The organism is Alteribacillus sp. JSM 102045 (assembly GCF_041949975.1).
Lineage (GTDB): Bacteria > Bacillota > Bacilli > Bacillales > Marinococcaceae > Alteribacillus.
Genome location: NZ_JBHFQG010000013.1, coordinates 57,672 through 99,590 on the forward strand (window position 1 = coordinate 57,672; position 41,919 = coordinate 99,590).

Below are 41,919 nucleotides of genomic sequence, written 5' to 3' on the forward strand. Positions count from 1 at the left end.
CTTATAAATAGGAGCTGACATAGTTTCATCTGTGGTTGTACGATTTCCAGACCCTTAAGCCATTCACCCAACTTTTCATATTATGGTTTAAGTACAACCTTGATACAATTATCCATTTTTGTATCAAAAATCTCATAACCGTGTTTCGCTTCATTTAATGGCAATGTATGTGTAACAACATCACCTGGATCGACTTTTCCTTTTGCAATTAAATCATGCAAAAATGGCATGTAGTGAATAATTGGTGCTTGACCAGTTCTTATATTGACATTTCGTTGAAAAATATCACCTAAGGGAAAACCGTTATATCTTGAAGCATATACACCTGTAATCTGAATGTTTCCGCCTTTTCGAACGGCTTGGCTTGCCATAACTAGTCCGCTCATAGCACCGCCATGCAGCTTCAAACCAGAGGCAAGAAACTCAATATCTGTCATCTTGCCGCTCATTCCTACACAGTCGATAACAACATCAGCGCCGCCATTTGTAAGGTCATGTAAATAGGAACCAACATTTTCATAATCTTCAAAATTAACTGTCTCCACATTATTGGTTCGCTTAGCATGTTCTAAACGGTATCCAACATAATCTACGGCTATTACTCGCTCTGCCCCTTTTAACCAGGCAAACTTTTGTGCTAAGAGTCCCACAGGACCACATCCTAGAATGATTACGGTGTCGCCCTGTTTCATACCAGAATTGTCCACACTCCAGTAAGCGGTTGAGCCTGCATCAGATAGTAAAACTAACTTTTCATCTTCTACTTCACTATCTTCAGGAATCTTAAAAGGGGTAAAGTTCCCGTAAGGTACACGCATATATTCTGCTTGCCCACCAGGGTAACCGCCTACTGTACCAGAATAACCAAAGTAGGCTCCCATTTCCCCATTATCATTTGCATTATCGCATTGACTTTCTAACTCATGCTCACAGAACCAGCATTTCCCACAACTAACGTTAAAAGGAACAATTACGCGGTCGCCTTTCTTCACTTTTGTAACCTCTGGACCAACTTCTTCCACAATTCCCATTGGTTCATGACCAATAATATAATCCTGTTGTAAATTTGGAATCATACCATGTATTAAGTGTAGATCTGAACCACATATGGCTGTGTTAGTTAACTTGACGATAATATCATCAGGTTTTTGAATACTTGGGGCCTGTACGTCTTTAACTATTACATTTTTAACACCTTGAAAGGTAACTGCTTTCATGATTGTATCTCTCCTCTATTATCGTCATCATTAATTTGGTGGCGTTGGAAATAATCCTTTTCTGTTTGTGTTACCAGGGAAGAGGTTTAGCCCGGCAATATCAATGGCATTTTGGGCTGCTGTAATATCCAAAAGCTGTTGTTGATTTACATTGTACGGATGGAACCATTTTTTCTTCATCATTAACTCCGAAACTTCGCCGTGGTAATTAATTGCTGTTTGCAATTGGTTTCGAAGCACATTTCTAACCTCTGGACTAGCAGCTTCTGTTAAAGCAATAGCATAATTTCGCACTGCTGCCTTTGCCGATAGCAGTAAATCAAGAGCCAAAGCTGAATCTGTCTGTTCCGGCATACCTACCGAGTTAATTGGATCCAGATAATCATTCATTTTAACACCTCACTTATTGAGTATTCGCATTGTTATATAAACCTTGCAATTCATTGAGATCTTTAATGGAAAGTTGTACATTTTTTTCCATCATTGCTTTTAGATCCTGGTCAAATACAATCCCTTGCAGCATTTTTGATTTTAATAAACTAACTGTTTTAAAATTAATGAGTTCATGAGTTTCCATGGTCTCATGAAATGCTAATTTTTCTTGTTCCATTCTATCGCCCCCTCTACAAAAAGTATTATGTCTTCATTAGTTTGAGCTTATACTCCAAATGTTATAATTCTTGAAAAATTCATTTTGTAGAATAATAAAAATACCAATTACGTAACATAATCAATATTGAATATCTATTTCTTTTTAAATTCAGGAGGATGAAAATGCAGAATAATTTAGCTTTACACGAAAAACTTGAACTGCATGAATTATTAACTTTCAAAAATACTTGTGTAACGAAATCATCCACAATGAAAAATTTAGTTGGGTGTGAAGAATTGAAAGGAATCCTTTCATCCGATGTCATGACTGGAAAGCAGCATATTCAACAAATTCAAGGATTTTTAGGAACGGGGGATTCTTAATGACAAACTTTGTTCAGAACATAGCTGGAATGAGTGGAATGACAGATCAAGTTATTGCTACAGATTTTTTAATTTCTGCTAAATCAGGAGTCCGAAATACAGCTTTTGCTTTAACGGAGGCAGCTACACCGGAAATAAGAAATGCCCTAATTCTCCAATTAAATGATGCGATCGACACTCATGAAAAAATAAGCCAATATATGATAAATAAGGGGTATTACCATCCAAACAATTTAACGGAACAAGTGAACGTTGATCTAAATGCTTCACAGACAGCAATTCAATTAAATAATTAATTTTTAAAGGAGAATTACATCGGATCTCCTTTCTCCTTCTTATATAACCAATTCTAAGGTTAAAAATTATATTAGAAAATCAATTATTAACCAACGGGTTTACTTCACCTTCATTTGGGCTGCCCCTGTAAAGTATTAGAAAGTGCGGTAAGATAACGCTAAAGAAAAAAGGAGCTTAGGTATTTCCCAAGCTCCATTTTTCTTAACTGTTCTTTTTACGCTTTCACTAATGCTTCCTGTCCATAGAAAGAGGCTTTATAAAGGTCTTTCATTTGCTCTACAGACGTTTCGCGCGGGTTGGTACTGGTGCATGGATCTTCCATTGCATTTTTCGCCATGGTGTCGAGATGCTCGTTGAATTCTTCTTCTGATACGCCAAAGTCCTGAAGGGTGGTTGCGAGGCCGAGGTCTTTGTTTAATTGGAAGATATACTCCACCAGTGCATCCGTTAATTCAGCATCTGTTTCCCCTTTAAGTTTGAGACGACGGGCGATTTCAGCAAAGCGATCTTCAACTACGGCGCGGTTGAATTGAATCACATACGGCAAGTAAATCGCATTGGCATACCCGTGCGGAATGTCGAAGGTCGGGCCGCTTTTATGGGCCAGACTGTGGACGTTTCCGAGGACTGCGTTCGCAAATGCCATTCCAGCCATCGCTTGGATGCTGTGCATCTGCTTGGCTGCTTCTTGGTCCCCTTGGTAAGAAGCAACCAAGTTATCCTTAATCACTTCTGCACTGCCAAGAGAAAGGATATCTGTATATAAGGTTCGCGGCTTGGCGACATAAGCCTCGATTGAGTGTGTAAAAGCGTCCATGCCAGTGTATGCTGCGATGTGTTTTGGCAGGTTTTCGATCATGACAGGATCGATAATTGCAATATCTGGCGTTAATTCAAAGTCAGCCAATGGGTATTTGATGTTCGTCTTTTCATCGGTTACCACTGAAAGATTGGAAACTTCAGAACCGCTTCCGCTTGTAGTAGGAATACCGGCAAATTTCGCTTTCGTGCGAAGACGCGGAAGTTCAAATGGCTTGGTGGCATCCTCAAAAGAAAGATCCGGATACTCGTAAAAGAGCCAGATGGCTTTAGCAGCGTCCATGGCGGAGCCGCCTCCGATGCCAATAATCCAATCAGGCTGGAACGATTCCAATTCCTTTGCCCCTTGTTTTACCATTTCAGCGGTGGGCTCCGTATTGTATCCTTCCAACACTTCTGTTTCTATATTGGCAGCAGCCAAATGTTCCTGAATTCGTGTAAGGTTTCCGTTTCTCTTAACAGAACCTCCCCCAATAACAAGTGCGGCCTTTTTTCCTTCAAATGACCGTAACACTTCAAGGGCGTTATCTTCGAAATAAATATCACGTGGGATCGTAAAACGACTCATAGTATTAAAAGCCTCCTTGAAATATGGTAATTTGTTTCGGTTTCAATTGTATAGCTTTTAGTAGTATGATGATAGTACGCACTTTTAATGCACGTAGTATCCATAAAGATACTATATGAGCGATTTACTATTGGAGGGGATCCGAAATGGTTAGAGCAGCAGAGCAGGAATTCAACTGCGAAAAGGAACTAACATTGTCTTTAATCGGAGGCAAATGGAAAATGATAATCCTTTGGCATTTAGGACAAGAAGGGACCAAACGGTTTGGTGAATTAAAACGGATGTTGCCTAACATTACGCAAAAAATGCTCACCAAACAGCTTCGGGAATTGGAAGAGGACCAACTCATTCACCGGGAAGTCTACCCAGTCGTACCACCGAAAGTTGAATACTCTCTCACCGAACACGGTGAAACATTAATCCCGATTCTAGAGGCTATGTACCAGTGGGGCCGCACATACATGGACACAGTCGTGAAAGAGAAAGACGATGTCCATTATTCGATTTTGTAGAACCCGCGTTCCTGTGACCACTCGAATGTGCAAAAGGATAAACTTTTTTATAAATGTAGAGAAAACACTGGAAAACTTGAAATTTTTTGTGTGTCCGGGTATGGCTAACAGCTAGGCGATGCAATTCCACTACAGGCTTTGTATTGGGAGTTAGCGAATAACAAGGGTGTACTTCATGAGATGGAATGGGAAGGAAGCCGGACGCAATATCACGGGATAAAGTGCATCTCGTATAACGGGAGACAAGCCATACGATCTAAGTATTGAGAAATAAAATCGAAATTTTAAATGTTAATATCACTTGATATTTTGTTTGCCTAAATGACTCCTAATGAGCATAGGATACAGAAGGGAAAAAAATAAAATACACCCAAATGAAGTGTGTTTCTAAGAGGTGAGAAAAGATGGTTTCCCAAGGAAAGTTCAAAACTGCTGATTATTTTAGTGCCAGAGAGCTAAGAAAAGCCGATTATCTTCATAATAAAATGGTTCGCTCTTCTTCACCTAGAGCAGCAGCAATTTTTGAAAGGCAGTTAAAACAACTATTTCAGCTAGCACACAACCGAAAAAAACAGGGGAAAGATCGAGTAAACAGGAAAGTTCAAGTGGAAACTCCTAAAGGCACGGCTGAATTTAGTAATAAAAACGTCGAAGACTTTGTCATAGATATTTCAGAGAATTTTTCAAGACCTTACAAGTAGGTCTTTTTATTTAATAATTTCTATGCAGAAATAATTAAAATCACATGCCCGAACAGTATCACAGGATGTGATGATGCCGCTGCTGCCAAAACCTTTAAAAAAGGTGAACATAAACAGCCCGGTCGGCTGTGATGTACGCTAGACGACGTCTTTTGCGATTTCGACTTTTTTTAAATCCTTATTAATATGTACTTTCCTTCTCAGGTTATAAGTTTCAAAGTAACCAATGCTGGATAAATAAATAGTGATTGCCATATATCATTCTCAAATTAAATCCTGGAGGGTTTATCCATATGAATCGTATGTTACAGGGAAAAATCGGATTTGGTACGGCTCCTTTGGGCAATATGTTCCGTAATATTCCGGAAGAAGAGGCAATGGCCACGGTGGATGCTGCCTGGGAGCATGGAATCCGCTGCTTTGACACGGCCCCATTTTACGGCGCCGGCCTTGCCGAAATCCGCCTAGGGGAAGCACTGTCGAAACGCCGGCGTGACGACTATGTGTTAAGTTCAAAAGTGGGACGCTTTATTTTAGACGAAAAGGAAGAGCCGTCAAAGGGTGAGCTATTCGAGCACGGGCGCCATAATAAATTGGTCATTGACTACAGTGGAGACGCAACCTTGCGCTCGATCGAACAGAGCCTCGAACGTTTGAAAACCGACCGCCTGGACTTCGTGTACGTGCATGATTTAGCGCAGGACTTTCATGGCGATGAGTGGCTGTCACAATTTGAAACGGCCCGAACGGGGGCATTTCGAGAGCTGACACGTTTGCGTGAAGAAGGAGTCATTAAGTCTTGGGGACTCGGGGTCAACCACGTAGAACCAATTGAGCTCACGCTGGACCTGGAAGAAGCGAAACCGGATCTATGCCTGCTGGCCGGCCGTTACACCCTTTTGGATCACGAACGTGCCCTGCAGCGATTAATGCCGGCAGCCATTAAGCAAAATGTCGGCATTGTTGCTGGTGGTCCGTACAATTCAGGCGTTTTGGCTGGAGGCAGCCATTTTGAGTATGAGAAAGCACCGCAGGAAATCGTGGAAAAAGTCGAGAAAATCAAAAGCATAGCAGAGCGCTACCAGATTAGTGTGAAAGCTGCCGCTCTGCAATTTACACTGGCTCATCCCGCCGTTGCTTCCACTATCCCTGGAGGCAGCCGTCCTGAGCGGATTGAAGAGGACCAGAATGCGTTAAATACTGAGATTCCAGCTGCCTTTTGGCTGGAATTACGAGAACAAAAAATAATAGCGCCTGAAGCACCGCTGCCGTTCCACAAGTAATCGACTGACTTGAATGTTTAAGGCGCCGTTCCTAATGAAGGAATGGCGCCTTTATGATAAAAGCAAAAATGAAGCGGCAAAATACTCCCTCCTTTCAACCGGGACAGCCGGCAAAGGGAAGCCGCTTTTATACCCTAAACAGGTGCTTCCAACTGGTCATCGTCCAGCTTTTTCTCAAGGTAGTCGATGTCTTTTCTGGCATGAAACCGTTCTGCTTTCTCTATTTTAACAGCAACACTGTATTGAGGAATGCCGGAAGGGCCGTCATAAACGCCTTTTGGAATTAAGAAGTTGCCTTCAGGGAAATGAAGACCAACGTTACCTCGTGCGATATCGGAAAACAGAGCTTTCCCCTGAAACACACCATGCTGGTTGTATACCACGATGCCTTCTCCCTCGACAATGTTTAAAGTGTTTGCATCTTCGGCATTCATTAGTACATCATAACGACCGGCTTGGTTGAACGGATCTGTTTCTTTAAATACCATTGAGTTAAATTGTTTGCCCCGTCTGGTTGTTACATAAAAGGTACCTTCTGGCTTTTCAAGGCTTGGTATATTAATAGGAATAAGGTTCCCACGGCCGTCGGGTGTAGGACACACCCCGCCTTCACATAACCAGGCGCCGCCCCATTGGAAAACATCTCCCTGTTTTTTCAAATGCTGTATGCCATCATAGTCAGGGTTTGCTTTGGCGATTTCGTCTCGAATCTCCTGGGCTGTTTCGAAAGAAACCAAGTGTGCCGTTTCCGGCTTTACTCGTTTAGCAAGATCCACGTATATTTTCCATTCAGCCCGGGCTTCTTCAACCGGCCGTTTGTTTCCTTCAATTTCAGGTGAAAAATAAACCATTCTCTCCGTGGATGTTGATGTGCCGCCGCCTTCTTGTTCGAAACGCGTTTTCGCTGGAAGAACAATGACAGCTTCTTTCGCGTCTACCAATGTGGAAGTATTAAATATAATATCCTGATGCACCCGAATATCCACTTCAGAAAGAGCTTTTTCGATAAACTCCGGGTTGGGCATTGTTTCTAGGAAATTACCTCCACTCATATAATAGAGTTTCAGTTTTTTCTCATGATCATCAGGAAGGTCGGCATTTTCTAAGTTCACTCCGACAATATCCCCTTGCCATTTAGGCAGGGTAAAGCCCCATAACTCTTCGATACGTTTTACATTTTCCTTATCCCAGCCGCCTCCAGGCAGAACAAATGGGTCTGCTCCCATTTCACCGGTGCCTTGTACGCTGGAGTGACCGCGAAATGGCATGAGTCCCGCCTTTTCGCGGCCAAGGTATCCTCGTAAAAGGGCAAGATTTGCCACTTGGGAAATATTATCTGTCGCAAAAGAATGCATTGTTAAACCTAATGCCCAGGCAAATACGGCGTTTTTACTGCTGGCAAGCAATACAGCCAGCTCTCGTATTCTTTCCTTTGAGCTGCCCGAAGAAGAGATGATTTCCTCCCAGGAAATGCTCTCGACTTTTTCTTTTAATTTTTCATAGCCGTTAACATGCTGCTCGACAAATTCGTGATTAATCGCGGAACCGTACTGTTCTGCTTCCATTTCAAACCAATGTTTCATAATGCCGTGCATAAAAGCAATATCCCCGCCAATATTAACCTGGTAGAAGTCATCAGCAATCTGTGTTCCAAACAAAGCTGATTCTGCATTGGATGGTACCCAATATTTATCCATTGCCGGCTCTTTGTACGGATTGATCACAATAATCTTCGTGCCTTTTTTCTTTGCTGCCAGCATATACTTCGTGGACACCGGTGAAGCGTTGGATGCAACGCTTCCCCAAAAGACAAGGACATCCGTTCCAATCCAGTCTTTATACGTGCAGCTGGAAGCTCCGATTCCAACGGAGCGTTTCAATGCTGTTTTGGATGGGGAGTGGCAGATGCGTGAAGCATTGTCAATATGGTTGGTCCCTAAAAAACGTGCCACTTTGCCTGCTGTATAGTAGGATTCATTGGTTATCCCTCTGGAGGTCAGGTAGAACGCATATTGTTTTGGGTCTAATGTTTTCATTTTTTCGGCGATGATGTCCATCGCATCATCCCAGCTGATACGGGAGAATTTATTTTCTCCTTTCCGCCGGATTAAAGGATAGGGGATACGTCCCATTTTTCGCAGTTCTGCACTCGAATATTGGCGCAGCTCCTCCACATCGGCATGAACAACCTCTTCTTTCAACGGAGGCATCGTGCTTAAACGCAGAACGTTTAATCGAGTCGTACAGATGTGTGGTCCCTTTAAGGTTTGGTCGTATAAACCGGAAACCCCTAGTGCACACCCATCACAAACCCCTTTCGTTAAAATGTTGGCAGCGTATTTCAAATTATCTTTGTTTTCCCAGGCTACTTTCATCGTGTCACGAATATGTTTTGGCTTAATTTTTCCTAATCCAAACGGAACAGGGCTGACCCAATGCTCGGGAGAAGGGATTTTAGAAATACTTGTTGGTCCGCTATGTAGAGTGCCTTTTTTAGGATCTTTTTTCTTTTCCTCACTCATTTAAAACAGCTCCTTTTTCTAATAGACTATTATTTAAGGACAGGGAAGTAGAAGCAAAAAAACCACCGCCATTTTTCTTTGATGAAAAATAAAACGGTGGCTGAGTCTTTAACAGGTCCGCTGCCAAGTACCAAACCTCTATGGGAAATGTTATAAGCTCGAACGCTGTTTTGATCAGCGTTCGAGCTTGATCGATTTAAAAATCATGACCGAAAACAGGGGCGCTGCATTCGTATCATCATTCATTTTGTTACTAAAATTTTACCTCGTTTTTGGATAAAAATCAATATGCATGCTTTTAGGAAAGGGCTAATATTTTTTTATTGTACTTAAACCATAGGGAGAAAATTTTATTTTTATAGATATGAATACGGGGGCTCCGTGATGCTTTTCTTAAAAAGCTGAACGGTATACTGATAGTTATTGGTTTCTAGTAAGGTTTCAAATCAACGTAACCTTTTTCTATTTGGATCTTATTTGTTTAGCGTTTGGTATCTTGTTGGGAATCATTATTTCTGTCAAAAAGAATAAGGAAGAAAGCATTCGATGCCGGATAGGTTGGCATACATTCAATCTTAACGCACGGGATAATGAAATAAAATCAAGGGCTGTATATACGTGTCAACGGTGCGGAAAACAAAAGAAAGTAATAAGAGGTATTTAACGGAACTGATGCATAGAGGTAAAAAATTAAACCAGAAGGTAGAATATTATTAAGACTCACTGAATGCCTCAACCCAGTTCGGACCATTCAAAGTCAAATGTTAGAAACAATCAAACAAAAACGAAAATGGAACAGAAGCAATACTAAACCTATGCTCAATAATCTACTACATGAAGTAGGGTTTAATAACCCAGCTAAAATATTAAGTGCATATCCGTTTGAATTAAGCGGGGGGATGAGGCAGCGGGTACTTCTGGCAATGATACTGAGTCTTGAGCCGGAACTTCTCATCTGAACCAACCACAGCTCTTGATGCCATTAACCAAGAAAGAGTTTTGTCATTAATGAAAAGACTTCAACACGACTTTTCACTAACTATTCTGTTTATTTCTCATGACAGGAAGAGTGTATTGAAATACGCTGATCGTGTGGTAGAGCTGAATACAAACGGGGTGACTTCATGACACTATTAGAGATCGACGAGGTGACAAAGGAATATCCACTTAGTAAAAAAAGCATTTATTTGGAAAAAGAAATAAACGTTTTCAGGCTGTGAAGCTTCTTTTCAAGTGAACCGAGGAGATTGCATAGGCATTATTGGAGAAAGCGGCAGTGGGAAAAGCACACTGGCTAGAACCGCTTACAAAAGGAGATATTCGGTTAAACGGTAGTTCCATTCGAAACATGAAAGACTTAGAAGTTTTTAAACATATCCAACTTGTCCTGCAGGACTCACACTCGGCACTTCATCCAAAAATGAATATTCGGGACATTATCCAGGAACCCATTCGCAATTTTTACCCTGCTGCAGGAATACAGAGGAAAACTATTTGTGAACAGGTAATGGAATTAGCTGGCATAGAAAAATCACTATGGAACCGCTATCCTTACCAGCTTAGCGGGGGGCAAAAGCAGCGGGTTTGCATTGCACGCGCACTTGCTGTTAAGCCGGATATGATCATTTTCGATGAATCGATTGCCAGTATTGATCAAAAGGATCAACAATTGATTTTGGATAGGTTAAAGCAGCTCCAATCCACAGAAGACATCGCTTATTTGTTTATTACTCACGACATTGAAACGAACAAAGAGTTTTGTCATAAAACAGCAGTAATGTATCAAGGAGAAATAGTAGATTTCTTGGAGGAGTGGAAGGAAAGTGAGTTGACACACCCATACTCACGCTTGTTATTAAACACATTGGAAGAAGATAGAATAGGAGAAACATATTTAATTAGTGAAATATAATATCTTTTAATAATCCATGATTAGTAGAAAAAATAAAGTGTAGTTTAACGAGAAAGGGGTGTCTTTATGTCAAAAAGTATTGCTGTTAACAGATCGAGAACCACACAGACGAGGCTCGTGCTTCTCCCGGATAAAAACCACTTAGATTCTATTTTTGGAGGAAAGGTGCTGGCGTATATTGATGAAATAGAGCTATTGTTGCGATGAAACATGCAAATAGTGTAGTGGTTACTGCATCTATTGATTCTGTTGATTTTTTGTCAGCAGCAAAAGTTGGCGATATATTAGAGCTTGAAGCTTTTGTTACGTCGACGGGAAGAACCTCTATGGAAGTTTATGTAAAAGTACAATCGATAAATTTAAATACGGGAGACTTAACGTTGACAACGAAATCTTTTTTAACTATGGTTTTAGTAGATAAAGAACGGAATCCAAGCCAGATTCCAGCTGTAAAACCTGAGACTGCTGAAGAAATAAGATTATTTGAATCTGCACCAATGCGGAAAGAACATAGAAAACAAAGAGCTGATTTTTACAATGACCATTAAATCATATTCAGTGCTCATCAAGTAGAATGATGAATGAGCACTTTTTTAGATTTTATATACGAAAAATCATTAACGAAGGTTCAATAATGAATGGTATGAAAAATAAATGAATGGGTATATTATTAATTCTTGCGGAATTGCTATTAACCATTACCGCAAGTTATTTCAATGCCAAAGAAATAAATGCATTTATTTCCAGGGATTATGAACACGGTGGAGAAGTTTTGTTAAAAATACATAGAAACTTCACAAATGAATATTCCTTCCAATGTAAGAAGGATCCAAGGAAGGAGTTTCTCCAAAATAGATGGTTTTTTTATGTATCACAGGGGAGCTGAAAAGCTCTCTTTTTTAGTGATATAAAGACTCCGTTAACCCCCCACCTCACTTAAACTTCTATCAAAATCAAGCATACAATATTATCAACAGCTTCAAAAGATTTGAATAATAGGTAGACATGCTATGACACCTCCCCTTCCTCTTTGAAGCTATCAACATAACGTATAATAAGGAAGGAGGTGATCTTCCATGTCCTACTATTACTGTGAATTCTGTAAGAAGCGTAAAAAGAAACCTGCCAACAAGAAGTTTAATAAAAAGAAACCTACCAACAAGAAGTTTAATAAAAAGAAGAGAAACAATAACAACTTTAAGAAAAAGAAGTGCTTTGGTGGAAAGAAAAAGAAGAGAAATAATAGAGTAAATCATTTCACACCAAAGAAGAAGCGTAATAAGAAAAAGAAAATTATTTGTTATATGTAGGTAAGCCTTCTTACTGGGAGTACTCCTCTATTTTATAGGGGAGTATTCCTTTTAATTGGAAAACGGCTGATGGTTAACCTATTTATAATAATTGAATAAGCTCCCACGTCAAAACGGTGGTATCTTTGTAATCATGGTACTGAAGAAAGTGGATTAAATTGTCCTTAAAGTTTTTCGGTACAATAATGACTTCTACATCAGACTCTCTAAAAGGATAATCTCCTACATACCGCCATTCTCTTTCTCCATAAAATGATTCTCCCCGCTCTGCACCAAAGTTGGTATGTTTTATAAAATTGACTAAGTCTCGATTGCCGTTTTTATGAGCAATAGAAGGCATATGTTCAGGATCAATATATAACACCGGATTGAAATTTCCATGGATCGCTTTGTGGTTAAAGCCAATGGCGACTTTTCCGTAATACTCCATATGAAAATCTAAATCTTTTAAAGGAATATCACAAACACAGCAGAATGGCGCTGTTTCTTCAGTGGATGACACTTTCTCTGCAGTAGTTGCTATTAATGTTTTCGAAGAAAGAATCGTTTCTAACGTTTTATAGCTATCTTCGATGGTTTTTGGAGGATAGGATTTTAAATCCTTCGGCCGTTTAATCGTTTTCCAATCTACTCCGTTCGGACTGCCTGTGAAATGCCAATAAATATTGGAATAATAACGCTGCATATTAGATTCATCCTAAACTTTGTGTATTTCCGTACAGTATTACCTTGTTCTTCAGTATTGATAATAATTTCTTCTGTTATTCCTTTGAAAGCTATGAAAGGTAACTCAATATTTATTTTTAGGCCTATAAAACCAGACAAATTTTTGTCGTTTCCCATGTGACGGCGAAATTATTACGTTTATCATGTTAGGAACTGATTTTGTTAAGCCTGAACAATATTAATTCCACTCTGAAAAAATTACATAAAGTGGCTGATCTTATTTTCTGCTCCATTCCCACACTTTATCTGTCACTTCTTTATCGTTTGCGTAAGAGGGGTAAACCTCGGTGCCGGTAATTTGTTTTATATTTTCGATGAAGCCAGGGTTTTTTGGCGCTGGTTTCATGATTTCTAATTTATGATTAAAAAGCTTGCCTGTCGTGTGCTTGAATTGATCAGAGGTGCATATCTCAAAATAGTTATCCGCCATGTACGCAGTTGGAGGGAAAAATAGGTTCTGCACCCATGCAATAGGCGGTAGCGGGGCTTTACCTTTTTAATTGTTTGCTTTGACATTTTTGCTTCATTAATCTGCAGGGCATTTACCTTTATCCCGAATTCTTCCAGTTCATCTGCGAAAGTAAAGGTGAGCATTAACAGTGCCATTTTAGATTGGCAGTACATCTTATACACACTAAATTTGGCACTACGTTTGTAAGCCCCCTCCAAATGGTCCAGCTCTACTTTTCGTTTAGGGTCAAATTGCTGCCGGCATGAAGAATTCTAGCGTCTTAAGAATGTTTTAAAGCATCGACTAATAAGGATGTCATTAAAAAAGGGCCGGCCACATTCGTAGCAAACGTCAACTCGATATTATCCTTGTTGTCCAAGATCTCTAAGGGGCTTTAGAGATTCTTTCCTATAAATTTTACACAAAATCCTTCATTTCATGACCGAAAAGAGGTAATAAACGTAAAATAAATGAGGGGAGAAATGGGGGAAAAATAAAAGTAGACTCTATTTCTATTATTCTACCTGCTATCATATAATAAAAGCTGGGAACAAACTCATAAAAACATTAAAAAAGGAGGAAAGGATCATGGGCTTTTTCAGTAAAGGAGATAATAGAAAAAAGCACACAGAGGAAGCGCAGCAGTTTTTGTTTGAGGGAGAGGAGCTTGAAGGCACGTACGGACTAATGGTGGATTTTGTTGCTTTCACCTCCCATCGTCTGCTGTTTGTTGATCGTTCTGTACTGTCTAAGTCGAAATCGGTAGTTGTTAGTATTCCTTATAACAAAATAGAAGAAATTGCGATTGAAAAAACAGGGTTACTGTCCTTTTCTAACAATATCGAAATTACGATTAAGAAAGAAACACATTCATTAAACTTCTTAAAAGACACAGACGTGATGGGAATTTACCGCGATCTATCAAAAAGAATTTGTCAATAGAGTAATCTATCTGGGGGTCTGTTTTATGAAACATTTAAAATCAACTTTTTTCTTATTGATCGGTTTAAAGTTGTATTAGCAGCATGCGGAGGTCAGGAAGAACCAACAGAGTCAGAAGAAGATACAGCTGCAGCAGAAGCAGACGAGGAGGAAACGGAAGAGACAACATCTGAAGCAGAAGTCGACGAAGAAGAGTCCGTTGAAGTGGATAAAGGCCTTATAAACGTAGAGGTTACGTTGCCAGCTTCCTTTTTAGAAGAACAGGATGTCGACCAGGTTACAGAGGACGCGAAAGAAGCCGGCGTAAGTGAAGTGACAGAAAATGAAGATGGTTCAATTACTTATAAAATGTCCAAATCCACACATAAAGAAATGATGGATGAAATGGAAGAGGAGTTGAATGATACGATTGAAGAAGTGAAAAACAGCGACGATTATGTCTCTATTGAAGATGTAACCACAGATCAATCGTTCTCTGAATTTACTTTAATCGTCGATCGAGAAGCATATGAGAACAGCTTTGATGGCTTTGCCGCATTGGGGCTTGGGATATCGGGAATGTATTATCAGTTGTTTGATGGAGCCAGCCCCGCGGACTATGAAGTAAGCATACATGTAGAAGATGCCGAGACAGAAGAAGTTTTCGATACGATCGTTTACCCTGATGCATTTGAAGAAGAGTAATAATGAGCCGTGTCGGACTAAACGGGACTGCTTCAATAGATAAGCAGTCCTTGTTGTTTTTCTATTAATAATTTAAGTTCCAGTCCTCTTGTTTAAGCTTTTTACGATAGACGAAAGCCGATATGGTAATGCTGATTTCAAATAAAACGATTAAACAAGCGAGAACTAATATATCAGATAAGAAATCTGGCGGTGTCAGTACAACCGACATAATCGTAATAATAAAATAACAGATTTTCCTTGATTTTTTCAGCCGTGCCGGATTCAATATTCCAAGTGCGGTAAGAAATAAGACGACAATAGGCATTTCAAATAAAAATCCGAAAGGGAGCGTCATTTGAAAAAGAAAATTGAAATATTTTTCTGTCGTGTAAAATGTTTGGAAAGCTTCATTAGATATTTCCTGTAAAAAACTTAGGACAGTTGGAAAAACAATCGTATAACCAAAGCTGATCCCGATGATGAATAATAAAAACAATGGAGGAATTAACATGAGCGTTGCTTTTTGCTGTTTTGGTTCTAAAGCTGGAAGGACAAACCGCCATGTATGATAAGCAGCTACAGGAATGGTTAAGCCAATAGCAGCAATACCAGCAATTTTAAAGTAAACCCATAGTATATCAGCCGGACCTAATAACGCCAGTTCGGTGTTCAAATCTTTTACAAGCCACTGATAAATATGGTCCACAAATATAAATCCCAGCGCGAAAAATGCTAAAAAACTCACACCTACGATCAGGATCCGCTTTCTTAATTCATCCAGGTGTTCTACTACTTCTACTTCTTGTGCCATATTTCTCTACTCCTTTCTATTTTGAAAGTGAGAGGGATGAATATCGTTCAACGGGTTAATCACGAAATTGTTATTGGAAAAACTCGGCTTGCCGCCGAGTCCTTATGGCGGAAGTCGTAGTTTTACTTATACTTTTATCCTTTAACAAAGTTAAACTTTCCTAAAGTTAAAAAGAAGAAAAGAGGGTGTCCTCTTTTCTCCCGATTTTGGTTACTCTTTCTTATCTTTTGTTTCCGAGTCATCTGAAGAGACGAGATCTTTTGTGGCGGATTTGAATTCTTTCAGTGTGTTTCCAAATGCTCGTCCGATTTCAGGAAGCTTAGATGGACCAAAGATGATTAAAGCAATGATTAATATTAAGATTAAACCTGGAACTCCTATGTTAAATGGCATCATACATTCTCCTTTTGCTTAAAAGCCTGTAATGGCGACCACAGCTGGGCGGGGCATCGAATCTCCATAGCGGTGCGGCCACATACTTGTTGGATTGGAACGATCCTCCGTTTCTTCACCAGGGTGCTGAACCGAAAGAAATAATGTTTTTTCATCTGGGGTAAAAGATGGACCAGTCAATTCCGCTTCGACAGGGGCAGAACCAAATTGGTATGCAACTCCTTCATCCTGTCCCTGAGTTGGAATGACGAAGACCCCGTTATTACCGAATGGTTCCCAAATAGTAGAATTCAGCTTGCTGCTTGAAATATCGGTTACTGTCCAAAGGTTTCCGTCCTCATCAAATGTCAGATTATCCGGTGCGCTGAAACCACTCTGGGTTCCACCTGCAGCAAAAATAGAAAATTGGAATTCAAGCGAGCCGTGGTCATCCTCTTTTTCAAAAAATCTCGTAATGTGTCCATGCATATTTCCATGCGTTTGATTGTTCGTATGAGCGACGAAAATGGTTCCATCAAACGGACTGATTTCTACGTCTTCCGGGCGGTCGGTTGGAGTCCCGCCAACAAGAATAGCTGCGTCATGGCAGTTCACGAGCACGTCCGCCTGGGTTTGGAACTTATCCAGTGCGTCTTTGTCATCTTCTGCTGCTTTTTTGACCTCATCTATGGTGAGAGGTACCCAGGCACCTTCACTGAAATTGGCTACATACAGCGTTCCTTTTTCGAGAAGTTTCGCATTCTTTTTCCCTGCGTTCGGATCATATTTCCCTTCACTGATGAACTTGTATACACACGCATCTTCTTTATCATCCCCCATGTATACAACGATGCGGTTATCTTTAGCAAGGCCCATACAGGCATTTTCATGATGGAAACGACCTAGAGCGGTATGTTTATGAACTTGAAAGTTTTCATCAAATGGGTCAACTTCCACGACCCATCCATAATGAGTTTCATCCAGGTCAGCGGCTTCTGAAGTATCCTCGTAGTTTTCTTCACAAGACAGCACCGTGTTCCAAAGTGTTTTTCCGCCAGAACAATTTGCGAAGGTTCCTTGAACTTTCGAAGCACCCCCGACAGCTTTTGAACCTTTCGCAGGACCGGTAAGAGAAATAGAAGTTAAGCCTGTTACGCGGCGCGCATAATTAGAGGACGTATCCATTTCCCATCCGTTCTCACCGTTTACTACTTCAATAATAGAGCCGCCTTGGTTGTAGAGAAGTTTTTCTATTTGTGCTTTTGAGTAATTCTCTTCTATTTTTTTACCAAATACGAACTGATCATCAACATACTCATGGTTGACCCATAATAGTCCGCGTTCTTCTTCACTGTCTTCCATAGGGAAAAATAAAGTGAAATCATTGTTAAATCCAAAAGTATCCCCTTTTGAATTAATTTTGTCTTCATAAGCTGCCACTACCTTGTAGGAATAGCCCTTAGGTAAAATAAGATCATCTTTGTTCGTCGGTTCGATCGGCCTAAACTTCAATGGCCCCATCTTGGGAGCTTTTTTATTCGGTTTGTGGAAAGCGCCTTGTTTGGCATTTACTTTATCTGCGATTCCGTCTAATCCGGTACTGGCAGCCGCTAAAGCTACTGTACCCGTACCCATGTATTGGAGAAATTTTTTTCGGTTCATCTTGGGTGACAACCTTTCCCACTCCCTTGTCCTATGTTTTTATCTTACAATTTCTATCATAAAGTGAGCTTGTTAAGTTAATATTGATTAATTTTAAAATTATATTGGAATAAGATAAGATAGTCCCTTTCTCCTTAGTACAGGGATGAATAGGAGGGAAAATAGTTCTAAAATATATAATAATTGATCAAAATGGATGATCAATTTCAATAAAACTAGACAAAAGTCCCTCTGAGTCATTTTTAAATGTAAATAATTTATAAGTATTCATTAATATATTTACAACCGTATTACATTGTGGGAAGAAGGCTGAGAAGATTGACTATACAAGGCACTTCAACGAACATATAGTATTTATAAGATAATGCCGTTTTGTCATTATTTATTTGGATAATTGAGGTGGTGAAAAGGATGTCACGGTATGGTGAGAGAAAAAGAGGGGGACTCGGGTTTTGTATCTTCCCGGGGTACAAATGGTGCGGTCCGGGCTGCAATGGACCAGGTGTTCCTATTAATGCGGTAGATGCAGCTTGCAGAGCACATGATTTATGCTATCGAAGAACAAGAGATTATTGTGCTTGTGATCAACGATTCATTCGCCGGCTGAAGTTTCTTGAAAACCCTCACACTCAAGAAGGGCGACATGCTAGAATGATTCTTCAATACATGAAAATACAACGTTTTTTTAATTGTTCCTTTTAATTTACTATTATTAACTTTCATTTTTTTGTGAAGGGGGAGGTTCCCCCTTATCAATAAACGTTTAGCGATCTGGATCTTTTGGATGGGTAACAACAGGACGGTGTTTATTTAAAGGAATAGGCGGTCTCATTAATGCATCTCTTAACTCTTCAAACGAAAATGGTATAAACGGCCATAGGTAAGGGATGTTAAATGATTTTAATCGAATAAGGAAAAGAACCCAAAGCAGGCATCCAACCATATATCCAGCAGCGCCAAAAGTAGCTGTAATAAAAAGGAGGACTAGCCTGTATAACCGGTTTGCAAGGCCTAATTCGTAAGTCGGCGTAGAAAACGTACCGATCGCAACGACAGAAAGATACAAGATAACTTCGTTCGAAAGAAGGCCAACCGTGACAGCGATCTCCCCAATTATGACTGCCGCAACCAGACCTAAGGCAGTCCCCATAGAGCTTGGCGTATGAATCGTCGCCATACGAAGCATATCTATGCCAATTTCAATAATAATTAATTGGGCCAATAGCGGTATAGTACCCGGTTCTTTAAGCCCGATAAAGCTTAGTTCATCCGGAAGTAAATGCGAGTTATCAGCGAATAAAAACCAAAGCGGTAATAAAAAAATAGCCAGCATTATGGATAAAAAACGTACATAGCGAAAGTAGGTGCCAACAACCGGTCTTTGTCGGTATTCTTCCATATGCTGTAAATGATGCCAAAATGTGGTCGGTGTAATTAGAACGCTCGGGGAACCATCGATTATCAACATAACGTGTCCTTCATACAAATAAGCAGCCGCAGTATCCGGACGTTCTGTGTAACGGACGGTGGGATATGGGTTCCAGTGGCGTCCGCAAATAAATTCTTCCACTGTTTTTTCCCCCATAGGCAGGCCGTCTGTGTCAATTTCTTTTAACGAGTTTTTTATTTGTTTAATCATTCTCGGGTTAGCAATATCTTTAATGTAAGAAATACAAATATCTGTTTTAGAACGTCTGCCAACCGACATATATTCCATTCGAAGAGAAGGGTCTCGAACTCTGCGCCGGGTTAGCGCGGTGTTGAAAATGATGGTTTCTACAAACCCATCACGCGGTCCCCGGGTTACACGTTCCAAATCTGGTTCTTCTGGAGATCGTGCCGGATACGTTCTGGCATCAATAATAATGATTTTGTCGATACCATCAACGACCAGAGCAGCAGCACCGCTTAATACCCAGAAAACGGCTTTATCTAAATCATCTTCTTTATCTAATTCAATGTAAGGAAGATGGGTTTTCATCAGCTTTGATAACGGATCCGGTTCTAGTTGTTCTGGTTCGAGCCTTGAAAGAAATTTCATCAAGTAATGAAGAATTTCGTCTTTTGCAAAACCGTCAATTAAAAATAATCCTACGTCTCTTCCAGCATAATGTAAATCAAGATGAACAACGTCAAAACTTTCTCCGACGCCCAGTTCTTTTTTCAAATAGTCAATGTTATGTGTAAAGTTTTTAAAAACTGGAGTGGTTCTTTCATTTTCTTCCACCTATGAACACCGTCCTTTGTTCGCTACAGTCTTTTACCTTAGTCCCTACGGTTCAAAAACCACTTTCATTGTGTTTTGCTTTTTCTTATTCGACGCAGCAGCAATCGCTTCCCGGTAACGTTCCAAGGGATAATAATGGGTGATAAGCGGGGCAAGATTAACTTTTTTTTGTTCTATTAAATCTACCGCAATCTGTAACGTTCTTTTGTGATTTCCTTGATACACATCCATACCGTAAGCGAAGCTTCCTTTGATTTCTAGTTCATTCAGCCAGATCATCGTCATATCAAGATTGTCCACAAAGCTTGCTAATCCTAATAGAACAACTTTTCCTCCTTTTTTGGCAAAACGAAGAGCATCATGTAAACTTTTCCTATTACCTACACATTCGTAGACAATATCAGCCCCGCCGTGGACAATAGGCTCACCGAATACAGGGTATAATACATTTGCATGGAAAGATTTAGCCACTTCAGAAATATACTCCTGTTGTCTTGATAAAAAGAAGACTTGATCGGCTCCAAACTCTTTTGCTAATTTTGCTTGAAAAGGATATTTGACTAAAACGACCACTTTGCAAGAAACATCTAATGACCGAATGGCAGCGATAACACAAATGCCAATAACACCGGAACCTATCACAAATACTGTATCTGTGTCTTTTGGAGGATTTTGTAAAACTGTATGTAAAGCACAGCTGAACGGTTCAACAAGAACACCATTTTTATCATCGACATTTTTAGGAAGTTTAATGATTTGACTTTCATGAGCTACAACGGTATTTCCCCAGCTTCCACCAGTGTCTTTGCATGTACCAGTGAGTAATCCAGGAGAAATAGAGCCATTACTCATATTTTGACAAAGGTTAAAGTTACCCTGATTACATTCTCTGCAAAGGGGGGTGATTCCCCTTGCTTTACAAGATAAAATAGGATCAATAACTACTCGCTCCCCTGTGGAAACCTGTTCTACTTTGCTTCCAACTTTAGAGATAGTACCTGCTATTTCATGTCCTATTGTAAACGGAAAGGAAATAAACGGAGAGGTGGCAGGACTGTCTTTTAGAGAAATTAAATTTAAATCACTTCCACAAATACCACCATATTTAACTTTTACCTCAACCCATTCATCAGTAGGAAGCTCTGGTTTTTTTACTTCTCTTAATTGAACACATGTGAAAGGTCCATTAACATAAAGCGATGGATTCATTTTTCCCATCGCTTTACTTACGGCATATTTCGGTAAGTTTAAATCAAATTGTATAGCTTTCATTTATAACTGCTCACTTTCTTGTATTTTTTCTTGTTTATTGTTATTGCATAGGCACTTGCGGTATAATTTTTCCCTCAATTCTCTCAAAAATATCATCCAAATCTCGACCTGTAATGGTAAGACCGTGGTTTTTCAATCCAATAACAGTGCGCGATGGAGTTTCTGATTCACTTACTAATCGAGCCACCGATTCTGCTAATTCTACTGTCCCGCATGGGTAATTAAATTCAGTTGCCTTAATTCCATCCATCCACGCGTGTATATGAACAATAGCTCCTACGTCGGGATGTTCCCGGTAGATCATCCAATGCTCAATAGCGTCAACGGAAGCACGTTTTGGGGTAATACTAGGTGGAATGCTCACTTTCATCGTATTTTTTTGATTGTCATAGCCGGAAATGTAAAGGAAATCTTTTCCTATTTCCTTCATGTTTGACTTATCTATTCCACTAGCACTCATCCAGAAGCTTTTGTTATCTTTGCGGGCACTGAGATTTCCATAACTTAACCCGCCAATTCCATACAGTTTTTTCAAATGTCGTATGTCTTTTTCAGATAATACCTCTTCCAGAGGAAAAGGAGCGGGAAGAAGATTCATATTATCTAATTTCTTACCTGAGACTCTTAATGACTGCGTAAGTTCGTCTCCACTCCATAATGGTTCTGGTAAATCTTCATAAAAATCATTATCAATAACAAGTTGAGAGGAAGCAAGAGGCTCCAACCGTTCAAAAATCTGTTGAAAAACCTGACTGTCTTTTTTATGTGTATCAAACGTTATATTGTAGTTCCCTTGTTCAGGAGTTAAAAAGTAAAGCTGGGTTTCTTTCTCTCCATGAACAATGTACATAAGATGGTTCGCTAGACTTCTTATTAAGTAGGGATAAGCTTCTTTGTGAATGTCTTTGGGCTTAGTATGTGTTTCAACGATGGAAACGACAAATGTTCCTTGGGATTTTCTTCGGTATGGACGAGGAGCATGGTGATCAAGTACATGAAAAACAAGCTTGATATTATCTACTGGAGTTGAATGATAAGTATATCCATGTTTTGAAAATGTGTCGCGCACTCCTTCAAATAGCCATTGTGAACATGAATTGGCAGGTTGTCCTGTAAACGTAAAGGTATTCATATTCCATTCCTCCGTTTCCTAGTTAAAATCAGTTTGAATGATGAAGAAGCATTCCATGTTTAGGAATAATATCATCAAAAAAAGCAAAAGTTATTCACGTATATTTAAGTTAGTAGGAGGAAAGGAATTGTTCTACAAGACACTTAAAATGCTAGCTAAATTCGTTCTCACCATATTATTTAATATAAAAATTACTGGACAAGAAAATGTACTAAACGACGGACCCTTCATTATTTCTTCCAATCACACAAGTAACTATGATCCAATATTGATTAGTTTAATATTTGAAAAAGAAATTCATTTTTTAGCAAAAGCAGAACTCTGCAAGCATAGGTTTACAAACTGTTTTTTCAAAAAGTTACACATTATACCAGTAAATCGTCAAAATGGAATAGTTATCCGGCCCGTAAGAAAAACGTTAAAATTATTAGAAGAAGGAAAAGTGGTAGGCATTTTCCCAGAAGGAACAAGAGTTACGAATGGAAAAAAAGTAGAGCCGAAGCAAGGAGTAGCTTTTTTTGGAATCAAAAGTAAAGCCCCTATTGTACCGATAGCCATTACGATTCATAAGAAAAAATTTTGGTTAAGACACAAAGCTTTCATTAACATAGGCTCTTCGATTGATTTATCATTACGTGAAACGGTTGATTATAAGGAATTGGCTTCTGATATAATGCAGCAATCAAAAAAATTAGCTTTAGAAAATGCGGAGAATGAAATAATTTTAAAAAAGGAACAACGCAGTAAGTTAAATAATATTTTTGAAATAATCCCTTCAATATTAAAAAAATCATGACTACCGCTATGAGAAATGCAGAAAGAAGGAGTATAGAAATGTATGCCTTTATCATCAATAAAATGTCAGGTAATGGGAAGGGACAGCGAGTATGGAAACGTGTAGAAAAAACATTGGACCACCAACAACTTCCATTTGCTGCTCGATTTACGGAAGGTCCTCAACATGCAAGAGAGATAGTTAAAGATCTGGTTAAGGAAAATGTGAAATCAATTATAGTAGTAGGAGGAGACGGCACTATTCATGAGGTTGCAAATGAGCTTGCGTATAAAAATATATCCTTAGGAATTATTCCAGCAGGCTCAGGTAATGATTTCGCTCGCTGTTTAGGGGTTCCAATGAACTATTTAAAAGCATTAGAACGGATCATCGCAAATCAGACGAAACAAGTTGACTTACTTCATCTTGGTCAACGATATTGCCTGACAGTAACAGGAATAGGTTTGGACGGACAGGTAGCTAAAAACGTGAATAACGGAGCATATAAAAAATTTCTGAATCAATTTCGGTTAGGTGGACTGTCTTATGTGATAAGCTTATTGGAAACATTGAGAGATTACAACCCAACGAATGTTCACATTACGATTGATGGAAAAGATATGACATTTTCGAAAGTTTGGCTTGTTGCTGTAGCAAATGCACCAAACTATGGAGGCGGAATCATGATTTGTCCTGATGCTTCTTATGATGATGGTTTCCTAAATCTTTGTATTGTACACGGAATAAAAAAATGGGAATTGTTACGATTGTTTCCGAAAGCCTATAGAGGGAAACATACAACAGAGAAACATGTGACCTTTTTACAGGGAAAGGAAGTTCAGGTCATCTCTGGAACTCCTATCATGGTACATAGTGATGGCGAACAGATGATAGAAAGTCCCATTCATATACGTATAGAAAAAGATGCTCTACGAGTTGTGTAAGAGCATCTTTTTCGTAACTATTTTCCTTTCGTTTTATTCTTCACGTTTTCTTTTATTCCTCTTTCTTCAAAAATATTCTCATATTCGAGAATAAAGAAGGAGTAAAGGAAATCAGTAAGGAATTCATTTATTTTTTCGATATTTTTCTTCAAGCATTGCCCCTCCTCTAAATGATATGAAGATGGTACTTATTATTTAATCAGGTTAAGAATCCAATTTTTAAAATCAACAATACGTAAAGAGTCAGGCATGGATTCTGTACCTGTAACTACCATAGGAATAAGTGAATCATTTTTATGAAAACCTCCATGACTAGCTCCTCCTGGATGAGAAGGTGTCACTTCCCCGCTAAATTCGTAGCCTGGTTTCACGGAGGTCACAACAAAGTCGCCTTGATGAGAATGAAGAGTGCTATGGAGCCGCTTCAAAGCATCTGGGAATTCTCCAAAATAAATGTGGTCTTCTTGTATGCGAAGGTCAAGTATAGAAGGATCACCATCTAATACCCATGTTTGGTTGTATTCATCCTTCATTTCTCCATTTTCTTTAAATTGAAAGCTGCCTTTATTGTTTGCTGAAGTCACATAAATCCAATCATTCATTTTCCAAGCAATAATTTCCAATCGATCATCTTCTTTTAATTTCTCAACGATAGTATTCAATGGAACGTCATTAGTATTTAATGAATAAATCAAACAAGACCTCAAGTTGTTAGCTAAAACGACTTGGTCATCTTTTTGAACGCCTTTTCTAAGTTTGGTTATCTTAAGAGGAAGCAAAAGCTTCCGTACGTCGACAATTGCTTGTCTACGATCTTTGTTAACATGGGACTGACCATTATCTCCTATTAATATCCAAATATGATTTTTTAGTGCCTCTTCCCACGTTGGAAAAGAGTCTAAGATGGTCTGTAAGTTTTGATCCATGTCCTTGATTCCTTTAACATCCATGGGACCGTTTTTATGAACATTTTTATCATGATCCGGGAGATAGACAAGAGAAAAGTCGGGAATTTCATTATTATGAACCAATTGAGTAAATTCTTGTACAGAAAAATTATTATTAAATCCGTATTTATTCCAAAGGCGGCTATATTTTTTCAAAGAACTTAGTTTGGATAATCGTCCGTATACAAACTTTGCAGAAGTAAATGTTTCAATTTGTTTATCTATAGGAACAAAATACCGGATGAAACGAGGAATCTTTAAATAATGAGGAGTCTTGCCTCTATGAACAAGTGGGTTAATAGAAGCTGATTGTTTTCCTTGTTCATGTAATTCTTCATGGATGGTTTTTACCTTTGTATTTAAGTGTTCATTATTTAACCGGTAAAGAGCATCATACATACTTTTAGAGAGACCCAACTTCATCATATCCATAATGTGGGTTCCATAATTAATGATTCTGTTTTCTTCATTGTTATACCATACAAGGGAAGGAACTCCATGCTGATCAGAATAGTGTCCAGTCAATAAAGTACTTTCTACATTTACCGACATGGTGGGAAAAGGTGCTACGACATTGGAAAAATACTTTCCTTGTTCCAAAAAATATGTAAACGCGGGGATTCTTTCTTCCTTTAAAGCACGTTGCAAAGGCTTATCCATTAAGGTGTCAAGCATTATTATAATCACACTTTTTGGTGAAGTTGTTGAAGACACGTAAACCATCCTTTTCAAGTTATTTGAGAAACATCGTTTTATACATTTCATATGACTTAGTATGGAAGAATCGGAAAAGAATATGTAATAAATAAATAAGGGTTGGATATCTGGTAGAAGTGGAAGTAATGAAAACCAAAAAACAGAGAGAAGAAAAAATAAAGTTCTTTCTTCTCCCGCTTTGTTATTAGTAAATAAAAAATTTTTCGTTCATAAACGAGTATTTAGCCATGTCATCACATTTTTCAGGGCTTGATGTCTATGGGGTGCGTGCCATGGTCTATGAAGCCCTTCTGTAAACAAGACATGTTTTTTATCTTCAATGGTAATGGAATTTAAAAAGCGATGGACGGAACCTGGATGAATGATAGGGTCTTGCTGGTCATAAATACACAAAATGGGAAATCGGAATGTTGAAGCATCCGCCAATGCATGCATTCCATTACGAAGTAATTCCGTCAACCAACGCGGCGTATATTCAAAGGTGAAAAAAGGATCCTTTATTAAAGCATTATTCTCTGGAAAATAGGGCTCTAACTGACGAACTTTTCGCAATATCCTGGACCATTTATAAGGTTGGATGGATAAATTCGGTGACATCCAGGAAAGCAAATCCAGCGCTCTTCTACAAAGAAAAGGCATACGAAAACGGATCCCTAACGCAGGTGATGATAAAATAAATCCTTCCGCTTTATGGCGGTATGTTTGTCCATAACGAACCACAACAAGTCCACCAAAACTGTGCCCAAATAAAAATAAGGGGAGGGAATGATATTGTTTATAAAACACTTTGATTAATGTTTCTAGATCATCTAAATAATCTTTAAACGTATTCACATGCCCACGTGGACCTCCCGATTGGCCAAAACCTCGTAAATCAGGGGCAATTAAAGCAATGTGATGATCCATACATTCCTCTCCGATATTGGAATATCGTCCCGAATGCTCACCCGCACCATGAACAAAAATTAAAAGGGCTCGTGGTTTTTGAGGTATCCATCCACGATAAAACAGGTTTATATCTTCAGCTCCTCTAAAATAACCATCAATATATATCTTACACACCTCCCCAAGTCTTTTTATAGACTAACCAGATTTTTTATCTTTACACTTGAATGATTGCTAGTAATTTTTGTACATACACTGTGAGTTATTGGAAAATAATAATCTGTATTCGAAAACAGATTTGGAGTTGGTTTTCATGCGAATAGCGATTGTCACTGAAACATTTTTACCGCAAGTAGACGGTGTTGTTACTCGAGTTACAGCCACTGTTAAATGGCTTAAAGAACAAGGTCATACATTGTTGATTATAGCTCCGGAGGGAGTAAAAGAATTTGAAGGAATTCCGGTCAAAGGTATTCCTGCACGCTCATTTTTTATTTATAAGCACAGAAAGGTAGCAGTGCCTGACCCAAAAGTCGGACAGCTGCTGAACGAATTTCAACCGGACGTCGTCCATGTGGTAAATCCCGCACTTCTTGGGATGGCTGGCATTTTTTACGGCAGAAAATGGCCGCTCGTTGCTTCCTGGCATACAAATATCCCGCAATATGCTGATTATTATAAAGTCCCCTATCTGAAGCCCGTGTTATGGTGGATTTTAAAGATCCTTCATAACAGGGCAGACTTAAACTTATGTACGTCAAACTCCGTTCAGGAAGAATTAACAGAACGAGGTTTTAAAAATGTCCACTTATGGAAACGGGGGGTAGATTTAAACAAATTTGGATTGCAATATCGAGATGACGATGTTCGATATCGTCTATCCGATGGAGAAACAGATAAAACGCTTTTATTATACGTCGGTCGTTTAGCGGCAGAAAAAGAAATTGAAAAAATCCGGGAGGTTCTGGAGGGTTCTAATCATTTTCGGCTGGCTATTGTAGGGGATGGTCCTCACCGAAAAACACTTGAATACTGCTTTCAAGGAACACCAACGGTTTTTACAGGGTTTTTACACGGACAAGAACTGTCAAAGGCTTATGCTTCATCTGATGTTTTTGTTTTTCCTTCAAGAACCGAAACCCTCGGTCTCGTCATATTAGAAGCAATGGCTTCCGGTCTGCCAATTGTTGTTGCCAATTCAGGACCTACTGCAGAACAGGTGTCAGACGGGGAAACCGGGCTGTTGTACGATCCGAAAATAAAAGATGATTTAAAAAATACTGTATTAAAACTTCAGGATGTGACATGGAGACAAAGGATGGGAAATCAAGCAAGGGAAACCTCACGCGCTTTTAGTTGGACTGCTCCAAGCAAACAGCTTTTAAGTTTCTTTAATGATTTAAAAGGTTCTAGCAAAAAAGGTAAGATATTGCTATCTCAAAATTCCATTAGAGAGAGAGAAAGTTAAAAGGAACGAGCAGGGGATTTTACCCTGCTCCTTTTAGAAATAAAATATTAAAATTTGGGCCGTTTCTTTATTGGATCAGACTTAGAATCCATGGTTTAAAATCTATAATACGCTCATATTTTGGATATACCTCTGTTCCTGCCACAATCATAGGTACCAGTGATTCTTGTTTGTGCAAAGAGCCGTGTGCCGCTCCGCCTACATGCAAGGGGGAACCTTTTTCTTTAAACTCATATCCTGGTTTGGCAGTAACCACAAAATAATTTCCTTTGTGTGATGTTAGGCTGCTCGAAAGACGTGCAAGTGCATCTGGATAATCCCCATAATGAATGTTGTTGTTTTTTACTTTGATATCTAGAAGTTTTTCATCTCCCGAAACGGTCCATGTTTGTTCATACTGATCTTGAAAAGGACCACCTTCAGAAAAAGAAAATCTCCCATCCTTTTCTCCTGAGACAACATGATTCAGTCCTTTTTCTTGCCACGCGATAATATCTATTCGTTTGTCCTTTTTTAAACTTGACAGAATGTGATTTTTTTCTGCTCCATTACCGAGACAATAAACAAACACCATTCGTTGATTCACAGCAAGTGCAATTTGATCTTTGTAAGGTACGGGCATATTATCATTCATTACGGCAAAATCTTTCAGGATTTTTCTAAGGTTAATGACATAATGATGCTTATTATTGCCCATGGAAGCATGACCGTTATCAGATAAAACGATCCATGTACACTCCTTAAGGGCTTTCTCCCAACTAGAATATAGATTGAAAAGCTTTTGCAGTTCACGATCAATTTTTTGAATTCCTTTTAAATCCATCGGTCCTTTAAGATGGATGCGTAAATCAAGATCTTGAATGACGCACATGGTAAATGGGGGAAGTTTGTTTCTTTTTATTAGATATTTTAGTTCCTTACAACCTGCCTTATAGTTCCCAGAGAATATTTGGGGTGTCCTGGTAAATGGATTAAACTTTGCAAAAGAACCAAGGGACCATAAAGGTGGAGCCTGGATATCCCATGTACCATTAAATCCAGTCATCAAGCGTAAAATTCTTGGCAGATGAATTTGCTGAATCGTATTTCCCCGATATACAAAGGCATTTATTGAGGCGCTTGGAAGGTTTCTTTCTGCTAATTCTTCATGTATTGTTTTTACTTGTTTACTTAAATGAACGCTGTTTAATTCAAAAAACATATCTTTAACAAATGAGGAGAACCCAGTTTTTATAATTTCTTTCACTCCGGTGCCATAGTTTACCATTCTTTTTTCATCCTCATGGTACCAAATGAGTGCGGGCAGGTGGTGTTTGTCAGCATACTCTCCGGTTAATAAGGTGCTTTCTATTGTAACCGACATGGTCGGAAAGGAACTGACAACATGAGGGAAGTACCTGCCTCTTTCCATTAAATATTGCAGAGCTGGAGCATGTCCCGTTTGAACAGCTTCCTCTAAAGGAGTAGACATTAATGTATCAATGATTAATAAAATAACTGGTTTTGGAGTTGTGCTCATTGTGAACCCCCGTAAGATTAACATTATGTTTAGCATGAATAGAATCGGGGGATTTATGCATCTTACAGAAGGGACAAACTCATATGATAAAAAGAAGGTAAAGCTTCTGCAGTTTAGGTTAGATATTAGAGGTGAAAAATTTTGGAAATAAAGGTCATGACCTATAACATTCATCATGGCAAAGGTATGGATAAACAAATGGACCTTAACAGAATTGCTGAAGTGATCCATAAGAGTGATGTAGACATTGTTGGACTTAACGAAGTGGATAAACATTTTTCAAAACGAAGCCATTATCAAGATCAAGTCAATGAGCTTGCAAAAAAATTGAATATGTACCACGGTTACGGTCCTTCTATTTCTTTAAAATCCAAGTATTCGACTGCGAATCGGCAATATGGAAATGCGCTGCTGTCCCGTTATCCAATTCTTAAAAAAAAGACTGTATCTTTTGATTTTATACCTTCATTAACGGAAGGTAGATCATTACTAGACGCTACTATTCAAATAAATAAGAAGTTTGTTCAAATGAACGTCACTCATCTTAGTCTTAATCCCTTTCTTCATCGCAGGCAAACTAATTTTATTGTTAATCAGCTTGATAAATATACTCACCCCTTAATCATAATGGGAGATTGTAATATGAAACCAGGATTAAGAAGATGGAATAAAATAAAAAGCCAATTTCAAGATGTTTGGCATATAGCTGGTACGGGTGAAGGGTACACGTATTCATCGTTTCGCCCAAAAGTTAGATTAGACTATATATTTACTAGTCGTGATTTACATATTATAGATGCGGAAGTCGTAACAACAAAGCCAATAGCCTCTGACCACTTGCCATTAAAAACTACTCTTCGTTTTTAAAGGTTAAATCTTGCCAATTAATTTTTCCGAGAGCTAAAGACATGGAGGTGCTGGGGTAACACTTTAAATTGAAAGTCCTGCACTTGGTATTTTTCCCCATCAAGATTTAGGGCGATGGAATCTGGAATCGAAAAACATCCTGATTGTATTTTAGTATGACTTATAATAGAAGAATGGTTTGGAAGGTGGCACAGTTTAGCTAACAATGACAAAAAAAGCTGTATTCGATTTGTTTTTTTACAGGCGAGAAGGTGGAAATAACCATCGTCATTTGTGGAACTTTTAATTAGACGTTCAAACGGACCTACCGCATTTCCATTCATAATTAAAAATAAAGATAGATCGGAAAGTACTTTATCAGTGGATACATTTACGGTGATCGGGGTTGATTGTTTAGTCATGAAAAATGTTTTAAGGAAGTAAAGAACATAAGCCCACTCACCTATATAGGATTTAAGCAGAGGTGACGTTTTATAAGTTATATCTGATAACCACCCTGCTGACGCAATGTTGACAAAGTATTGGCTGCCAAATTTTCCAATGTCAATCGGTGTTGTGTTACTATTCTCAATGACCGATAGAGCTTGAGTTATACTGGATGATACACCGATGTATTGTGCAAATTCATTACTTGTTCCAAATGGAAATATTCCGATTTGAGGACGATTTTCTTCTTCCGCTATAATCTGCAGACAGCAGTTTATGGTTCCGTCTCCCCCTGCGATAAAGATCGCATCCCATTTGTTTTGACATGCTTTTTTTAATGCAATTTCAATACTCTTCATTTCTGTTACCTTTTGAACCAAGAGTACATAACCCATTTCCTTCAGTTTGGTTGTTATTTTCGGAAAACGTTTATGGATTTTTTTTTGCCCTGAGAGGGGGTTATAAATCATCAATGCCTGTTTTTTTAATGTATGCTTCATAAAACGACCTCATCTACCTACCGTTTTAACACTAGACCTTTCGTTCTTCCTATTCATTGGTTCTTTTTTAGATTGGACAATATCTTCGTTTTTACACATTTCTATTTATAGGTAAAAATTTTTCTCATTTTTTAATAAAAAAACGAAATCACATACCTTTCACATCATACTTCTATATATTTTGTATAATTTTGCCCCCATACACGAAAAATACTCGAACAGAATACATATTACAGCTTGTTTATCAAGACCCATTTAAGTCACTTCATCATTTAATCCAAATCCCTGCTGTTTTCAGCAATGTAAAGAGAGGCGTATCGATATGAAAAAGGTACTGGTTATGCCTTTTTTACAATTATCAACGGGACATCATCAGGTAGCAAAATCATTTATTTCCTGGCTTAACATATTTGATCAAACGATTAAATGCGAAAATGTCGATATTTTTAGTTATGCTTATGGAAATATGGAAAGCTTGGTTTCAAACATCTATATGAAATCAATTGATTCAATTCCCTCGTTTTATAGCTGGCTATATAAAAAAAATGCTTTTGAAAATCATGAGAAAAACCGCTTTCGTTCATATGAATTATTATTTGAACGAGCAATGTTAAAATTGCTGGATGAGAAGCAGCCGGATTTTGTAATTTGTACGCATTGTTTACCTTCTTATATATTAAGCTGCCTAAAGCAAAAGAAAGTTATATCTATTCCCGTTGTCAATGTATACACGGATTTTTTTATAAATACTATTTGGGGAAAAAAGGGAATTGATTTTCATTTAGTTCCTGACACTCCGCTTAAACAAGCTTTAATTGACAAGGGTATAAACAGGGAGAAAATCATTGTAACAGGTATTCCCGTACATCCATTGATCAAACGTTCAGAAAAACTAAAAGTTTCTACTTCTGAACGTTTAACCATTCTTGTAAGCGGGGGAAGTTTAGGGGTAGGACAATTAAAATATTTTCTTGCTGCTATTAAACCAAATAGATACCTCCATTATAAAATTTTATGTGGTAAAAATACTCAACTGTATCAAATCATTCAAGCATTGAATCATCCAAGTATTATTCCTTTAAAATATATTGAATCTAGGAGAGAAATGGATAATCTTTATCACCAGTCAGATGGAATCATTACGAAACCTGGTGGTGTCACAATAAGTGAAGGATTATATAAAAAAATACCTCTTTTTTTATATGACCCTTTACCAGGACAAGAGGAGATGAACCTACAGTATTTAAAATCACAAGGGTTAGCATTTCACTTGCACAATTGGAAAACAAAGAGGCCGATCGAAAATCAGATCATGGACAGCCTGAATTCAAATACGAAATTAAATAATTTAGAGGATAGATTAAATCAATACCATGAGCAAATAACGAAAAATGAGTTGTTAACGTTTTTTCCTCGATTAATTAATGGAGTATAAAATAAATTTATCTTAAAATAAAATACTATTAAATTTTGTGTGGTTATAAAAAAAGAATTAAAAGTCTCTGGTAGAAAAATGACTACCAAGAGGCTTTTATTTAAGAGGTTTTACATTTTTTTAATTATAATTTCTAACGTAAGGGTAGAATATAAGGCAAATTCGGAGAAAAGAAAGAGGAGGATTAATATTAATAAATTGATTGAGTACAGAATTTTCTTTCCCTCATTATTGATAATAATTGGTATCGCCATTCCATTTGCCTTATATGAGGCTGAGTCATTGGAATTACTTTATTCCATTTTTGATTATATTGTGGATGTGTTCAGTTGGGGGTATTTGTGGTATGGGGTCCTTCTGGTTGCAGCAGGGTTATATTTATCTTTTTCCAAATATGGCCAGGTCGTGCTGGGAGATCCAAAAGAAAAGCCTCGTTTTACTCTATTTGAATATGCATCCATCATGATTGCGATGGGGGTAGGTTCTACGATTATGCGGACAGGAATGTTGCAGTGGACGTCCGTAGCAAACGATCCACCTGCTGGAGTGCAACCTGGTTCACCGGAAGCACTTTTGTGGGGAAACGCCTACAGTATGTTTTTATGGGGGTTTCAAGTTTTTGCTATTTTTGTCATCATCGCTCCTGCCATGGGATATATCCTTTATGTAAGAAAACGGCCATTGATGAGGATATCGGAAGCTTGTCGAGTTGTTTTTGGCGATAAGTTTACAGAAGGGTGGGGTGGAGTAGCGCTTGATATCCTATTTCTTATTAGTATTTTGGCAGGTGCTGCCGTAACGTTAGGTCTTGGAGCACCCATTATCACATATAATTTATCTGCTCTTTTAGGTGTCGAAGTTGCCTTTGGCATGACAATCATCGTCACAATCATTTGGGTACTTTTATTTTCCTTAAGTGCATACTTGGGGATCGACAAAGGAATTAAACGATTAAGTACAATTAATATGTATTTAGCTGGTTTTTTCGCTTTGTTTATTTTAGTAGCGGGACCAGGGGTGTTTATACTAAACTATTTCACGGACAGTATTTCCTTTTTGTTATCTAACTATATCAACATTTCATTGAACACTTATTCAGTACATCAAGGAGAAGTATCACATATACAAAGTAATACCGTCTTCTGGTTTGCTTATAGTGCAACATGGGCCCTGCTCCATAGTGTATTTGCTGCCACCATTTCTAAGGGACGAACGATAAAAGAAATGATTCTTACGTATTTCTTAGCACCTACCCTGATCTGTTGGATAGCTACAGGAGTACTAGGTGGATTAGGAGTACATAGACATCTTACAGGTGTGCTGTCTGTATTGGATCTAGTCGAAGAAGAAGATAGGATGGCAGCCATACCAGAGATACTATCTACACTTCCCTTTGGAGAATTTTCCATTATCATTTTTATAGTAGTTGCGCTTATTTTCTTAACAACTACTTTAGATTCAACAACGTACACAGTAGCTGCTTATACAAGTACACGGGATATGAGTAAATTTGAGTCGCCGAAAATGTTACGGATTATTATTGCCGCCGTTATTGCAGGACTTGCTTTAATATTGATGCGTATCGGTGGGTTAGCGCCATTAGAAGTTATTTCAGGACTAATGGGTATACCAATTATCATCATTCAATTTATACTTATTTTTGCTGCGAAAAGGATGATAGATGAAGACAAGGCTTGGGAATATAATATAAGAAAATAAACGAATATTATCTTGATTGCCTGGTATTCATTGAATTACGTTTATTATTCTTCAAACGACTTAGCATTCTCCTTTTGTACGGTTTGTAAACATAGCATTAAAACGGGGTTTGTTTACATAAAAAATTCTATTTATGCAGGTAATTCATCATTATCAATTCGTTTGGTTTTAACTTATAATTGACACAAAATATTATTAAAATAAGATGCAGAAAGATAGTAAATTGGTTACTATTTATGAAACCAATGAAGGGGAAAGGAGAGGCAGAATGGAGCACAACTCAAATTTCAATGAAAAAAAACAGCCCGAAAAAAATGAACATAGAAAAATATGGGTAACCGGGTTTATAGGAACGGTTCTCGGAGCTTTAACCATCGCAATAATAATGCCGTTTGTCTATAACGATGGCGTGTTTTCAGCTTCTGCTCCTGCAGATCAATCATCTAGCAGAATATCTGAGACGGAGGCTTCGGTGAAAGAAGTGTCTAGTGAAAATGTCGAGGTGGCAAGTGAGGTTACTTCATCTGTCAATCAAGTATCCGATGCGGTAGTAGGAGTTTATCATTCCCAACCATCGGGAGACATTACCGCTGAAGATTCTAGTTCTGGTTCTGGGGTTATTTATAAAAAAGTGGGAGATACAGCATATGTGGTGACCAATCATCACGTCATACAGGAGGCAAACAATATTGAGATTGGTTTGGCTAATGAAGAAAGGGTAGAAGCTGAGTTGGTTGGCTCTGACCCATTAACAGACTTAGCAGTGCTTAGCATACCTGCTGAACATGTGAACACAACAGCGGAATTTGGGAACTCAGATTCTGTATCTGCCGGGGAACCTGCGATTGCCATAGGACATCCACTTGGCTCCAACCTTGAGGGTACCGTAACACAAGGGATCATCAGTGCAGTAGACCGCAGTATTCCTGTGGATCTAAATGGGGATGGACAACCAGACTGGAATTCGGATGTGCTGCAAACCGATGCGGCCATTAATCCGGGGAACAGCGGCGGTGCGCTTATCAATATTAAAGGACAAGTTATTGGTATTAATTCCATGAAAATTGCCCAATCAGCGGTGGAAGGGATAGGTTTTGCGATCCCGTCAAGCGTTGCCATTCCTGTGCTTGAAGATCTTGAAGAAAAAGGTAAGGTTGAAAGACCGCAGCTTGGTGTAACCATTGGTTCCCTTAACGAGATTCCTAGTTTTCACTGGGAGCAGACATTGAAGCTGCCAGAAGATGTCCAAGAAGGGGTATTTTTAAATAGTGTCCAAGAAGGTTCACCAGCAGATAAAGCAGGATTACAGCAATATGATGTCATCACTTCTATAAACGGGGAGAAAGTAGCAGATGGTCAATCCTTAAGAGATATTCTTTATAAGGAATTAGAAATTGGTGAAAAGGTAGACATCACCTTCTATCGAAGCGGTAATCAGCAAACAACAGAACTCACATTGGGAAAAACAGATGAACAGCAAACTTAAAGGCTAAAGGGAAGGGGCTCACACAGAAGTCGATCAGTCACTGACTTTTGAGGCAAGCCCCTGTTTAATTTGTGTTGGTGGTTTCACGGACATTCGTTCCGTTAGATTACATAATTTAGGGACGCTGAAAGTTTGGAGGACATTTATTCTTTATTGCGTGCTAAAAGAATGTATGTTTGTCGCTTGAATTACAGAAATTTACCAAGGAATTTATTGAAATAACGTACTCTTGTCTATGTCCGCGGACGGAGTTCCTCTGTGTTACTGGATCGGCATTGGCATAAAGAACAAATAATTGAAGCAGAAACTCCCTCATTCATTTGCATACTCTATATCACAGAGTGGAGGTAAACTTTCCATATCAGTAATAACCACCATTCTTTTTTTTCCATAGATGAATATCTTATTGTTGAAGCCACATTAATGATGGGGGATTCGGCATGGGATATTTCGTTACTGTAGAACAAGGGGTAAACCTCTACGTCGAAGATATCAATCCAGGAGGCAGCAAAACATTAGTGTTTATACACGGCTGGCCGTTAAGCCATAAACAGTTTGAATATCAATTTGATGTCCTTCCATCGATGGGTTATCGCTGTATAGGTATAGACTGGAGAGGCTTTGGTAAATCGGATAAACCATTCAGCGGCTATACTTATAACAGACTGGCAGATGATATCCGTATGATAGTTGACGCCCTTCAATTATACAATTTTACTCTGCTAGGTCATTCTACGGGTGGAGCAATCGCGATTCGATATATGTCACGATACAACGGTTACGGAGTGTCTAAACTTGTACTTGTTGACGCTGCAGCTCCCACTGGGTTCTCAAAAGAAACTGCGGATAACCTGCTTACGGAAACGTTACATGACCGCCCTAAGATGATGCAGGGAGTAACCGATACCTTTTTCTTTCAGTATGTAACTGGTGCATTCTCAGACTGGTTTTTCCAAATGGGATTAGAGGCTGCGGGTTGGTCGACTGCGGCAGTGATTGTTTTATTAAGAGACGAGAATGTGCATGAAGATGTATTAAAAATAACTGTTCCTACTCTGATTATTCACGGGGTTCATGATAAAGTTATTCCATTTGCACAAGCCGAGGAACTACATAAAAAAATAAGAAACTCATATCTTGTTCCGTTTCAATACAGTGGTCATGGCCCTTTCTGGGAAGAACGTGACAAGTTTAACCAGCTCCTGGCACAATTTGTTTAACCTTATCGGAAAGAGAGGGGAGCTTGAAACCCGAGACAGGAAAAAGAATGATGAGAATGATGAAGCGGTAGCCAAGGAAGGATCTTGAAGGCCGAAGATGGAGTGAGCGAGTCAGAACGGTAGACAAAGGCTCTGCCCGTTCTAAAGTTCCGGATCTTCGGGATCCACAGAATATATTAACCATTACGCTGACACTAGGAGAACTCGTTCGTTTTGGAAAAGTACCGCTGCATATCGGATTGGCAGCTCTACTTTGGGGGAGTTTTCATGGGATATGGAGCTTGTATTTCCTTTGGTGCTAATATTGGCACCTTTTTCAGCGGTATTGCATCTATAGTGGTTGGGCATTACTAGCTATTTCTGGTACATATGCAGCTTATTTTACAGAGAAACGGTTGCAGCTCATATCGCAGGTTCTAGAGAGAAAAAATAGAACGTTAATGAATGAAAAAGGCTCCCCATAGAAGTGGTGATTAATGATAGAAAAAGAGTGTCCTCCTTCTTAATGCCTATACAATTAACAAATTTTAATTTACAATTTCTACTAGAATACGAGTGGGAGGACATGTCATGAACAGAAAAACAATTATAATAGGCTCGTTTCTGTTCGCTGCAGTAGTGATATTATCATTTTATTTGTTAACAAGTGTTTTACAATCCTTTGTTTCTAACTATGAGAAGAAAGCAGAAACGGAACAAGAAGTTAAATCATCTGAAGATTTGGTCGAATCTGTAGTTAGAAAGGACGATTTTCCTGAGGATGATATTGTACATGGAGAAAACAAGGAGTTTAACGAATATGTGAATGATGCCAAGAATCACATGTACCATTATTATTATAATGAGTTTGACGAAGATGTTGTTAAGATTGAAGATCTTCAACATGCAATTGATGATTACCTTCCTCAAGCGGAAAAAGCGATGGAAAAGACAGAACATCCGCATTTAAAAGAAGATTTAGCAGAAATCATCGTCTTGTTAACAGAGCTGGATAAAAATCTAGAAAACGAGGAAATAAGAAACTCTCGGATATCCACTCTTCAAAAAATATACTGGGATCTGGATTACTACGTAGCAGAATATAAAAACTCTAGACCTTCCAACGATTCACACTATGCAGACGCTTTAAACCCCACAAACATAAAGGTCACACCGGGAGAAGATCTGAGAGAAAAAGGGGACGAGCTTCTTTCTTTAACCACTGATTCATATGATGGCTATACTAGAGTAAAAGGTTTATCTGAGCCAGAGATAGAGAAAATTGTTGAAGACATGTTTGAGTAGCAGGTATGTAACTGCTGCTTTATTTTTTGTTGTTTAGGAAATTATGTTTTTACAAGTATTTATATGAAAATTGAGAACAGTTACATCGTATTTTTTATCGAAGCGGTTGGAAAATGGATTTGAATGTAGGTATGAATTTTTTAATACCAGCAATCGGCATTGCAACGAATAATGGACCAAAACCATACTGGAAACACTTCTCGGTATCTTTTCTTTCGTATCCCTATTTTTATTTTTTTTATAAATTACTGGGACAAAGTATCAACTGAACTTTAAATGTGTCTTTTATGTCAATATAATAGAGAGATACATTGATTTGGATAAAATTGCTTTGATTTAATAAATAATTACAACATAAAAAATCATAGCCTGCCTATGTTTTTTGTTGTTTTGTAGAAGAATATACGTGGATAGAAATATGACAAAACAAACAAAGGAGATATAATGACACAGCATAAAGAAATAGGATGGAACTTTGAAAACAGCTATGCTCGTCTGCCGGAAACCTTTTATGAAAACATCGAACCAACCCCTGTACGTTCACCGGAGTTGGTTGTTCTTAATAAATCTTTAGCAAAAACATTGGGATTAAACGTTGAGGAACTCCAAAGAGAAAAAGGTATAGACATTTTGGCCGGCAACCAGCTTCCAGATGGTGCTTTGCCGATTGCCCAGGCTTATGCAGGCCATCAATTCGGACATTTTACCATGCTAGGTGACGGCCGGGCTGTACTGCTTGGCGAGCAAATCACTCCTTCAGGAGATCGGTTTGATATTCAGCTCAAGGGTTCAGGACGTACGCTATTCTCCCGCGGAGGCGATGGTCGAGCGGCACTCGGTCCGATGCTGCGCGAATATATTATCAGTGAAGCTATGTATGCACTAGGTATTCCTACCAACCGTAGTCTCTCTGTTGTGATCACCGGGGATTCTGTTATTCGTGAAACCGACCTGCCTGGTGCGATTTTGACCCGCGTGGCATCCAGTCATCTGCGTATTGGCACTTTTGAATACACGGCAAAATGGGGGGATGTGGAAAAGCTTCGGATTCTTGCTGATTATGCAATCAAGCGCCATTTTCCAGACATCGAAGATAATGAGGATCGATATCTTTCTATGTTTCAAGAAGTGGTAGAGCGTCAGGCCAAGCTGATTGCCAAGTGGCAGCTGGTCGGGTTTATCCATGGAGTGATGAATACAGACAACATGACAATCAGCGGAGAAACCATCGATTATGGGCCATGTGCCTTTATGGATGTATATGACCCGGCAACTGTATTTAGCTCGATTGATATGCAAGGCCGCTATGCTTATCAAAATCAACCGGGCATTGGCCAATGGAATCTCGCACGCTTTGCGGAAACTCTTCTGCCGCTGCTTCATGAAAAGCAAGATCATGCGGTCAAACTGGCCGAGGAGGCACTTTCAACATATGAGAAGTTGTATCATAAACATTGGTTTGCTGGGATGAGAGAAAAACTAGGAATACAGAACAAAGAAGAGCAGGACAAAACGTTAGTCGAAGACCTCCTTGCTATCATGGAGAAGCATAAGGCCGACTTTACCAATACGTTTCGCGCTTTAACATTAGATAAACCGGAGGAGACCGCCATGAGCGGAACGACTGAATTTACTCAGTGGTATGAGCAGTGGCAGGCAAGATTGGAAAGACAGGAGGAATCTAAAACGGCTGCTCATCAATTGATGAAGAAAGTAAACCCTGCGGTAATCCCTCGTAACCACCGAGTAGAAGAAGCACTTGAAGCTGCAGTGGAAAACGAAGACTACAGTGTGATGGAGCGGCTGATAAATGTACTTTCAGATCCTTATGCATATTCAGCTGAACAGGAGGAATATGCCACATTGCCTGAGCCATCCAACCGGCCTTACCGGACCTTTTGCGGAACCTGATATGAAGAGCTGAGTGCTTGACTCCTAATACGTTCGAACATAGCGTGTTGGGGGGAGCACTTTTTTAATGGGTTATCAATGCAGCTGAAGATGTTTATTACAAACTTAGTTGTAATATAATAATGTTTTCATTTTTATTGGGCCAAATTTCTTAGGCGGAAATAACACGTTGTTATTCCTGATAAAACAGGAGGGGAAAGTGAAAAGCAACCCTTACTCTTAAATTAATTCCTTATGCAATGGGCTGAATGGCTCTTTTTTTGTGTTTCGTATAGATGGGCGATCTTACCTTGAAAATTTTTTTTAGAACCTTCATATTTAGTAGAAAAGGAGGTTCGGCATGCGACACGATATACAACCGAATGAACGAGCTTTCTCATCTAAGGAAGTTGCAGAAGAAGTGGGAATTGCAACAACCACTGTTCGAAAATATGGTCAAATATTAGAGCGAAATGGATATGAGTTTTTCAAAGATGGCGACCGGCGTATCTTTGTTCGATCCGATATCACAGCACTTATAGCAATTCGACACACGGACAAACCACTAGACGATACAGCGAAAGACCTTGCGTCCCAACAGAAAAAAAGACTAGAAGGAATGAACAAAACAGAGCTTGCCATTTCCGATACATATGAAGATTCACTCCAAGATCCCAATCAATTAAAAGAATTCTTAAAGATTTTAGCTAATGAACTAACAGCTGCCCGAGAAATGAATGTCGAACTGAAAAACGATATCGTTCAGCTTAAAACAACGATTTCTCAGCTTCAACAGGATCATCATGCGATAAGTTCCGGTATTGGAAATTCATCGCAAAAAGCACAAGCAAAAATAGAAAAATTAACGGAACAACAAAAGGCCCATTATGAAAACCTGCTAAAGCAGGAAAAACAAAAAAGTGAATTTTTACTACAAGAAATACAAAAAATGCGGGACGAACAAAAAGAAGAATGGCGTTCCCAAAGTGAATTTAATAAACGTTTAGAAGAAGCGGTACATAAACCTAAAGGCATTTGGGAGAGGTTATTATCGATATTCCGTAAATAAAGGTTATATATAAATTAATGGGCGACGTCCTGTTGCTGAAAAGAGTTTTTTGTATTTTGGTAAATGATTTACCTGATGAATGAATGACAAGCTTAAAACGAAGAGGAATTGATAAAATACATACCATTCAGCACGGAGCTTTTGAAGGTACCGTCAATAAGTTTGTGTAATGTTTTTAGAGTATCCTAAGAATAACTTCTTGAGTTTTCTTACAGAGGGAAGGTTATTCTTCGTTCTGACCATCCCCGTATCGGTTCGTGAACATTTTTTTAAGGCTGGGGCGGCCGTACCGAATCCACGGAGTTTACGACCGGACCAACGTTCATTGTACTCTTTCACCTGCAGGTACACGACTTTCTCGGCTGCCTGTTCGGTGGGGAGACTGTTCATT

38 protein-coding genes and 3 pseudogenes are annotated in these 41,919 nt (G+C 38.8%); 23 read left to right on the forward strand and 18 right to left on the reverse strand.

Features of this window, described 5'->3' with window-relative positions:
* Positions 1-80: 80 nt before the first annotated feature.
* Genes ACE1TI_RS10710 through ACE1TI_RS10720 form a run of 3 tightly spaced genes read right to left on the reverse strand, consistent with a single transcriptional unit; the run spans position 81 to position 1,827 of the window.
* Complete coding sequence (locus ACE1TI_RS10710; protein ID WP_375007568.1) at positions 81-1,217, reverse strand: zinc-dependent alcohol dehydrogenase; 1,137 nt, start codon at positions 1,215-1,217, stop codon at positions 81-83.
* Between the two features lie 30 nt (positions 1,218-1,247).
* Positions 1,248-1,607: a spore coat protein gene (locus ACE1TI_RS10715; protein ID WP_375007569.1), complete on the reverse strand. Its 360-nt coding sequence runs from the start codon at positions 1,605-1,607 to the stop codon at positions 1,248-1,250.
* Positions 1,608-1,620: 13 nt separating this feature from the next.
* Positions 1,621-1,827 (reverse strand): spore coat protein, encoded by a 207-nt coding sequence (locus ACE1TI_RS10720; RefSeq protein WP_375007570.1) that lies wholly within the window; start codon positions 1,825-1,827, stop codon positions 1,621-1,623.
* Positions 1,828-1,991: 164 nt separating this feature from the next.
* On the opposite strand from ACE1TI_RS10720, the gene ACE1TI_RS10725 reads away from it, so the two are divergent.
* Together ACE1TI_RS10725 and ACE1TI_RS10730 are read left to right on the forward strand one after the other, a co-directional pair.
* Positions 1,992-2,192, forward strand: a complete 201-nt coding sequence (locus ACE1TI_RS10725) for a hypothetical protein (protein ID WP_375007571.1) — start codon at positions 1,992-1,994, stop codon at positions 2,190-2,192.
* Positions 2,192-2,488: a spore coat protein gene (locus ACE1TI_RS10730; protein ID WP_375007572.1), complete on the forward strand. Its 297-nt coding sequence runs from the start codon at positions 2,192-2,194 to the stop codon at positions 2,486-2,488. The genes ACE1TI_RS10725 and ACE1TI_RS10730 overlap by 1 nt, the downstream gene beginning before the upstream one ends.
* Positions 2,489-2,703: 215 nt before the next feature.
* Here ACE1TI_RS10730 and ACE1TI_RS10735 read toward each other — a convergent pair whose 3' ends face one another.
* Positions 2,704-3,876 (reverse strand): iron-containing alcohol dehydrogenase, encoded by a 1,173-nt coding sequence (locus ACE1TI_RS10735; protein WP_375007573.1) that lies wholly within the window; start codon positions 3,874-3,876, stop codon positions 2,704-2,706.
* Positions 3,877-4,022: 146 nt separating this feature from the next.
* Here ACE1TI_RS10735 and ACE1TI_RS10740 point away from each other — a divergent pair, with 146 nt between their 5' ends.
* The 3 genes from ACE1TI_RS10740 (at position 4,023) to ACE1TI_RS10750 (ending at position 6,372) form a co-directional block, all read left to right on the forward strand.
* On the forward strand, positions 4,023-4,388 hold the full coding sequence (locus ACE1TI_RS10740) for a winged helix-turn-helix transcriptional regulator (protein WP_375007574.1): 366 nt from the start codon (positions 4,023-4,025) through the stop codon (positions 4,386-4,388).
* Positions 4,389-4,792: 404 nt separating this feature from the next.
* Positions 4,793-5,089: a hypothetical protein gene (locus ACE1TI_RS10745; protein ID WP_375007575.1), complete on the forward strand. Its 297-nt coding sequence runs from the start codon at positions 4,793-4,795 to the stop codon at positions 5,087-5,089.
* Between the two features lie 293 nt (positions 5,090-5,382).
* Entirely contained in the window at positions 5,383-6,372 is a 990-nt protein-coding gene (locus tag ACE1TI_RS10750; protein WP_375007576.1) for an aldo/keto reductase, read from the forward strand.
* A gap of 134 nt (positions 6,373-6,506) precedes the next feature.
* Here the strand turns inward: ACE1TI_RS10750 and ACE1TI_RS10755 are convergent, their stop codons facing one another.
* Positions 6,507-8,894: an FdhF/YdeP family oxidoreductase gene (locus ACE1TI_RS10755; protein WP_375007577.1), complete on the reverse strand. Its 2,388-nt coding sequence runs from the start codon at positions 8,892-8,894 to the stop codon at positions 6,507-6,509.
* 761 nt (positions 8,895-9,655) lie between these two features.
* Between ACE1TI_RS10755 and ACE1TI_RS10760 the strand changes: the two genes are divergently transcribed.
* The 3 genes and pseudogenes from ACE1TI_RS10760 to ACE1TI_RS10770 all read left to right on the forward strand — a co-directional run bounded on the left by ACE1TI_RS10760 (position 9,656) and on the right by ACE1TI_RS10770 (position 11,354).
* A complete protein-coding gene (locus ACE1TI_RS10760) occupies positions 9,656-9,853 on the forward strand; it encodes an ATP-binding cassette domain-containing protein (protein ID WP_375007578.1) in 198 nt (65 codons plus the stop codon).
* A 274-nt stretch (positions 9,854-10,127) separates the two neighbouring features.
* Positions 10,128-10,806 (forward strand): annotated as a pseudogene (locus ACE1TI_RS10765) (ATP-binding cassette domain-containing protein).
* Between the two features lie 66 nt (positions 10,807-10,872).
* Positions 10,873-11,354, forward strand: a pseudogene (locus ACE1TI_RS10770) (acyl-CoA thioesterase).
* A gap of 844 nt (positions 11,355-12,198) precedes the next feature.
* Here ACE1TI_RS10770 and ACE1TI_RS10775 read toward each other — a convergent pair.
* Positions 12,199-12,801, reverse strand: coding sequence for an abortive infection system antitoxin AbiGi family protein (locus ACE1TI_RS10775; protein ID WP_375007579.1), 603 nt, complete (start codon positions 12,799-12,801; stop codon positions 12,199-12,201).
* Between the two features lie 1,050 nt (positions 12,802-13,851).
* Here ACE1TI_RS10775 and ACE1TI_RS10780 point away from each other — a divergent pair.
* Both ACE1TI_RS10780 and ACE1TI_RS10785 read left to right on the forward strand, forming a co-directional pair.
* Positions 13,852-14,235: a PH domain-containing protein gene (locus ACE1TI_RS10780; protein WP_483860646.1), complete on the forward strand. Its 384-nt coding sequence runs from the start codon at positions 13,852-13,854 to the stop codon at positions 14,233-14,235.
* 204 nt (positions 14,236-14,439) lie between these two features.
* Positions 14,440-14,919 carry a hypothetical protein gene (locus tag ACE1TI_RS10785; RefSeq protein ID WP_375007581.1) on the forward strand — a complete coding sequence of 160 codons (480 nt, stop codon included), beginning with the start codon at positions 14,440-14,442 and terminating at the stop codon, positions 14,917-14,919.
* Between the two features lie 64 nt (positions 14,920-14,983).
* Here ACE1TI_RS10785 and tatC read toward each other — a convergent pair whose 3' ends face one another.
* The 3 genes from tatC to ACE1TI_RS10800 form a co-directional block, all read right to left on the reverse strand.
* Positions 14,984-15,712 (reverse strand): twin-arginine translocase subunit TatC, encoded by a 729-nt coding sequence (gene tatC / locus ACE1TI_RS10790; RefSeq protein ID WP_375007582.1) that lies wholly within the window; start codon positions 15,710-15,712, stop codon positions 14,984-14,986.
* 210 nt (positions 15,713-15,922) lie between these two features.
* A complete protein-coding gene (gene tatA / locus ACE1TI_RS10795; RefSeq protein ID WP_375007583.1) occupies positions 15,923-16,105 on the reverse strand; it encodes a twin-arginine translocase TatA/TatE family subunit in 183 nt (60 codons plus the stop codon).
* Positions 16,106-16,123: 18 nt separating this feature from the next.
* A complete protein-coding gene (locus ACE1TI_RS10800) occupies positions 16,124-17,746 on the reverse strand; it encodes a PhoX family protein (protein ID WP_375007584.1) in 1,623 nt (540 codons plus the stop codon).
* Positions 17,747-18,157: 411 nt separating this feature from the next.
* On the opposite strand from ACE1TI_RS10800, the gene ACE1TI_RS10805 reads away from it, so the two are divergent.
* Positions 18,158-18,448 (forward strand): phospholipase, encoded by a 291-nt coding sequence (locus ACE1TI_RS10805; protein WP_375007585.1) that lies wholly within the window; start codon positions 18,158-18,160, stop codon positions 18,446-18,448.
* A 61-nt stretch (positions 18,449-18,509) separates the two neighbouring features.
* Here the strand turns inward: ACE1TI_RS10805 and ACE1TI_RS10810 are convergent, their stop codons facing one another.
* From ACE1TI_RS10810 to ACE1TI_RS10820, 3 genes are read right to left on the reverse strand one after another with little or no spacing between them, the layout of a single operon-like run.
* Positions 18,510-19,973 carry a spore germination protein gene (locus tag ACE1TI_RS10810; RefSeq protein ID WP_375007586.1) on the reverse strand — a complete coding sequence of 488 codons (1,464 nt, stop codon included), beginning with the start codon at positions 19,971-19,973 and terminating at the stop codon, positions 18,510-18,512.
* A 45-nt stretch (positions 19,974-20,018) separates the two neighbouring features.
* Complete coding sequence (locus ACE1TI_RS10815) at positions 20,019-21,245, reverse strand: zinc-dependent alcohol dehydrogenase (RefSeq protein WP_375007587.1); 1,227 nt, start codon at positions 21,243-21,245, stop codon at positions 20,019-20,021.
* Positions 21,246-21,285: 40 nt separating this feature from the next.
* On the reverse strand, positions 21,286-22,377 hold the full coding sequence (locus ACE1TI_RS10820) for a class II aldolase/adducin family protein (RefSeq protein ID WP_375007588.1): 1,092 nt from the start codon (positions 22,375-22,377) through the stop codon (positions 21,286-21,288).
* Between the two features lie 127 nt (positions 22,378-22,504).
* On the opposite strand from ACE1TI_RS10820, the gene ACE1TI_RS10825 reads away from it, so the two are divergent.
* Both ACE1TI_RS10825 and ACE1TI_RS10830 read left to right on the forward strand, forming a co-directional pair.
* A complete protein-coding gene (locus ACE1TI_RS10825; protein WP_375007589.1) occupies positions 22,505-23,173 on the forward strand; it encodes a lysophospholipid acyltransferase family protein in 669 nt (222 codons plus the stop codon).
* Between the two features lie 38 nt (positions 23,174-23,211).
* Positions 23,212-24,096 (forward strand): diacylglycerol/lipid kinase family protein, encoded by an 885-nt coding sequence (locus tag ACE1TI_RS10830; RefSeq protein WP_375007590.1) that lies wholly within the window; start codon positions 23,212-23,214, stop codon positions 24,094-24,096.
* A 17-nt stretch (positions 24,097-24,113) separates the two neighbouring features.
* On the opposite strand, the gene ACE1TI_RS10835 is transcribed toward ACE1TI_RS10830, so the two are convergent.
* The 3 genes from ACE1TI_RS10835 to ACE1TI_RS10845 form a co-directional block, all read right to left on the reverse strand.
* Positions 24,114-24,248: a hypothetical protein gene (locus ACE1TI_RS10835; RefSeq protein WP_375007591.1), complete on the reverse strand. Its 135-nt coding sequence runs from the start codon at positions 24,246-24,248 to the stop codon at positions 24,114-24,116.
* A 39-nt stretch (positions 24,249-24,287) separates the two neighbouring features.
* Positions 24,288-25,766, reverse strand: a complete 1,479-nt coding sequence (locus ACE1TI_RS10840; protein ID WP_375007607.1) for an alkaline phosphatase family protein — start codon at positions 25,764-25,766, stop codon at positions 24,288-24,290.
* Positions 25,767-25,967: 201 nt separating this feature from the next.
* Positions 25,968-26,822, reverse strand: coding sequence for an alpha/beta hydrolase (locus ACE1TI_RS10845; RefSeq protein WP_375007592.1), 855 nt, complete (start codon positions 26,820-26,822; stop codon positions 25,968-25,970).
* A gap of 136 nt (positions 26,823-26,958) precedes the next feature.
* Between ACE1TI_RS10845 and ACE1TI_RS10850 the strand changes: the two genes are divergently transcribed.
* Positions 26,959-28,113 carry a glycosyltransferase family 4 protein gene (locus ACE1TI_RS10850; RefSeq protein WP_375007593.1) on the forward strand — a complete coding sequence of 385 codons (1,155 nt, stop codon included), beginning with the start codon at positions 26,959-26,961 and terminating at the stop codon, positions 28,111-28,113.
* A 67-nt stretch (positions 28,114-28,180) separates the two neighbouring features.
* Here ACE1TI_RS10850 and ACE1TI_RS10855 read toward each other — a convergent pair whose 3' ends face one another.
* Positions 28,181-29,632, reverse strand: coding sequence for an alkaline phosphatase family protein (locus ACE1TI_RS10855; protein ID WP_375007594.1), 1,452 nt, complete (start codon positions 29,630-29,632; stop codon positions 28,181-28,183).
* Positions 29,633-29,788: 156 nt separating this feature from the next.
* Between ACE1TI_RS10855 and ACE1TI_RS10860 the strand changes: the two genes are divergently transcribed.
* Entirely contained in the window at positions 29,789-30,499 is a 711-nt protein-coding gene (locus ACE1TI_RS10860; protein WP_375007595.1) for an endonuclease/exonuclease/phosphatase family protein, read from the forward strand.
* A 17-nt stretch (positions 30,500-30,516) separates the two neighbouring features.
* Here the strand turns inward: ACE1TI_RS10860 and ACE1TI_RS10865 are convergent, their stop codons facing one another.
* A complete protein-coding gene (locus ACE1TI_RS10865) occupies positions 30,517-31,425 on the reverse strand; it encodes a YegS/Rv2252/BmrU family lipid kinase (RefSeq protein ID WP_375007596.1) in 909 nt (302 codons plus the stop codon).
* 322 nt (positions 31,426-31,747) lie between these two features.
* Here ACE1TI_RS10865 and ACE1TI_RS10870 point away from each other — a divergent pair, with 322 nt between their 5' ends.
* From ACE1TI_RS10870 to ACE1TI_RS10905, 8 genes are all read left to right on the forward strand, one after another.
* Positions 31,748-32,860 carry an MGDG synthase family glycosyltransferase gene (locus tag ACE1TI_RS10870; RefSeq protein WP_375007597.1) on the forward strand — a complete coding sequence of 371 codons (1,113 nt, stop codon included), beginning with the start codon at positions 31,748-31,750 and terminating at the stop codon, positions 32,858-32,860.
* Between the two features lie 183 nt (positions 32,861-33,043).
* Complete coding sequence (locus tag ACE1TI_RS10875) at positions 33,044-34,579, forward strand: BCCT family transporter (protein WP_375007608.1); 1,536 nt, start codon at positions 33,044-33,046, stop codon at positions 34,577-34,579.
* A 268-nt stretch (positions 34,580-34,847) separates the two neighbouring features.
* Entirely contained in the window at positions 34,848-36,065 is a 1,218-nt protein-coding gene (locus ACE1TI_RS10880) for a S1C family serine protease (RefSeq protein ID WP_375007598.1), read from the forward strand.
* A 440-nt stretch (positions 36,066-36,505) separates the two neighbouring features.
* Positions 36,506-37,285, forward strand: coding sequence for an alpha/beta fold hydrolase (locus tag ACE1TI_RS10885; protein ID WP_375007599.1), 780 nt, complete (start codon positions 36,506-36,508; stop codon positions 37,283-37,285).
* A 213-nt stretch (positions 37,286-37,498) separates the two neighbouring features.
* Complete coding sequence (locus tag ACE1TI_RS10890) at positions 37,499-37,639, forward strand: YeeE/YedE thiosulfate transporter family protein (protein ID WP_375007600.1); 141 nt, start codon at positions 37,499-37,501, stop codon at positions 37,637-37,639.
* A gap of 216 nt (positions 37,640-37,855) precedes the next feature.
* Positions 37,856-38,569, forward strand: a complete 714-nt coding sequence (locus tag ACE1TI_RS10895; RefSeq protein ID WP_375007601.1) for a hypothetical protein — start codon at positions 37,856-37,858, stop codon at positions 38,567-38,569.
* Positions 38,570-39,013: 444 nt separating this feature from the next.
* Positions 39,014-40,480, forward strand: coding sequence for a protein adenylyltransferase SelO (locus ACE1TI_RS10900; protein ID WP_375007602.1), 1,467 nt, complete (start codon positions 39,014-39,016; stop codon positions 40,478-40,480).
* 340 nt (positions 40,481-40,820) lie between these two features.
* Positions 40,821-41,528: a hypothetical protein gene (locus ACE1TI_RS10905; RefSeq protein ID WP_375007603.1), complete on the forward strand. Its 708-nt coding sequence runs from the start codon at positions 40,821-40,823 to the stop codon at positions 41,526-41,528.
* Between the two features lie 223 nt (positions 41,529-41,751).
* On the opposite strand, the pseudogene ACE1TI_RS10910 reads toward ACE1TI_RS10905, so the two are convergent.
* Positions 41,752-41,919 (reverse strand): annotated as a pseudogene (locus tag ACE1TI_RS10910) (IS256 family transposase); the annotation flags it as partial.

Coding starts and splice junctions, on each gene's coding strand:
- ACE1TI_RS10710 (WP_375007568.1), bottom strand. CDS start 1,217: ATGAAAGCAGTTACCTTTCAAGGTGTTAAAAATGTAATAGTTAAAGAC.
- ACE1TI_RS10715 (WP_375007569.1), bottom strand. CDS start 1,607: ATGAATGATTATCTGGATCCAATTAACTCGGTAGGTATGCCGGAACAG.
- ACE1TI_RS10720 (WP_375007570.1), bottom strand. CDS start 1,827: ATGGAACAAGAAAAATTAGCATTTCATGAGACCATGGAAACTCATGAA.
- ACE1TI_RS10725 (WP_375007571.1), top strand. CDS start 1,992: ATGCAGAATAATTTAGCTTTACACGAAAAACTTGAACTGCATGAATTA.
- ACE1TI_RS10730 (WP_375007572.1), top strand. CDS start 2,192: ATGACAAACTTTGTTCAGAACATAGCTGGAATGAGTGGAATGACAGAT.
- ACE1TI_RS10735 (WP_375007573.1), bottom strand. CDS start 3,876: ATGAGTCGTTTTACGATCCCACGTGATATTTATTTCGAAGATAACGCC.
- ACE1TI_RS10740 (WP_375007574.1), top strand. CDS start 4,023: ATGGTTAGAGCAGCAGAGCAGGAATTCAACTGCGAAAAGGAACTAACA.
- ACE1TI_RS10745 (WP_375007575.1), top strand. CDS start 4,793: ATGGTTTCCCAAGGAAAGTTCAAAACTGCTGATTATTTTAGTGCCAGA.
- ACE1TI_RS10750 (WP_375007576.1), top strand. CDS start 5,383: ATGAATCGTATGTTACAGGGAAAAATCGGATTTGGTACGGCTCCTTTG.
- ACE1TI_RS10755 (WP_375007577.1), bottom strand. CDS start 8,894: ATGAGTGAGGAAAAGAAAAAAGATCCTAAAAAAGGCACTCTACATAGC.
- ACE1TI_RS10760 (WP_375007578.1), top strand. CDS start 9,656: ATGTTAGAAACAATCAAACAAAAACGAAAATGGAACAGAAGCAATACT.
- ACE1TI_RS10775 (WP_375007579.1), bottom strand. CDS start 12,801: ATGCAGCGTTATTATTCCAATATTTATTGGCATTTCACAGGCAGTCCG.
- tatC (WP_375007582.1), bottom strand. CDS start 15,712: ATGGCACAAGAAGTAGAAGTAGTAGAACACCTGGATGAATTAAGAAAG.
- tatA (WP_375007583.1), bottom strand. CDS start 16,105: ATGCCATTTAACATAGGAGTTCCAGGTTTAATCTTAATATTAATCATT.
- ACE1TI_RS10800 (WP_375007584.1), bottom strand. CDS start 17,746: ATGAACCGAAAAAAATTTCTCCAATACATGGGTACGGGTACAGTAGCT.
- ACE1TI_RS10805 (WP_375007585.1), top strand. CDS start 18,158: ATGTCACGGTATGGTGAGAGAAAAAGAGGGGGACTCGGGTTTTGTATC.
- ACE1TI_RS10815 (WP_375007587.1), bottom strand. CDS start 21,245: ATGAAAGCTATACAATTTGATTTAAACTTACCGAAATATGCCGTAAGT.
- ACE1TI_RS10820 (WP_375007588.1), bottom strand. CDS start 22,377: ATGAATACCTTTACGTTTACAGGACAACCTGCCAATTCATGTTCACAA.
- ACE1TI_RS10830 (WP_375007590.1), top strand. CDS start 23,212: ATGTATGCCTTTATCATCAATAAAATGTCAGGTAATGGGAAGGGACAG.
- ACE1TI_RS10840 (WP_375007607.1), bottom strand. CDS start 25,766: ATGGTTTACGTGTCTTCAACAACTTCACCAAAAAGTGTGATTATAATA.
- ACE1TI_RS10850 (WP_375007593.1), top strand. CDS start 26,959: ATGCGAATAGCGATTGTCACTGAAACATTTTTACCGCAAGTAGACGGT.
- ACE1TI_RS10855 (WP_375007594.1), bottom strand. CDS start 29,632: ATGAGCACAACTCCAAAACCAGTTATTTTATTAATCATTGATACATTA.
- ACE1TI_RS10860 (WP_375007595.1), top strand. CDS start 29,789: ATGACCTATAACATTCATCATGGCAAAGGTATGGATAAACAAATGGAC.
- ACE1TI_RS10865 (WP_375007596.1), bottom strand. CDS start 31,425: ATGAAGCATACATTAAAAAAACAGGCATTGATGATTTATAACCCCCTC.
- ACE1TI_RS10870 (WP_375007597.1), top strand. CDS start 31,748: ATGAAAAAGGTACTGGTTATGCCTTTTTTACAATTATCAACGGGACAT.
- ACE1TI_RS10880 (WP_375007598.1), top strand. CDS start 34,848: ATGGAGCACAACTCAAATTTCAATGAAAAAAAACAGCCCGAAAAAAAT.
- ACE1TI_RS10885 (WP_375007599.1), top strand. CDS start 36,506: ATGGGATATTTCGTTACTGTAGAACAAGGGGTAAACCTCTACGTCGAA.
- ACE1TI_RS10895 (WP_375007601.1), top strand. CDS start 37,856: ATGAACAGAAAAACAATTATAATAGGCTCGTTTCTGTTCGCTGCAGTA.
- ACE1TI_RS10900 (WP_375007602.1), top strand. CDS start 39,014: ATGACACAGCATAAAGAAATAGGATGGAACTTTGAAAACAGCTATGCT.
- ACE1TI_RS10905 (WP_375007603.1), top strand. CDS start 40,821: ATGCGACACGATATACAACCGAATGAACGAGCTTTCTCATCTAAGGAA.